At 47.9% G+C, this 57671-nt stretch carries 49 protein-coding genes and 1 pseudogene (2 of these 50 only partly in view); 10 read left to right on the forward strand and 40 right to left on the reverse strand.

What is annotated here, in order from left to right; genetic code table 11:
- The 21 genes from AC3CIC_RS18975 to AC3CIC_RS19075 all read right to left on the reverse strand — a co-directional run.
- A protein-coding gene (locus AC3CIC_RS18975; protein ID WP_488516718.1) for a transglycosylase SLT domain-containing protein crosses the window boundary here: on the reverse strand, positions 1-1248 show its 5' portion. The gene continues 423 nt to the left of window position 1, outside the view; 1248 of the gene's 1671 nt are visible here — the first part of the coding sequence; the start codon lies at positions 1246-1248; its stop codon lies beyond the left edge, outside the window.
- 78 nt (positions 1249-1326) lie between these two features.
- The gene (locus AC3CIC_RS18980) at positions 1327-1926 is read right to left on the reverse strand and encodes an LPP20 family lipoprotein (protein WP_488516840.1); all 600 of its coding nucleotides are present in this window, start codon (positions 1924-1926) and stop codon (positions 1327-1329) included.
- Between the two features lie 2 nt (positions 1927-1928).
- Complete coding sequence (locus AC3CIC_RS18985) at positions 1929-2918, reverse strand: hypothetical protein (RefSeq protein ID WP_488516719.1); 990 nt, start codon at positions 2916-2918, stop codon at positions 1929-1931.
- 21 nt (positions 2919-2939) lie between these two features.
- Positions 2940-3911, reverse strand: coding sequence for an LPP20 family lipoprotein (locus AC3CIC_RS18990; RefSeq protein ID WP_488516720.1), 972 nt, complete (start codon positions 3909-3911; stop codon positions 2940-2942).
- A gap of 524 nt (positions 3912-4435) precedes the next feature.
- Positions 4436-5710 carry a type VI secretion system ImpA family N-terminal domain-containing protein gene (locus tag AC3CIC_RS18995; RefSeq protein ID WP_488516721.1) on the reverse strand — a complete coding sequence of 425 codons (1275 nt, stop codon included), beginning with the start codon at positions 5708-5710 and terminating at the stop codon, positions 4436-4438.
- 24 nt (positions 5711-5734) lie between these two features.
- Positions 5735-9280, reverse strand: coding sequence for a type VI secretion system membrane subunit TssM (gene tssM, locus AC3CIC_RS19000; RefSeq protein ID WP_488516722.1), 3546 nt, complete (start codon positions 9278-9280; stop codon positions 5735-5737).
- A gap of 19 nt (positions 9281-9299) precedes the next feature.
- Positions 9300-10715, reverse strand: coding sequence for a type VI secretion system protein TssA (gene tssA, locus AC3CIC_RS19005; RefSeq protein WP_016958842.1), 1416 nt, complete (start codon positions 10713-10715; stop codon positions 9300-9302).
- Between the two features lie 9 nt (positions 10716-10724).
- Positions 10725-11426, reverse strand: a complete 702-nt coding sequence (vasI, locus tag AC3CIC_RS19010) for a type VI secretion system-associated protein VasI (RefSeq protein WP_488516723.1) — start codon at positions 11424-11426, stop codon at positions 10725-10727.
- 2 nt (positions 11427-11428) lie between these two features.
- On the reverse strand, positions 11429-12979 hold the full coding sequence (locus AC3CIC_RS19015) for a sigma-54 interaction domain-containing protein (RefSeq protein ID WP_488516724.1): 1551 nt from the start codon (positions 12977-12979) through the stop codon (positions 11429-11431).
- 3 nt (positions 12980-12982) lie between these two features.
- Entirely contained in the window at positions 12983-15631 is a 2649-nt protein-coding gene (gene tssH / locus AC3CIC_RS19020; RefSeq protein WP_488516725.1) for a type VI secretion system ATPase TssH, read from the reverse strand.
- An 11-nt stretch (positions 15632-15642) separates the two neighbouring features.
- Positions 15643-16419, reverse strand: a complete 777-nt coding sequence (icmH, locus tag AC3CIC_RS19025) for a type IVB secretion system protein IcmH/DotU (RefSeq protein ID WP_394209283.1) — start codon at positions 16417-16419, stop codon at positions 15643-15645.
- A gap of 18 nt (positions 16420-16437) precedes the next feature.
- Complete coding sequence (tssK, locus tag AC3CIC_RS19030; protein WP_016958847.1) at positions 16438-17772, reverse strand: type VI secretion system baseplate subunit TssK; 1335 nt, start codon at positions 17770-17772, stop codon at positions 16438-16440.
- Positions 17773-17774: 2 nt separating this feature from the next.
- Complete coding sequence (gene tssJ, locus AC3CIC_RS19035; protein ID WP_017003677.1) at positions 17775-18242, reverse strand: type VI secretion system lipoprotein TssJ; 468 nt, start codon at positions 18240-18242, stop codon at positions 17775-17777.
- A 4-nt stretch (positions 18243-18246) separates the two neighbouring features.
- On the reverse strand, positions 18247-19707 hold the full coding sequence (tagH, locus tag AC3CIC_RS19040; RefSeq protein ID WP_016958849.1) for a type VI secretion system-associated FHA domain protein TagH: 1461 nt from the start codon (positions 19705-19707) through the stop codon (positions 18247-18249).
- A gap of 8 nt (positions 19708-19715) precedes the next feature.
- The gene (gene tssG, locus AC3CIC_RS19045; RefSeq protein ID WP_488516726.1) at positions 19716-20759 is read right to left on the reverse strand and encodes a type VI secretion system baseplate subunit TssG; all 1044 of its coding nucleotides are present in this window, start codon (positions 20757-20759) and stop codon (positions 19716-19718) included.
- On the reverse strand, positions 20723-22489 hold the full coding sequence (gene tssF / locus AC3CIC_RS19050; RefSeq protein ID WP_488516727.1) for a type VI secretion system baseplate subunit TssF: 1767 nt from the start codon (positions 22487-22489) through the stop codon (positions 20723-20725). Before tssF ends, tssG begins: the two co-directional genes overlap by 37 nt.
- Positions 22490-22927: a type VI secretion system baseplate subunit TssE gene (gene tssE / locus AC3CIC_RS19055; protein WP_016958852.1), complete on the reverse strand. Its 438-nt coding sequence runs from the start codon at positions 22925-22927 to the stop codon at positions 22490-22492. It abuts the gene before it with no gap.
- Between the two features lie 3 nt (positions 22928-22930).
- Positions 22931-24406 (reverse strand): type VI secretion system contractile sheath large subunit, encoded by a 1476-nt coding sequence (tssC, locus tag AC3CIC_RS19060; RefSeq protein ID WP_016958853.1) that lies wholly within the window; start codon positions 24404-24406, stop codon positions 22931-22933.
- Between the two features lie 29 nt (positions 24407-24435).
- Complete coding sequence (gene tssB / locus AC3CIC_RS19065; protein ID WP_016958854.1) at positions 24436-24948, reverse strand: type VI secretion system contractile sheath small subunit; 513 nt, start codon at positions 24946-24948, stop codon at positions 24436-24438.
- A gap of 950 nt (positions 24949-25898) precedes the next feature.
- The gene (locus AC3CIC_RS19070) at positions 25899-26183 is read right to left on the reverse strand and encodes a type VI secretion system PAAR protein (RefSeq protein WP_407334013.1); all 285 of its coding nucleotides are present in this window, start codon (positions 26181-26183) and stop codon (positions 25899-25901) included.
- A gap of 201 nt (positions 26184-26384) precedes the next feature.
- Entirely contained in the window at positions 26385-27164 is a 780-nt protein-coding gene (locus tag AC3CIC_RS19075) for a phospholipase A (protein ID WP_488516728.1), read from the reverse strand.
- 335 nt (positions 27165-27499) lie between these two features.
- Between AC3CIC_RS19075 and AC3CIC_RS19080 the strand changes: the two genes are divergently transcribed.
- Both AC3CIC_RS19080 and AC3CIC_RS19085 read left to right on the forward strand, forming a co-directional pair.
- Complete coding sequence (locus AC3CIC_RS19080; RefSeq protein WP_488516729.1) at positions 27500-28012, forward strand: hypothetical protein; 513 nt, start codon at positions 27500-27502, stop codon at positions 28010-28012.
- Between the two features lie 37 nt (positions 28013-28049).
- Positions 28050-29555, forward strand: a complete 1506-nt coding sequence (locus tag AC3CIC_RS19085) for a GGDEF domain-containing protein (RefSeq protein WP_488516730.1) — start codon at positions 28050-28052, stop codon at positions 29553-29555.
- Between the two features lie 87 nt (positions 29556-29642).
- Here AC3CIC_RS19085 and AC3CIC_RS19090 read toward each other — a convergent pair whose 3' ends face one another.
- The 7 genes from AC3CIC_RS19090 to AC3CIC_RS19120 form a co-directional block, all read right to left on the reverse strand.
- The gene (locus AC3CIC_RS19090) at positions 29643-30347 is read right to left on the reverse strand and encodes a ThuA domain-containing protein (RefSeq protein WP_488516731.1); all 705 of its coding nucleotides are present in this window, start codon (positions 30345-30347) and stop codon (positions 29643-29645) included.
- A 23-nt stretch (positions 30348-30370) separates the two neighbouring features.
- Entirely contained in the window at positions 30371-31255 is an 885-nt protein-coding gene (locus AC3CIC_RS19095) for an NAD(P)-dependent oxidoreductase (RefSeq protein ID WP_488516732.1), read from the reverse strand.
- Between the two features lie 68 nt (positions 31256-31323).
- Positions 31324-32880 carry a sugar ABC transporter ATP-binding protein gene (locus tag AC3CIC_RS19100; RefSeq protein ID WP_488516733.1) on the reverse strand — a complete coding sequence of 519 codons (1557 nt, stop codon included), beginning with the start codon at positions 32878-32880 and terminating at the stop codon, positions 31324-31326.
- The gene (locus tag AC3CIC_RS19105; RefSeq protein ID WP_394209168.1) at positions 32877-33827 is read right to left on the reverse strand and encodes an ABC transporter permease; all 951 of its coding nucleotides are present in this window, start codon (positions 33825-33827) and stop codon (positions 32877-32879) included. Before AC3CIC_RS19105 ends, AC3CIC_RS19100 begins: the two co-directional genes overlap by 4 nt.
- A gap of 24 nt (positions 33828-33851) precedes the next feature.
- Positions 33852-34871 (reverse strand): ABC transporter permease, encoded by a 1020-nt coding sequence (locus tag AC3CIC_RS19110; RefSeq protein WP_488516734.1) that lies wholly within the window; start codon positions 34869-34871, stop codon positions 33852-33854.
- Between the two features lie 161 nt (positions 34872-35032).
- Entirely contained in the window at positions 35033-35968 is a 936-nt protein-coding gene (locus AC3CIC_RS19115; protein WP_488516735.1) for a sugar ABC transporter substrate-binding protein, read from the reverse strand.
- 70 nt (positions 35969-36038) lie between these two features.
- Entirely contained in the window at positions 36039-36842 is an 804-nt protein-coding gene (locus tag AC3CIC_RS19120) for an SDR family NAD(P)-dependent oxidoreductase (protein WP_394209165.1), read from the reverse strand.
- A 402-nt stretch (positions 36843-37244) separates the two neighbouring features.
- On the opposite strand from AC3CIC_RS19120, the gene groL reads away from it, so the two are divergent.
- Positions 37245-38855 carry a chaperonin GroEL gene (groL, locus tag AC3CIC_RS19125; protein WP_488516736.1) on the forward strand — a complete coding sequence of 537 codons (1611 nt, stop codon included), beginning with the start codon at positions 37245-37247 and terminating at the stop codon, positions 38853-38855.
- A 114-nt stretch (positions 38856-38969) separates the two neighbouring features.
- Here groL and AC3CIC_RS19130 read toward each other — a convergent pair whose 3' ends face one another.
- The 5 genes from AC3CIC_RS19130 to AC3CIC_RS19150 all read right to left on the reverse strand — a co-directional run bounded on the left by AC3CIC_RS19130 (position 38970) and on the right by AC3CIC_RS19150 (position 45315).
- Positions 38970-40415 (reverse strand): dihydrolipoamide acetyltransferase family protein, encoded by a 1446-nt coding sequence (locus AC3CIC_RS19130; RefSeq protein ID WP_488516737.1) that lies wholly within the window; start codon positions 40413-40415, stop codon positions 38970-38972.
- A 14-nt stretch (positions 40416-40429) separates the two neighbouring features.
- Positions 40430-41890, reverse strand: coding sequence for an NAD-dependent succinate-semialdehyde dehydrogenase (locus tag AC3CIC_RS19135; protein ID WP_488516738.1), 1461 nt, complete (start codon positions 41888-41890; stop codon positions 40430-40432).
- The gene (locus AC3CIC_RS19140; protein WP_488516739.1) at positions 41887-42867 is read right to left on the reverse strand and encodes an alpha-ketoacid dehydrogenase subunit beta; all 981 of its coding nucleotides are present in this window, start codon (positions 42865-42867) and stop codon (positions 41887-41889) included. Before AC3CIC_RS19140 ends, AC3CIC_RS19135 begins: the two co-directional genes overlap by 4 nt.
- Complete coding sequence (locus tag AC3CIC_RS19145) at positions 42855-43841, reverse strand: thiamine pyrophosphate-dependent dehydrogenase E1 component subunit alpha (RefSeq protein WP_488516740.1); 987 nt, start codon at positions 43839-43841, stop codon at positions 42855-42857. The genes AC3CIC_RS19140 and AC3CIC_RS19145 overlap by 13 nt, the downstream gene beginning before the upstream one ends.
- A gap of 169 nt (positions 43842-44010) precedes the next feature.
- The gene (locus AC3CIC_RS19150; RefSeq protein WP_394209159.1) at positions 44011-45315 is read right to left on the reverse strand and encodes a M24 family metallopeptidase; all 1305 of its coding nucleotides are present in this window, start codon (positions 45313-45315) and stop codon (positions 44011-44013) included.
- 226 nt (positions 45316-45541) lie between these two features.
- Between AC3CIC_RS19150 and AC3CIC_RS19155 the strand changes: the two genes are divergently transcribed.
- Both AC3CIC_RS19155 and AC3CIC_RS19160 read left to right on the forward strand, forming a co-directional pair.
- On the forward strand, positions 45542-46222 hold the full coding sequence (locus AC3CIC_RS19155; protein WP_488516741.1) for a LacI family DNA-binding transcriptional regulator: 681 nt from the start codon (positions 45542-45544) through the stop codon (positions 46220-46222).
- Positions 46170-46583, forward strand: coding sequence for a LacI family DNA-binding transcriptional regulator (locus AC3CIC_RS19160; RefSeq protein ID WP_488516742.1), 414 nt, complete (start codon positions 46170-46172; stop codon positions 46581-46583). Before AC3CIC_RS19155 ends, AC3CIC_RS19160 begins: the two co-directional genes overlap by 53 nt.
- Before the next feature lie 108 nt (positions 46584-46691).
- Here AC3CIC_RS19160 and AC3CIC_RS19165 read toward each other — a convergent pair whose 3' ends face one another.
- Positions 46692-47060 (reverse strand): winged helix-turn-helix transcriptional regulator, encoded by a 369-nt coding sequence (locus AC3CIC_RS19165; RefSeq protein WP_488516743.1) that lies wholly within the window; start codon positions 47058-47060, stop codon positions 46692-46694.
- A 348-nt stretch (positions 47061-47408) separates the two neighbouring features.
- On the opposite strand from AC3CIC_RS19165, the gene katB reads away from it, so the two are divergent.
- Positions 47409-48869 carry a catalase KatB gene (gene katB, locus AC3CIC_RS19170; protein WP_488516744.1) on the forward strand — a complete coding sequence of 487 codons (1461 nt, stop codon included), beginning with the start codon at positions 47409-47411 and terminating at the stop codon, positions 48867-48869.
- A gap of 116 nt (positions 48870-48985) precedes the next feature.
- Here the strand turns inward: katB and AC3CIC_RS19175 are convergent, their stop codons facing one another.
- The 3 genes and pseudogenes from AC3CIC_RS19175 to AC3CIC_RS19185 all read right to left on the reverse strand — a co-directional run.
- Positions 48986-49894 (reverse strand): hypothetical protein, encoded by a 909-nt coding sequence (locus AC3CIC_RS19175; RefSeq protein ID WP_017007314.1) that lies wholly within the window; start codon positions 49892-49894, stop codon positions 48986-48988.
- Between the two features lie 79 nt (positions 49895-49973).
- A complete protein-coding gene (locus AC3CIC_RS19180; RefSeq protein WP_488516745.1) occupies positions 49974-50528 on the reverse strand; it encodes a luciferase domain-containing protein in 555 nt (184 codons plus the stop codon).
- 87 nt (positions 50529-50615) lie between these two features.
- Positions 50616-51278 (reverse strand): annotated as a pseudogene (locus AC3CIC_RS19185) (outer membrane protein); the annotation flags it as partial.
- Positions 51279-51391: 113 nt separating this feature from the next.
- On the opposite strand from AC3CIC_RS19185, the gene AC3CIC_RS19190 reads away from it, so the two are divergent.
- Positions 51392-52297 (forward strand): LysR family transcriptional regulator, encoded by a 906-nt coding sequence (locus AC3CIC_RS19190; RefSeq protein ID WP_488516746.1) that lies wholly within the window; start codon positions 51392-51394, stop codon positions 52295-52297.
- A gap of 48 nt (positions 52298-52345) precedes the next feature.
- Here the strand turns inward: AC3CIC_RS19190 and AC3CIC_RS19195 are convergent, their stop codons facing one another.
- Positions 52346-53239 carry a LysR family transcriptional regulator gene (locus tag AC3CIC_RS19195; RefSeq protein ID WP_394209148.1) on the reverse strand — a complete coding sequence of 298 codons (894 nt, stop codon included), beginning with the start codon at positions 53237-53239 and terminating at the stop codon, positions 52346-52348.
- A gap of 131 nt (positions 53240-53370) precedes the next feature.
- On the opposite strand from AC3CIC_RS19195, the gene AC3CIC_RS19200 reads away from it, so the two are divergent.
- Positions 53371-54042: a type 1 glutamine amidotransferase domain-containing protein gene (locus AC3CIC_RS19200; protein ID WP_488516747.1), complete on the forward strand. Its 672-nt coding sequence runs from the start codon at positions 53371-53373 to the stop codon at positions 54040-54042.
- A 303-nt stretch (positions 54043-54345) separates the two neighbouring features.
- Here the strand turns inward: AC3CIC_RS19200 and AC3CIC_RS19205 are convergent, their stop codons facing one another.
- Positions 54346-54750, reverse strand: coding sequence for a hypothetical protein (locus AC3CIC_RS19205; RefSeq protein WP_488516748.1), 405 nt, complete (start codon positions 54748-54750; stop codon positions 54346-54348).
- Positions 54734-55618, reverse strand: coding sequence for a hypothetical protein (locus AC3CIC_RS19210; RefSeq protein WP_488516749.1), 885 nt, complete (start codon positions 55616-55618; stop codon positions 54734-54736). The genes AC3CIC_RS19205 and AC3CIC_RS19210 overlap by 17 nt, the downstream gene beginning before the upstream one ends.
- 486 nt (positions 55619-56104) lie before the next feature.
- Here AC3CIC_RS19210 and AC3CIC_RS19215 point away from each other — a divergent pair, with 486 nt between their 5' ends.
- Positions 56105-56845 (forward strand): response regulator, encoded by a 741-nt coding sequence (locus AC3CIC_RS19215; protein ID WP_488516750.1) that lies wholly within the window; start codon positions 56105-56107, stop codon positions 56843-56845.
- Positions 56846-56847: 2 nt separating this feature from the next.
- Positions 56848-57671 carry the 5' portion of an ATP-binding protein gene (locus tag AC3CIC_RS19220; RefSeq protein ID WP_488516751.1) on the forward strand. It continues 481 nt past the right edge of the window, so only the first 824 of its 1305 coding nucleotides appear in the window; the start codon lies at positions 56848-56850; its stop codon lies off the right edge, out of view.

A 57671-nucleotide genomic window follows, 5' to 3' on the forward strand; every position in this document is an offset into this window, starting at 1 on the left:
AGGGCGGAAAGAAGATTCACTGTGCATAATTGCCATGACAAGCGCAGCATCAATTTCCCAACGCTCGCTTTCTTTTTCAACCAATGGTTGAAAGGTAGATGCGCGTTTTTTTAGTGAGTTTTCTGGTAATTTTACTTTGTAACTCACCACTTTCTTGTCGGCCTTAACGCTTGAAGTTTGCACTTGCGCGACTTTGGTTTCTGCAGGTTTAACCTTGGTAGCCACTGAAGGTTGCGTCTGTTGACCTGGCGTCACAGCAACCGCTGGCACCTTAGATATTACGTCCAGTTTCGAAGGTTCACCCTTGGCTAATTCTCCCTTGGCTAATTCGTCTATCTGGGTGACTATTTTTTCGGGTTTCACCGTTACCGCCAGCTTCGCTTCAACCTTTGCGATGTCTTCTTTAGATGAAATTTCAGCGGGTGACGTTGCAGCTACTGTTTCAATATGTTCAATAGGTTTGATGTTGACCTTCGGTGAACTGACAACGTTTTCGGCAACAGCGGTTTCTGCAACTTTGACAGATTTCGCCTCAACAGTTTCAGGAATACCCAGCTCTTTGCGTTTGGCTTTGAACTGTTCACTTATCGACGTAATTCGTGGTGCAGCAGTTTGTAGAAGGGCGATTTTTTTCTTATGTGCACGTTCATAAATAAAAGATTCTGGAATCCCGGTATTTGAACGGATCAGTCGCTCTGCTTGAACGTCAAGTTCACGCATTTGCACCTGAATTTGATCGATAATGAACTGCTTTTCAATGCCTTCTTGCACTGACGAATAATCAACATAAGCGACGTCTTCACTCGCATTTTCAAGTGACAGTGTTTGGCCATCAACGTCCAATACCTCAAGCGCTTCTCGTGCCGATGATGTGTCTTGGTCTGCATCAACTAACACTGAAATGGTCGCCGTATTATCATCATAATCAACGACTTTTTTCACTGTATTACTGTCTGAATATTCAACCGATTTGGTTGAATCAGACACTTCACCATTACCCCATTGGTCAATCAGCAATTCACGTTCTTTGTCTAAATTCGAGGTGTATTCATCTCGCCACGCTTCGTACTCAGACAAGTAGTTATCAAGCCATTGGTAAAACTCAGCGAATTTTTCTTGTTGAGGCTGATTCACCCGTTTTACTTCTCGATCTAACTCAGCAAAAGAATCTGCAGTCGCCAATGGAGAGGCAGCATTCAATACGACAGCGATACACACTGCCAACGCCTTTATTTTATTCGTCGCCATTTTCGGTACCTAGCACCATAAAAAAGAGGTTACCTCGCGATAACCTCATAATATCGATTCTTTAATTGCACAAAGCGCTTAAAGTTGTTTCAGAGACTCAAGCGTTTTTGCCAAATCATCGGCCGCTTGCTCGTTGTTGAATTGATTCCACAACGTTGCATCTTCGCTGGCAGCGTCAATCACACTGTTTCGGTTAGCTTTGTAGGCTTCTTTGTCCATACCGACAAGCACATACAATCCACCTGTTGGACTTACTTGGCTGACCAGCACACGGCTGTCTGTCAGTGAGCGAGAAACGACTGTTTTGGTCACATTTTCAAACGTTTCCATCACAGACTCATTCACGCCTTCAGCAGTATTTGTGGTAACAGATGCTTCTACTGCTTGTTTGAACATGTTATTCACGTCAACCTGAAACTGAGACGCCAAAGCAACACGCGCTTCATTCGCTGCCACTTTGCGCATCACGCTCATGCCCGCTGCGCTTTTCTTCGCATAACCTGTCGCAGCAATGCCGATGTCAGACGGCATCACATCACATACCCAACCTGGTGCTTCATCTTTCGGAGAATCAGGGAAAGTACATGCAGCAAAGTTTTGGCTTTGCTCAACGGTTGCGTTGTTAGAACAAGCTGAAAGAAGCAGTGCCAATGAGGCAGCAACTAGAGATTTCTTAATCATTAATTCATCCAGCTATTGGTCGTACACGCTATATCCCAAATCTCACACTCTTCAGGCACCAGTTTGGCGGTATCACCTTTGCGCAACTTCATCGACATTTCCTCGTCGATTGCGACCCATGAGAAAGTAGCTTTTACAGCATCACTTTCGTGTTCAACAACATAACCTTCACCGACGGTGTACGTCTCAACATGACCTTCGTCCGATTTGAATACTTGAGAGAAAGAGATGTCTGCACCAGGCTGAATACGCTTGTTTGACCCCATTTCTACTTTCACCATGGTGCCGTGCTCACACTGACGCATTTCCATCACTGGTGCCGAAGGCGCAAGCAGCTTTTGAAGCTCAAAGTTGTACTTCACTGATTTCGCAGCCGCTTCACTTGCCATTGACGTGTACTGCGCTTTAGAGATTGGACACTTAGAATTGGAGGTTTCAGAAGTAAACGTGTCGTAGCTTGCTAGCTCAATGCGCTGAACAAGGTTCATTTCTGGCAAAGACACCACTTTGGCAACGGCTTTCACTTCAGTGCGGAAATCACAGTGAGCCGGATAAACCGTGGTTTCTCCCTCGTCATCGGTTTCTGTACTGCGCTCAGTAAAACTGTATGAAAGATCGCTGGCTGTCACTTCGGTGATAATGGCCAGATCGGCGATTGGCACACCTTTTTTATTGTAGCGACCACTTTGTTCCGCTAACTTGATCTCGCCTTTCAGTTTGTTTGCCAACTTGCGATCAACCAGCTTGCTGCCAGTCTTTTCAATGGTGGCTTCTAGATCGTTACGGTAAACCGTTTGAAGACGGCCTTTCGCCGAGTCTTCAAAAGCCATGTCAACAGGCAGAACGATCACTTTAATGTCTTGCGCTTTTTTACCAGGAACCGCCGCCGTTTCAAGCTCGACTTGTGTATTTGGTAAACAAACATCATTCACTACACAGCCAGAAACTAAAGATGTAAGAGCCACTGCCACTAACGATTTTTTAAACACTTTTATTACTCCAGTGTAATATTATATTTTTTGTAATCCCAAAGACGGCCAAATGCCTTTCTCTTCTATTTGCGCAGAAAAGTGACGCTCCGCACCTTCATGGGAGAATTTGAAATTTGAAACTGAATTACCGGTTGAAATTACTTCACTCGTGGACAATGTTTGTCCTTTTTTATTTTTAAGTGATAGTTCTGTTACTTTTGTGGTGATAAATGCATCACCCACTTTATTTTTTCGATAATCCGAATTCATGGTCAAAATATGCGAGACAGATTGACTCATTTTTGTAGTGGTATTAATACCCACTGCACTGAATTTTTCTGCGACAAATGCTGCGCTTTTTTTGTCATTAGCATCAGGTTTTATGTAAACAAAAATACTGGACTTTACTTGGTCCACTGTTGCGATCAATTTGGGCAGATGGATAATTTCATTTGCACCTTTCTCGTTCATCGTTGAAAGAATACCGATGCGCACATAAAGCTCTGACAATTCGTCTTCTAAATCGTTATTCTCTAACCACCACGTCAGCGTATCTTGATGTGACAGGTTCTTCAGCTGAGCCTCAGCATTGCTTTCGATTTGGCTCAGCTCGCTCTCTATCTGGCTTTTGATATTGTCACGCTTCACACGAGCCTGCACGTAATAGGCAATATCATTTTGCTCACTGCGCAGATATTCCGTGCCAATTAATGTTAGTTGCGCGGACTTTGCATTGACGGTGCTCTTTACATTTTCGTAGCTAAGGGAGCTGTCGTTAATTTGTCGAAAGCGGTCATCTTTGGTGAAAGAAGAATCTACCTGAGTCCATAGTTGTTCATTAATTTGGCTTAACGCGGATTTTTTCGCGAGATTTAGGCTGCGCCCTTCTCCCACCGAATAGATATAACTTGGATCGTTAACCGTCTCAACAATATACCAATCAGGAGGCGTGGTTGATTGACAGCCTGCGATAATCATAGGCAATAGAGCTGCGTAGATTTTTTTCATCATTTTTGGATACCGCCTAATCAGAGTGTTTTCTGAAAAATGCACATGAAGTTAGCGCAATAGTTAAACAACAAACCAATACGGAAAGTTGGACAACAACAAAACCAAACTCTCATTTAAAGAATATTTTTAATAAGGATTAATTCACAGAGTCAACCCCCTTCGAAATTATTGGCGGCATTATCTGGATAAAGATCTATTTTTTCAATACTAAAAGTAATGCTGACGTGAAAAAACAGGCCAAATCCTGACATTTAAATCATAAATAAAATAGACAATCTTAAACAGAGAATAAAATTCTACAACTAGGGTATATTTTAATTGGTATTCATTAGTTGGGATTATGAATTTTAATTGGAGAGACTTTCAACCCAAGAGTACTTCGAATTACTAAAGTCGCATTTAAAGAGGAAAAGGGAAAGATTAAACATTTAAAATAGGTGATAAAAAATGCGCCAATCTAATTGGCGCATTGTTTAATAAAAGTGACGTTCACGCTATTCACGGAACAAATTTTTGGGTAATAATTACCTCGATGCTAACGCCTTCTGCTTGGCCAGTAACCGCTGAAGCAACATTTTTTTCATGACCACTGATTTCAGATTCTTATCTAGTACTTCAAGTTCTGTTTCAGCTTTCATAAATTCACCTTGCTGAATCAACCGTTCTGCATATGTGATGCGAGCAATCAAAGGCGATAAGCTTATCGCGTAGTTTTCCAGACCAACGGCTAATGCCTGTACTTGATCTATCTTCCCTGTTCTCACAAGCAAACTCACATTAGCCGCGCGAGTCCTTGCTGTGACAAAGCGATCATTGAGTTCATCAAAGTCTGCCACAACGCCTGACTGCCAACGCTGAATAGATGCCGTCATTTGTTGTGCTTCAGGTGAATTCGGAAATAGATATTGAACACTCTCGGCAAGATCCAAACTAGAACGAAACGTATCCGAAATGTCCGCATCAGTTAGCAGTGATAACTTGTCGCTATAACGATTAAGCAGCTGACTCTGATGATGCTTCAGCCCCTGCGCGCCAAACTCAGATCGAATCTGCTGCGCCTCTTCCAAAGAAATGATCTTCGGTTCAGCAAGTGCAATAGTGAGTTCCGATGTTGGAGACGGACGACTACCCTGCACATATTGCAGGCCATAAAGAACCGCAGCCCCCAACATTGCGCCAAGCACGAAAAGTAACGCACTGGCGTTTTGCTTTTTCACCTTCACTTCAACAGGTGGTGGTGATATTGCAGCGTTCGGGCGGCTGCTGTTTTCAAGCCTGTCGATGTGCTCGAATATCGTGTAACCAAGCACATCGAGATCGGCGACTTTTTCGCTGCCTCGCTGCGAGAGGTTTCGATCGATAGCTTGCAATGCACGTTCACAACGATACAAGTCGCGCAATTGGCTGAGTTGTGGCTGCATCGCACGAAGCTCTTCACCAAGACGACCCAGCATCCAACGATAAAGCTCTATACGCTTGGCTTGCGGCATGGCTTGATCCACTCGTGTATCTCGAAGCACAGCCACTTGAAGTTCTAAGCCATTAGCGAAACCCGGTAAACCTTGTGTTTTCAGTGAGGCGACGGTGTAGTAAATCGCCACCAGCAAATCTGCCCCGTCGGTTGTCGCCACTTTCTCACACAATGTGCGCACTTTTTCCCAATCCACCGATCCCGCCAATGGGTTGAAACGGCGGTTTATCTCGTTGCGGATTTTTTGATAGTCGGCAGAGTCTTTTAGACGAGAATCATCTGCCGCTAACTTTACCCCATCGATGTCAGTTAACATCCATTGCGCCATGGTTATACGTCCTTAGTCATGACGTTAGTAAAGAGTACGCGAGAGCTTAAAGCCTCTAAATATGGACGCTGTAAACGGGTTGCTGTCCGCCTCTGAGTGCAGCCTATACATCACGTTGCCACTGTCGATATTGAAACGATAATCGACACTGGTTGCTGTTGAACCGACCACTTCGGCCTGCTCTAGCAAACGGAAGAATGCCCACGGGCCGCGAATACTGATGCTTCTTGGTGACGTGTTAGCCGCAACAGGCACCAAGGTTATTTTGCTCACCGCTGCTTCACGCAAGGTATTCGGCCATATAAGCCCTACATTCTTGCGCGGGCCATGGCTATATTCGACATACTGACCGTCAATGTTAATCACAGAGCGTCGTTTGTTGGCACTCAGCTCTACAGGTTCGAGCGTAAATTCAACATCTAGCACGCCTTTACGATTAAAGAAGGCCTGTTGAATATCACGTGCCGACTCAAGCTGGTTGAGTACGTCGTTACGAATCAACGTTTTCTCACCTTCTGCGGTATCGAAATTACCGGCATCTTCTAGGAACATTTTCAGATTGTTCTCATAGAAATCGGTCAGGATTCCGTTCGGGGCAAAGAAGGCTTCAAAATCTTCCAGCGCCACATCTTTGGTTGAAGCGGGGTTAAATGGATAACGCGACGCTAGCTTGGTTCGAAATTCGTTGTAAACATCTGTTGCCCAGCGCACTTCAAGGTAACGAATGGCTTCTTGACGAATCACATACCAGCTCTCATCCGCCAGTTTTTTCAGCATGGTGTCATAAGGCTGTGGCATGCCTGTCGAGATGCGCTCCAACACGTAAATTGGATCAGAGCTATTCAACGTCAAACGCGCTTTTGTGGCTTCTAGCGCCGCTTTACCCACGTCGGGTGAATCGTTGATAGATTTCATGTAAGCGGTCAATTGAGAAACGGCGTCCACCACTTCATCAAGGTAAATAGGCTTACCGGGTTCTGTAGTCGCTAAACCATTCAGCTCAGAAAACTGGTTATCAACCAATGCGGCAACACGGTAACGCGGCGATTTAGTCAGCTCATCACGTGCTGCATCGTTTTCTGGTAGCTGTGGGAACAAATCCGTGTTGTCTGTGATTTCTTCAAGCAGGCGATGCAAGGGTTGGTTGTTGCCCGTGATGCTTTCCAACACTAGTACGGCATTGTGAATATCGGGGAAGTATTTGATGTCGATGTCGTTCATTGCACGACGCCAGCTATCGGAATAATCCGCGATATATTGGCTGCGAATCTTTTCACGAAGCACGCGTTTGTCTTCATCAGAGAAATCAATCGATTCGGTTTGACCTAGAACCCAACTATCAACCAATGCGAGCTCAGATACAGAATCTGATTCTGGAATGAAATAACTGTTGAAGCCTTTCTTGGTCAACACGCGCGGAATTTCTAAATCGCGGCTCTCTTCTGTACGCTGAGTAAACACCACATCAAACACCGGTCCGATAGCCGTCGCCAGATCAACGGGTGCGCCGAGTGCTGATGTCGATGCTTGCTTAAGGTTACGATAAACACGCTGCTCAATCGGCATGCGACTCAGTTGTCTCTGCGTATTGGCAATGAGGTCATCATACGGCGAAAGAATCGCTTCTGCGTCTTCTTGCCCCGCATTACGATCGCCTTCCAGATCAGTGTGCTCCATGGCGTAATCTAAGTGCTGCATTAAGCGTTCTTGGGTTTGACGATCGCCCGGATACTGCTCTTGCCATTCTGCCGCAAAGTAGTTCTGCACCATGTTCTTATAACGGCCGTCATCATCTGTCATCATGCGGAACACGCGTAATGACGTCAGCATCTGCTCATCATCTTGTGCGCCTGCAATTTCAGCCGCCGCTGTTTTCAGTAAGGCGGGCAAATAGCGGTTCTCAAGAAGGCTCAGGTAAGTACGTTCTACTTCAGGACCAATCACATGGCCTTGATATAACCCGAGGTCAGAGAAATGCTGCGGCTTATCACGGAAGAAACCGAATTCCAGCGTGGCTTGTCGAATGGTATCAAGCGGCGCAAGAATATCGACACCGTTATCAATCACGACGTCAGACGAATAGTTGTGCTCGTATTCGTTTACCTTGGTGAGTACCGCATCCGCCTGCTCTACATTTTTCAGGTAATACTGATGCCATGAGCCAATCAGCAACACCGAGGCAATCGAGCAAGCAACGACAGACAGCATCATCACGCGACGTTTGGTTTTTGCTACACGGAAGTTATCTGAGGCTAAACCCGCTTCAGGGTAAATCACTTTACTGAACAAACGTTGCGTAAAGTAGGTGGTCGAATTATTGGCATTTTGTGCGCTATTCACTGCATGAGAAATGCCGTATCGACGCGATGCGGAATCAATAAAGGCATTCGTCGGTACGCCCTGTTGGTACACCGAGGTGAAATACACACCGCGCACTAGCGCAGACGTTGAGAATTGATCACTGCCGAACGCATCTTGCAGAAATTGCTTCAATACATCATGCATACCAGCCATTTGTCGGCTGAAGCTGTAAATCGCGGTGCGATCTTCACCATCATAGGTTTGCATCAAAATACTCGGCAGCATGCCGTTGATGCGTTCGACAAAGGCACCAAAGTCTTTGTCGAATTCATTGAGCCAGCTATCCAGGTCATCGACAGAATCGAGCGTAAAGGTAAAACCCAACACTTCTTCGCGTTCTGCCTTGCTGCAATGACGGAAAAACGGTTCAAAACCATGCAACAAATCAAGTTTGGTTAGCGACACATAAACAGGCAAACGCGTTGACAAGGTTTCCATCAGCTCGCGCAAACGGGTTCTCAGCAGGTTGGCATAAGCGCGACGCTCACTGGTGGTCGAAGTGGCAAGATTTGCTACATCTAATGCAATCACCACACCGTTCAAAGGACGGCGACTGCGCGTTTTTTCTAGCCACTTGATAAAGTGCAACCAAAGGCGGCGTTCAAGCTCACCTTCACCGTCGTTACTGGTGGCGCGCTGCGTGAGCAATTCGCCATCAGGGTCAATAAGCACTGAGTCATCACCAATCCACCAATCAAAGGAAAAGGGATTTTCACTTTTCTTACCTGAAGCTCGCATGACCGACGAGAACACAAAGTTCTGTCCAGAGCGATTGATCAAGCTGGTTTTGCCCGCGTTCTCTGGGCCAAGCACCAAGTACCATGGCAATGCATAAAGGTAATTGCGCTTATTAAGGCTTTTTTGCAGCGACGTCATGACTTGGTTAAGTTCCGATTCCTGACGCTCTTCAAAACGCTTAATCGGATCGTCTTCGAGCTGACGCTCGCGCGCTTGGTCAGCGTGGTAGCCTTTCAGTTTTCGCCACTGTAAGAATCCCCAAAGCGCAAGCCATGCTAGAGAGAAGATAACACTGGTAATCGCACGCGCAGTGATCGAGGCAAGCGGTTGGGAGTCGTTGATCGTGAGCCATGGGCCAGCCCACCAGATGGCAACGTTGAGCAACACAAAAATAGCCACCAATAATATGGGTAGTCCCGCTTTCATAGCAGGCAGCATTTTCTGTAGAAGCGATTTTAACTTGCTGAACATAATGTTTCGATCCCTGATTTTATTGTGCTTTCGCTATATTTTCGAGCCGTTGAATCAATGACGGCTCCCAGTCAACCAACGACGTTCTGGTCGTCTGTTCTAACAAAATTTGATACTGCTGTTCTGCCATGGCAGACAGTTGATGACGACGCATGACATCCGCAGATAGCATGCGCCAGTAAAATTGATCTCTCGGTTCGTTCGATTCCGCCAAACCATCGTTGAGCATGGCAAGTGCGACGGATAAGCCGCCTTCATCGGCTAAGGTAAAGGCTTCTTTGCGTTTCGCATCCCAATCAGACGTCCCTGCCGAGCCAGTGCTTGAGGTTTCACCTTCATCGAGCCAGCGGCGAGTTTCATCGTTCACAAACGGCGCACCGCCTTTAAACCTCAGTTCGGTAACCTGAGGAAGACGACGAATGAAGGCTCGGGTTTCGTTGGCAATGGTGTCTGCCCATTCGGTGTTACCGAGCTTGACCGCAATGCGATAACTCAGAAAATGGCCGTCAATCCAATACGGTGCCACGGTTAGACTTTGTTCCACTTTGCGCCATAGCGCGTGGTCTGCCCCCCGATTTAGCTGCTCTTCATATTCTGAAATACGATCGAGTGATACTGGCATTAATTGGGTTTCCCCATTGGCTTCAGCTTCTGGTACTGACGTGATCGAAAACCACACGGCGAAACGGCGTAATCGCAACGAAAGCGCAATACCACCACCATCCAGTTCTGATACGAATTCAGACACTTTGAGTAGTGTTTGCTTCACTGCGCGATCGGAGCTGCCATCAATTTCTAACTTGCCAGCACTTGCGGCAGTTGCTGACGAAGAGGTCGTTGCACTCGCCCCTTCAGAAGCACTAGCCGTAGCTTGTACTACTCGCTCATTGTTAGTGAGTTTGCGTTTAACCACCGCACCAATGTCATTGACACCGTCCGTCGGTAAATCATGTTCTGTGGCTGCTTCTTCAAGTTCAGCGAGCGCTTTGGCGAGTTGTACTTTTTGATCTTCATCAAACATCGAGGCATCTATTTTGTCTGCCGATTTTTCTGTTCGTTGAATGATCTGCGAGTAGAACTTGCGGCGAGGCAGCACGCCGCGAGGGCCAGGAGCCGGATGACAAGTATCCCAGTACCCTTTAATGAAATCCGCCAATACGAAAATCGACAAGGTAAAACGCTCCGGCGACGCTTGATGCTGAAGACACTGCAACAGATGCGTCAAAAGCTTGAGATCCTTGGTGGTGCCTTCCATCAATTTGAACGCACTTTGTTCCGCTTCTGCCCATTGCACTTCCGTATGGGATAACGAACCGACTTTCATCATTTGTCCTTCGACAAAATCCAACAAGGCGTCTTCCAACAGACGCTCTCCAACAGGGTTTGCGCCCTGGATAGGTTGCGTCACTCGCTGACGATACGTTTGCATATCCATAAGCATTCCCTACCAACGACACGTTTGACGCATTGGGCCAATCGTCTCTTTAAGTTCAGCCGTATCGAACGTCAAATTGCCAATTTCATCCAAATCAGAACGCACCACAGCACGAGGGCCTGACATCAAAGCTTTCATGACATCAATCGCAGGCAGGCCTCGACCCGCTCGCATGATGCTCCCCGAGTCATCGCTGAGCCAGCGCTGGGTAAATCCAGAATTTGCCGATGTCGTTACCAAGGCTTTTCCTGCCGCCGTTACTTCAGGTAGTACTAATTCCACACGGCTGATGCTATCGATACAACTAAACATCAAAATGGGCATATCAGCGGTTTTTTGACCGCGATCCGGTAAAGCCGTCGCCGTCATCCACATACCCGCTTTCGGTTCTTTTGAATTGACATAGCGAAGGACAAATCCAGTGCTATCGTCATCACGCTGATTTTCACTGGCTGTTGCCCGCAGCCACGCTTCAGGCTTCAACGCTTTGAACGTTGTTTCCGGCACTTTTATCAACGGGGTATCAAACACATTGTCAAAACAAGCTAGACGGTCCAACCGGCCAGCAATGTCGACACAAACTTTAGCCTGCCTAAGAACATCCGTGATTTGAGGCTTGCCCGCATCATGCTCATTCGCTAACACCGCAAAGGGCGAAAACAAGCAAGTGAGCAGAAGGCTGCCAACAGGAAAATACATGGCTCGACGCATGGTTAACTTATCTCCATTTTCAAGCACTTATGGGCCAAGGTGCGCTTTGGCAACCCGAGGCTTTCGGCAGCTTTGGTTCGGTCACCATCAAAACTAGTGAGGCGCGAACGAATAATGCTGATTTCAAAATGTTGAACCGCCAATTTAAGGTCATCGATATTGGTGATATCAACGCCGATATAACTGTCCGTTTCCACGTCGTCATTGCTGGCCAATATTGGGCTACGCTGCTGAAATACACGCCCGCTAAAGCTATCGGCTGATATTTCTTCACCATTCGCTGTTAACGCGCAGGCATACTCGACCAAGTTACGAAGCTCTCGCACATTACCGGGAAAGTCATGACGATTAAGCAGATCAAGCGCGGCATATCGCATACCCACGATGTCTAAATTGGCCATCTCGTTATAGGTATGGATAAAGTGGCGACAAAGCTCTGGAATATCGTCTTTACGTTCAACCAACGCAGGTACCAAAATCGGGAATTGATTGAGGCGATAGAATAGGTCTCGACGAAATTCGTCGTTTTCTGTCTTCTGCTGCATCGCAACGTGTGTGGCAGCAACAAGGCGAAAATCCACTCTCACTTCTTTGGAACCACCCACTGGGCGATAGCTGCGTGACTCTAAAACTCGCAGCAATTTTGCCTGCAAGGTCAACGGCATATCACCAATTTCATCAAGAAACAGCGTGCCACCGTCTGCATCAGCAATCAGGCCAGTTTTGTTACGGTCAGCGCCCGAGAACGCGCCTTTTTGGTGACCAAACAACTCGCTTTCCAGCAAATTTTCTGGAATGGCGGCACAATTGATAGCAACGAAATGTTTGCCTTTGCGATCCGACAATTCGTGAACGGCGCGAGCCACTAGCTCTTTACCCGTTCCCGTTTCGCCGCAAATAAGTACGTTCAGCGACGACTGTGCGGCTGTCACAACCTTGTTTCGCATTTCTTCCATTGGCTGACTTTCGCCAATCAGGACACGTTTCAGTTCAAAGGCTTTCTCGCGCTGTTTTTCATCACGTCGAATGGCGGCAATCGACGAACTCAGTGCGTAAATTTGGCGATGTTCATCACCAAGGTCCGTAATCATCTGGCATTGATTAATAAATATTTCACAGATACGCGCCCATTGAGGATCGGCCAACAAACTGCTCAATATTGTCGCAGGACCCGTCATGACCAACAGCGCGTTAATGCGCTTCACCCCAGGCGGTAAAGGCATGACCAACACACTTTCCCCGCGACTTCTGTGAGACATCAGATCGACAAATGCGCGGTTTTCTAACCAGTAATTCAGCTTTGACGGATCAAGCAGCATCGCAGACGCAGATTGAAAGACGTGGGCGAAGGGGTGCGTAAAATCATCCACTTCCCATTGATAGCGGCTTTCGTTTTCTTGCACACAGAGCTTTCTTCCCTGTTCACAAGGAAACATGACCCATACATGTGAAACACCCAACGCGGCCTCCACCTGCTGCGAAAAAGTGGCCGTAAGCTGGCCTTTTTCCCGCATCGTGGAAATGGAAGCTGCGATGGAAAGCCAATCAACCATCGTCTAGATCACCTCGCTGACGAATTCACCGTCTTCAGCGGTTAAACGAACGCGTTGAACGGACTCACGGGCTGCAAGCTTATTAAGTAAAGCTAAAGAAACGGGTGGCAGCAGTTGGCCTTCAATGATGGCTTCAAGCATTCTCGCTCCATTTTCAGCGCGGGTTGCACGACGCTGAATTTCGCCGATCAAGGCATCATCGATATCCGTTTCTGCTTTATAGCGCTGCTCAAAGACTTTCACTAAACGCTGTAGCTTGCCTTTGATAATGGCTTGCAAGGTATCGCCAGTCAGCGGCAGATACGGCACCACTTCCATTCGCGCTAGCAACGCCGGTTTAAAGAAGGCAGCCAATTCTGGGTAAAGTTGCTCTTCAAGCGCTTCAGGTTGTTCTGCAAAATCAACAATGGTCTGGTAACCCAAGTTGGAAGTCAGGAAGAACACGACGTTTTGACAATCAATTACGCGCCCTTCGCCATCGGCTAATTCGCCTTTATCAAACGCTTGATAAAAAAGATTAAGCACTTCTGGATGGGCTTTTTCCACTTCATCCAACAGCACAATCGAATACGGCATTTTACGGATAGCTTCGGTCAAGATGCCTCCTTCGCCATACCCGACGTAACCCGGCGGAGAACCAATTAAACGAGACACCGTGTGCTTCTCTTGGTATTCCGACATGTTGATTGTGGTAAGAAACTGTTTGCCGCCATACAGAAGTTCTGCCAGTTGCACGACGGTTTCTGTTTTACCGACACCACTCGGGCCCACCAGCAAGAACGCACCTTTCGGGCGACCTGGCCGACGCAGATCTGCGCGCGCAGTCAGCAAGTGGCGATGAATACATTTCAATGCCACATCTTGCCCTTTGATTTGTGCGCCTAGCAGATCGGGAAGATGGGTAATGCGGCTAAGTTCATCGGTATTCATTTGATCAACGGGTACGCCCGTCCAATCACCGATGACTTCTGCGACTTGCTGTGCGTCAACATGTGGATGAACCAAACGTTCATTATGCGGAATGGCCTCAAGTTCACGATAAAGTGCTTTTAGCGAGGTGCGAATTTCTTCAATTTCGTCATCGCTCAGTGCAACTTCTGCTTCTTCTATTGAGGCTTCGTCCTGATCTTGCACAGTCACTGGCACCGCGAGAATTTGCTGGCGCTTTTCTATGATTTCATGCACCAGCGTCTTTTGTGTTTGCCACGCTTCATTCAGGCTATCTTGCTCTTTAAGATCGCGCACCTCATCCGCTTCCAAAGAAGCTAAGAGTTCGTTATCAACTTCATAGCCTAATTGCGCCTCACGAGTGATCATGTCAATTTGGCGCTGACGCTGAACCGTCTTGGTTTCCAGCTCAGCCAAACGGCGCGGCGGAGAGCTTAAGTTAATCGCGATACGCGCACAGGCGGTATCCAGCACATCAATGGCTTTGTCTGGTAGTTGGCGACCCGACACATAGCGATCCGAAAGTTCCGCAGCAGCAACCAAAGCATCATCACTGATCAATACTTTGTGGGCTTTCTCATACACACCATGTAAACCGCGCATAATGTCCACGGCTTGTGCGCTGGTTGGCTCATCAAGCTTCACCAGTTGGAAGCGACGACTCAGTGCAGGGTCTTTCTCGAAATATTTTTTGTACTCTTTCCATGTGGTCGCCGCGACCGTACGCAGCTCACCACGCGCTAGTGCAGGCTTTAGCAGGTTGGCAGCATCACCGCCTCCTTCCTGTGCACCTGCGCCAATCAAGGTATGCGCTTCATCAATAAACAAAATGATTGGGATAGGAGACGTTTTCACCTCGTCAATAATGGCTTTGAGGCGCTTTTCAAACTCGCCTTTCACCGAAGCGCCCGCTTGCAGTAGCCCCAAATCCAAGGACATGAGATCAATGCCAAGTAGCGATTCAGGCACATTGCCATCAACGATACGCTGCGCTAACCCTTCAACAACGGCGCTTTTACCCACACCTGCATCACCCACTACAATCGGGTTGTTTTTTCTGCGGCGACAGAGAATGTCGATCATCAGATTGATTTCGTCATCACGACACAGCACAGGGTCAAGTTCACCTTGCTTTGCCATGGCAGAGAAGTTGGTACAAAAACGCGCTAATGCGGTTTCAGCCTCGGCTGGAATGGGTGCACCACCCGATTTTGAGGATGTCTTCACCGCTGTTTCCGATGATGATTCGGTAATACGTGCAAAGTGCTTTTTCACGGTTTCGCGGTTTACCGATTCCAGTTGACGGATCACATTGAACGGCAAATAACGATCTGGGCGCATCAAGGCGGCAAGAAAAATAATGCCCGAGCGAATCTCAGTGTGCCCCATTTCAGTTGAACCAAGCATCCAAGCGTCTTGCAGCAATTCCACTAAAAGTGGCGAGAATGATGGCGTGTTTTCCGGAGCAATCTCACGGCTCAAAGCATCACCCGTCAGCTGACGAATGTGGGTGTGATCAACCTCAGCACTTTTCAACAAAATGCGCACATCAGAAAGCGGATTTTCCAGCAGGGTAAATAGCAGATGCTCAGTGGTCACTTCAGGGTTCTGTCGCTCAATGCTTAGCGCACCCGCTTGCTCCAGTGCCAATTTTGATTGCTGGTTAAGTTTGCCAATGAGCGTGTGAAGTTCAATTCGAATCACGGGTTCACCTGTTATTGAAGAAGTTGACTAAGTTGTGCAAGTACGCCGGACGTTTTGCTGTTCAGTGCGAGCGAGTAACCGATAAATACCACGACCAATAACGTGGCAAAGCCCGCGAAAATCGTCCAAACCGGCATTTGCTTGCTTAAACGATATTTGGTTGAAACCACGTTGTCTGAGGCACTGGTCAGTGACAGCGGTTCTTGATCATCCAATTGACGCAATAGCTGGTGCAGTTTGGTGATCACTTTTTCGTATTCTTCTCTGCCCTTTTCCATCACTTTGTAACGCCCTTCAAAGCCCAAAGTCAGGCACAGGAAAATGAACTCTAAAAGCGGCTTATAGCGCGCAGGTTCACTTTCCAAACGAGACAGAATGGTGAACACTTTTTCGCCACCCCAGGTTTCGTTATGAAAACGGGTCAGCAAAGAATGTTCAGCCCAAACACTGTCTGCCCCCCAAGGGGTGCTCATGATGGCTTCATCGACAAAAGAACAAAGTACGTAGCGATACGCGAGGATCACGGCATGGTCATAATTCTTTTCCGTGAGCTCTACTTCGATGGCTTTAACTTCTTCCACTGCTTGTTTGTAAATAGCATCCACGTTGTGGCATTCGGACAATTTTCGCACGCGCAGTGCCATACCCAGCAACGGCGTAGCGGCATCAATCAAGGGGTTGATATTGTCGCCACGCAGTTTGAACCAGTAGTCCTGATCGGCATCAATATTCGCCGCTTCATCGAACAGTAGATGGTCGTAATGGCGTTCGCGATCAGGCGTATCTATATACATTTCAGCCATGACTTAGCTCCTTATTGCCCAGAACTGCAGGTCAATATCTGGGAAGTTTCCTGCAACATGGAAAGCGAATCCGCTAGCGTTGTTCAACATGGCCCAAGCCGCGCTGGTTTTGTCCAATTGGTAATAGGTATAACCGGCGTGATAAGGCAGTTGACGCGGAGCAACAGGCAACGGCGAGATCGGAATGCCGGGCAGTTGAAGCGAAATAAGCTCGCGGATTTTCTCCACCGAGGCCACCTTGGTTTGTTGTACAAACAGCTTGCGAAGCTCTTCCATCGGCATCCGTGCACGCACTGCCAAAATGAAGTCGGCATCACGAACCAGCGAAGGATCTTGAAGCGGTGCAACCATGAGGCCGTATTTGCGCTGATGCAGCTGAATAGACACGGCTCTCGGTTCGAGAACAATGCTCAGTGATTGGCGTAAACGGGTCATGACCGGACGGAATGATGACACCGGCATATCATGCTGATAGCTGCCGAACTCTGGCGCCATGCGGCTTTCGTCCGTAAAGGTCGCCAACTCACCACACATGGATGATAACGCTTCGTAAAGACGCTCTGGATGCAGGCTACGTAAACGAGAAAGATGCTGAAGCTGCGGTTGCATTCGGTTAAGTGATTGCAACAACATGAAGTCAGACACGTCTGCCACACCACCTTGGCTAGGTGCACCGATACGTTGAGAGATGTTCTTGGCGCGTTCGCGCATTAGGCCTGCCATTTCACCGATAAAACGGTGCAACGCAGAAACCGCACTGACATTGATATGGCAAGGAAGAAAAGTCTCGTCCAACAACACGCTGCCATCGGGTCGCTTTTCTAGAATCCGGGCGATAGCGATTGATGCATACGCACTGCGATCTTCTTTCTCAAGCATTAATCTCAGGCTGACAGGGCTGACATCAATCGGCGCCATGTCACCCTGATAGGTGTGGATATCTCGCACTTCTTGGCTCGTAGACACATAACGCCCAGAGCCCGCACCTTCCGGCCACGAGACTTCAGTGATCGCATCGCTTCGCAGTGGGATCGCCAAATAGACAATCTGGTTCGCCAATGAACTATCGGCGACTTCCAACGCTTCTGGCTGTATGTCTTCTTGAGGAATTCGAAACACGGTACCATCGGGCATAATGCCTGATGCACTGTCTAACGCGATGCGCCCAAAACTTAAGTATTCGGCGTTTAACGTCATTTCCGAAATGCCGTAAAGATAGCGACTGACCGCCGAAATCCTTTCGTCCAGCACATATTCAATATTGCGTTGTTGCTGCTGAAAATGCTGAGGCTTAATAAACAGCCCTTCGTTCCATACAACACGGTTTCTCGCTGACATCTTTATTCCACTTTATCGAGTATGACTTCGTTCTTGTCGATGTAGATAAGCAAGTGATACTTCCTGCCTACTGGGATGATTTTGATCACTTTCTTCCATTCGCTGACATCTGGGTCGGAAAACCGCACCATGGTTGATATGTAGCGAGTGTCTTCTTCAATCTCAAACTCATCGATGAACTTAAATTGCCCCGGAACCAGCGAGTAGTCTCGATGGTCGATATAGTTGCTTTTAAGCGCAGTTTTAGCTTCATCAGCCAACTGCTCATAACCCGACGACAAAAACATCGAGTCATCTTCTAGCTCAAACACCTGCACTTCTACAGGCGTTGCATCGCCACTGATATTGGGGTTTACGTTCCCAGTCGCCACCAAGCTATATGTCACTGTGGTGGGCTGATCTTGGGGTAGATCTGATCCCGCGCAACCAGCTAGTTGCAATAGGAGCAGACATGCAATCAGACGTAACATCACGTTAGACCTCCTGCTGCTTCTCTCGAAGTTTGCGGTCATAGGCTTGATCGAATACTTCCCAAAAAAGCTTCTCGAACCCTTTTTGCCTGTCCGAGGTCAGTTCGTTGTAGTAACTCTTGTACATGTTCCATGCATACGCATCCGCAGACTCGGGCGTCACTTGACCAGGACGGCGATACGCGTTAAATCGACGCATAAGCACTTCAGGTGAAAATGCACGCAGAATTTGGCCGAGCGCCTCAACGGTGGCAATCTGCACCGCTTCGTTGTGATGACCCACATTGGTTAAACTTTCGCTGATGGCCGACGGTGCAGACAAATGCACAGCGCTGCGATCGCGGTCAAACATGGTGTCTACCGTGTCTTCATAAGACAGCCCCAAACGCAGCGGGTTATCTTCGATGGGTTGGAGGTTTTTGCTCATCATGCCGTAACGGCTTTCTTGCACTTGACCATGCAGGTCTAACAAGCCACGAATGGCAGATTGAAGCGATGCGCCAAGCTCTTCTGACAAGGCTTGCATCTCTGCCATGTTGTTGGTGTTACCTGCTTGCGTGCCTAGGCCACGCATCAGAGGGCCAACCACTAAGTGGTTGGTGTCATCCGGTGATATACCTTCACCGTATTCACCGCTGGAATAACCAGTAAACGCTTGTTCGCTATAAACGTTGTCGGTAGCATCCTGCTTTGCGTAGTCTCGCCCGACTTCTCGTTCTAGGCGCTCAAGAGTTTTGTCATCCATAAGGGAATCCTCGTTGGTTAAAGTCTTTTTCAGGGTTATTGCTGAACTCATTTCGTATTCGCTGTCGGCATGGACGGTCTTTTCGCTGCCATGCCATTCCGTGTCCCGCGCCAGCAAATAGTCTTCACGTTCTTGATTCGCTGTCGGCTTTTCTTTCTGATCGCTCAAAGGGTCAATCCCAGCGTCATTGGCTATCTGTATGGCGTCCAATGCTGCAAGCGGATCGTCAACCACGTCATCTTCACCCATGTCGCCATCTGTATCTTTGGCATCGGAGCCAATGTCTTCGGCACGATGTTGATGAAGAAACACGTTCTCCAAACCATGCTGACCCGTGGTGATACCTTCACCCGCTTTGGTCAGGTGAATACGTATTTGATAGGGACCAATCAACACCATGTCGTTGTCGTTTAAACGCGCCGACTTTCCTGCGCCAACAGGTATGGTTGCGCCATTCATGTAGCTCGCACCACGCACATCAAGCAGACACAGCTTGCCGTCCGTTTCGACAATCTCCGCGTGGTGTGAAAATACTCGCCCTTCACGGTCTCGAAGGTGCCAATCATCCGCAGGGCTTGCGCCCATCGACCCGCCCGCTTGTGAAAACGTGTGTGTGGCCGACAAACCTGCTTCAAGATGTTGCGTATTGGTCACGACCAACGTCGCCTGCTGTGCGGGCTCTGGGCGTTCAATTTCACTGTCGGAATACTGTTGTGACATAGGTCCCTCTATTGCCTGATTTGGATACGCACAATGCGGGGCTTGTCCGCCACGCCCGTAAACGATGACCAACCCAGTGATGCAGGTTTGGCGTGATTTAATTGCATGGGTGGAGCTTCATCTGGCTTAATACCGAGCTCTAAGTCGAATGCCATCTGCTCACGCAAAACAAATTCAACTAAGGTGATCAGCGGCAGATATTCTTTACCTGATGGCAAAAAATCACGAAACCGTGCTTGGGTTAAGCCGTTAATACAAATAACGAATTTCCCGCTTCTGTCTCCGACTTTACTGCCAATGACCGAATCCACACCGATGGAGGCATTCGCCGCCCCTAAGCGCATTTTTTGATCTTCTGGGATATCAACATGGCGCAATTCCCATTGGCGAATCGAGACATCTTCAAGATCAAAGCAGTGGGAAATAATCCCAGAAACCACTTGCGGTGAACGGCTTCTTCCCGCCAATACGCCGGCATAAGAAAGCATCTTGCACCAGTTGATCGGCGTGTCTCCGCGAAGGTTCTCATCCGCCAATCCGACTAACGCAAACAACTGCGCCGAAAAGCCATCTGACGCGTCTTCACGAAAGCGAATGAAGTAACGGTACTTTCGCCAAATTTGATAAATCAGTGTGAGTAAGCGGTGGTTAAAGAAGTCCAAAAAAGGCTTTCTTAATCCGGTCTCTTCGCTTTCTGTCAGAATGTCTTCAAGAAAGAATCCTGGGAGCGGTGACTGCGCGCCGCTCATGCCAAAAAAAGTGGTTTCAAGACGCAAGCGATCCCCCGCTACGGCATCAAGTGCCGTGACATCACTGGCTGCGAAACCCAACCCAGGGTTTGCACTAAAGAGCAGTTTGCTTGATGTTGATGCTTCGTCTTCTGGGTCAAGATCGCTGATGTTATGCAGCAGCTCGACCAACTGATAAAAGTTATAACCACGGACATTTTTGGGCAGCATGCCTGCGTCGTTGTCACTCCCCATCCCGTCAGGCACATCGGGAGCAACGGAAGTCGCTAGATCAGCGGCTGTTGACCGTTCTGTAGTCCCCATGTGTACCTTTCCTGGTTATCTGCGTTAATCACGACAAGTTCGTGAAATGAATTGATGCTGGCGTAGAGTGAGAAAAATCGGCTCAACACGGTGCCAAAGATATAGAGCTCGCCTTCTGATCCAAAACACGCTTGTGACAAGGTAATTTCGGAGCGAAGACCGCGCACGGGCAACCCACGAATGAGTTTTTCAACGGGTGCAGAATTGATCTCGACAATGCCATCGAGTCGATGACGGGAAACACGCTCAGCTTGCCTGTCCACCAAGGCGCGAAAATCATAGGCGCGTAAAACAGACGACAGCGCATCTTTCGACAGCAAGGACAGGTAGTTCAAAGACAGATTCGAAATCAATGTCCACAACAATGTGCCGTCCAACATCGGACGCATTGGCGCGGTTGGTTCGGTCAAATTGCTGAAACTGGCATAGGCTGGTGAGGAATCTGTTGGCACACAAATATCGCCTTTACCCAACTCCATCGGGAGTTGTCGGTTAGTGCAGGTCAACGACAACGAAATGGCTTCGCTAAAATCTGTGCATTCCGTTTCGTCGCTGCGGACAAACGAAATATGGTGATCAAAACCATCATTGTGAATACTGTCTTTTACTCGTACTCGGTAATAGAGCGCCTTGCGATTACGTGCACGTTCGATCTCGTGCTGGAAGCTCTCAAAAGGCGTGTAGTTTCTGATTTGGCCGCGGATACGACCAATATTGTTTTCTTGCCACCCTTGCACCGTGTCGACGCTGAAAATTTCGTAGTGCGCCGTGTAACGACTTGAAGGCGTGATTTTGTATTCGGCACTTTTCCCATTCAGATCAATCGGATCAGCATCATGAGTGAACAAGTTAATGACAGGGGTACAGTTAAGCTCAAACGTTTCATCTTTCACGCGCACATCTGGCGGCAAAGTTTTCGAAAAGCTAAAACGCAGGGTGAAACGTCCTTCCACATCAGCGGGTACGTAGCGCCCAAGATCTTTAACGTCAAAGAAGAGAAATGCTTCAGGAAATGAAAGGTATTCCTGCAGAATTCGATACCCTTCATACACATTTTTAGGGTACGGAAGAATGGCATCGTCACCATCAAATCCAACCGCCCTAAACGCACTTTTGGGTAAGGTAACCACTTTGTCACCGGCAACCACTTCCACTTTTTCGAGATAGTGACTGAGCCATAGGTACAGCATTTCAGCGCTGTAAGTTTCGCCGCCCAAGAAGAAACGAAGAGACTGTAGGCCTATTTGCCCTGCCTTCTGATCACCCAGAATTTTCATATCAACGTCGATCAAAGACGCTTCACGCGTGTGAACAGTGCTGACTTTGTTACGTCGAAGTGGATAAATGCTCACGTCACGACAGGCGCGAAAATGACAAACGGTGCCAAAAACAGGGTTGGCATCTAACTGCGTTCCCTTCGCAATGGTTTGACCGTACGTTAAGGCTTTTTCGTCTGGAGAAAATTGAACAATGCTAATGCTGGGTACCGGACGCAAGTAGTTAGGCCACAGCATATTGATAATGGAGTGCGTCAGTTCCGGAAATTCGTCTTCGACCTTTTGGCGAAGTCTTCCCGTCAGGAAGGCAAAACCCTCAAGCAAACGCTCGACATCGGGATCGGTATTACGACTATTGAGAAAACGGGCGAGCTGCGGATACACTTCGGTAAACTCGAGTCCCTGCTCTCTGAGGAAAGCAAGCTCATCCCTGAAATATCGATTCCTTGACACCTACACTACCCTGTATTTTCGATTACTATCCAAAAGCAGGTCAATTTGCACATTACGGTGCATAGCACCTAAATTGACCGACGCATTAATCTGAAACCGCAAGTTAAGCGGTGAACCGTTATCTGGTAGAACATTGATGTCCATGCTCTGGATACGGGGTTCATACGTTTCGATACACCGACGAATCGCTCGCCGTATTTGCAACGCAAGATCGTGTGAACTCAGCGATGCATCATTAAAATCAATCAGGCCTAAATCGGGCGCACTGAGGGATTCCCCAATGCGCGCGTTTAGCAGATTCGAAACATTGTGTTTCAACGACTCGAGCACGTCGGCAGCTTCAGGGCCTTGTGTAACAGAGCGTTGCGGCGCATCAGCTTCTAGCCGTTGGAAGAAGCTGACGCCGTACGCGATGTCATCTGCATCTGGGATGGCCATCGATTACGCCTGATCCAAACGACCTACTAGTGACAACTCGAAGTTTGCACCCATGTATTTGAAGTGCGGACGCACAGACAAAGACACTTGGTACCAACCTGGATTACCCTCGACATCCATCACTTCTACTTTCGCTGCGCGAAGCGGACGACGGCTGCGAACTTCTGCCGGTGGGTTTTCCTGATCTGCCACGTACTGACGAACCCAAGTGTTAAGCTCACGCTCAAGGTCTTGACGCTCTTTCCACGAACCGATCTGCTCACGTTGAAGCACTTTGATGTAGTGCGCCAAACGGTTGATGATCATCATGTAAGGCAGCTGCGTACCCAACTTGTAGTTGGTTTCTGCTTCTTTGCCTTCTTTCGTGTTCGGGAACACTTTCGGTTTTTGAATCGAGTTAGCAGAGAAGAATGCTGCGTTGTCACTGCCTTTACGCATAGTGAGTGAAATGAAGCCTTCTTCGGCCAATTCATACTCTTTGCGGTCAGTCACTAGCACTTCTGTTGGGATCTTCGCTTGCAGAGCGCCCAAAGATTCAAACAGGTGTACTGGCAAATCTTCCACTGCACCGCCACTTTGAGGACCAATAATGTTCGGACACCAACGGTATTTTGCAAAGCTCTCAGTCAAACGAGATGCCAATGCAAACGCGGTGTTACCCCAAAGGTAGCTTTCGTGTGATTCGCTAACGTTTTCACGATAGTTGAATGACGTGATTGGGTTTTCGACTGGATCGTAAGGAACACGAAGCAGGAAACGTGGAGCAGTTAGACCGATATAGCGAGCATCTTCTGATTCACGCAACGCACGCCACTTGGTGTAACGAGGGCTTTCAAAAGTAGCCGCTACGTCTTTCAGGTTTGGCAGTTCTTCAAATGAATCAATGCCGAAAAACTCTGGAGAAACGGAAGACAGGAATGGCGCGTGCGCCATGGCGCCAACTGAACCAACGTATTGGAGCAATTTCATGTCTGGCGTAGATGGTGTAAACGCATAGTTACCCACCAATGCTGCCACTGGCTCACCACCAAATTGGCCATAACCGGCGGAATATACGTGCTTATAAAGGCCAGACTGGGTTGTTTCAGGTGCAAATTCGAAGTCATCTAACAGCTCTTGCTTAGTCGCATGCAGCACTTCAATTTTGATGTTTTCACGGAAATCTGTGCGATCTACCAGCAGCTTCAAACCACGCCAAGCAGACTCCATTTCCTGCACAGGCTGGCTGTGTAGAACGACGTCCATTTGCGCGCTGATTTTCTTGTCTAGTTCAACCAGCATTTGGTCGACGAGCGCTTTGTTTACAGGCTCTTGCTCTTTATCAGAACCGATCAGATTCTCAACAAACGCAGCAACACCTTTTTTAGCAATATCATAGCCTTCTTCGCTAGGTGCTAGTCGGGTTTGCGCCATGATTTCGTCGAGTAGACTGCCACTTTCTTTGACAGAACTCTCCAGCGTTTTCTCTTGTACGGACATTAACAAAATCCTTTTCTCTTCTGCGTTAGTTAAGCATCGGAAGCTGGCTGTTCTTCAGCGCTTACCAGATCCAATTCAGCGAGGAGCTTTTCGCGCGAATCTTCAGAGGCCAAAAGCTCCTGAAGGCGACCACGAAAAGCAGGAATATTTCCAAGAGGGCCTTTCAATGCGACCAACGCTTCACGAAGCTCAACGAGCTTTTTAAGTTCGGGTACTTGATTGGCAATTGCGTCTGGCGAGAAATCGGCCAAAGACTTGAATGACAATTCAACAGGAAGTTCTTGTCCTTCTTCCTCTGTCATGACATTTGGTACAGACGTGGTTAAAGAAAGATCGCTCTCTCGCATAACCGCTGTGAAATTATTTTTATCAACAGAAACCGCCTCTCTCTCTTCAATTGAAGTGTCTTCCGGGTGACCTTTAAAGTCTCCTAAAACGACCATTTTCAACGGAAGTTCGATCTCCGATTGAGCATCACCCGTTGCAGGAACGTATTTAATATTAATACGTTCTTTAGGTGCAACACTTCCCTCTTTCGCCATCTTATTACTCTCCTTTACATTGTAGAGATGTATGCAACTCAGACGTTGCTGTATTTCGACGCGCTAACATTCATTAATGAAAATCAGCAAAATCAAAGTCATTCACAACTTGTGTCATTTGTTTCAAAAATAAAAATATGCAACTAATAAAATTATTAGAACCAGAAAAATATCACTCAAACGCAAGTCATTTGAGACGTGAAATTAAGGCAAAATTGTCATTTAAAGCAGAGAACATCAGGGGGGAGGGAGGAAAAAGATGATAAAAATCAATCAAAAACCTTGAATCACACGATCAATGCAAGACAAAAACATCAAGGTTATCGAAATAAATCGCCATCATCAGTATTTACTAGTACCACCGTAGAACTTTGCTAACCAACGTTTCAATTTTTATCGCTATCAATCTCAATGGTAACGTTCAAAACGGCCAGGGGAGACAGCATTTTTATAGTTTTATTTGTTTCATAAAGCATTCATTAAGAACACTAAGCGTAATATTAACTTCTTTATTCGTCCTTGAGAGACATCATGAGACATGTTCACGTTCAACCACAAGGTATTTTGCAAAAATTTGCACAGAAAAATATTCAAACACGATCCCCGTCGATATTTTACATAGACAATACAGGAGTGTCATTTTTGATAAAATTAATACTTATAAACTGACAGATCACACATTAATATACTGACAACTTTGAATTTTAAATAAATTAGAAAAACCTAATTAATAATGCTTTTATCATCCATTAGTAATGAAAGATTAGATTATCATGAGTGGTGTGAATAGTTTGAAGTGAGGGATAAATCATATAAGGCGTTTACTAATGTCAAACTAGCACTGTTCAATGACCCGCTATTTACATGCAAAAAACTTAACATGTTGTGATTATCAAATATCTAAGCACTTTCAATGTGCTTGTTCAGTGGGAATTTTTGGGGATATAGCTTTAACCAATATTTACCGTACCACCACCAATCACCACACCACCACAACCCACCGCATCCCCTGTTCGAGCAACAGGCTTTCCGTTTGCAAATACCGTTGGAGAGCCAGCAGAAATGCTTCTTCCATGGGGCGGGTTTTTCGGCTTATCGTGAGGTGCTAGCGCATCGCCCTGTCGAGCGAGAGGGATGCCATCGACCTTCACATCTGGCGATGCGGAGATTACAGGTGATGGGTGGAACCCGTCATGATCGGTGCCGATGTTACCTAAAACGACTGCATTTCCCATGACGATTAATCCTTATAATGACACTGTGTGTTAAAAACAAATTCTGCTGGTTAGCAAGCTAGATAATGCAAAAAGTGATCCATCTTTTAATTGTTTTATTTTCAAAATCTTATAGTCATCGGATCACTTAATTCGAGCAAATAATTGCTCAGCAATGAGCCAATTCTTGCCCAGAGAGCAATTTCTTGCTCGATCTAACGTTTAAAAGTTGAACGCCACACCCATGCCATAAGCACTCTCTTTGAAGTTGTAATTGGAAATGGTTAGCCCGTAGCCCGTTTCGACTTTCATGTATCCGCGCAACCCTTGATAGATTGGGACATTCCAACTCAGCCGGTAGTATCCGCGATCTAAGTCTTTAGCAAATAAGTTGCCAAAAAGTACCTTTACTTCTTGATTCTCAGTGGGACGCCATCCCAGTTCTGTTTCGCCATAGCCAAGATAGTCTGTGATATTCGGGTTATAGCTCACACTGCCAAACCTAAACCAGGGTTTGAATCGGATATAGCCCCAATCAAAGTTGCGCTTGATATCAACGTAAGCTCGATTCCAACTAACTTCATTGTCACCCCCTGCTCCGTTCGACTCATGTTCAGCCCCCAGCGAAAATTGCCACGGAGCGATGTTCATTTGATAGAAGAGTTCTGGGTTGTAATTACTGTCGCGAAAATAGGCTGAGCTATCATAAGCCTCCCAGTTTGAGCGCTGGGTATAAGCCATATACAGCCCATCATCTTCAAACCTCAAAATCCGATACTTCACACTGAACTGGAATTGCACAAAGGTATCCTTTGCTTCGCTATCGTTAGGGTTCAACGGAGCAAACCGCGCTTGATTAACGTTGGATTCTTTGTAGTACGGCAACAAGTAGTTATCTCTGTGCGCTGAAAACACATTTTCAGATGCTTGCACTGTTGGAGATATCAAGATTATGGGCGCGATGAGCGCCGACATAACAAGCGGGCAAAGCAGTGTGTTCATCAAACCTCCCTGAAAATCGACATTCAATGTTTTCTCCGCAAACAATAACGAAAAAACAGAGCAATGAAATCAACGAGAGTATAGATGGCCATGATCCGTTAAATGTCGAGATTAACCTGCTGAATCAACAATGAGTCAGCCGGAGATGTCGCGAAGTGACAAAGAGGCACTGGGGACTGAAGATTTGTTGTCGTCATGTCTGCAATTCTTGATTAGACCTGTTGCAACGCCGCATTATTGAAGGATTTTATTGTGACACCCCCATCGTAACAATTATCATAAATGAGACTTGGTCACCAAGACGCTAAATGTTGTTACTAAAATGGAATTTACTTATGTTGTTTTCGGCTCGCCGATATTTTACTTTTTTATTCACGCTGTTGTTTAGCAGCTCAGTATTCGCAGATTCAATTGCTAGTTACCCAAACGGCTGGGAAGACTGGCCCGTTGTTAAAGAATCCATGAATCTCCCAGCGGATACCGTTCTCCCCCCTGACGCCTCTTTGTTTATGCAAGAATCCGTAAGAGCATATTCATGGATCAATGATGGTCAAGGCTCGCCTCTCACTATCCGCGTGAATCCCAAGAAACTTGAAGAATACAAAACCCATGGCCCTTATAGCGATGGGCCGACAGTGATTGCCGTGTCTGAAGCACAGGGAATTATCTGGGTAACAGAGCACTTTGGCGGATTAGCCCTTTATGGTAGCTACAACCGAAAAGGTGAAGACATCAGCAGCATGCACTCCTCCTTAGAGTCTGCCTTTTGTCAAAGTTGTCATGATACTTACAAAGACATATGTATAAACGGCACCTGCACGGAGCCTGTCTCTTCTCTTTATGAGTAATTTCAGTTAACCGTTCCCCTTTGATTTGGATTTTTGAGTGCTAAAAAGATTTACGATAAATCAGCTTCTCTTTGTTTCTCATCTGATGTTGGTGCTAGTGCTTATCGCTGGGATGAGCGCCTCGCGCTATCAAAGTGAATGGGAAAGCCGAGTTAACTATGCCAACGAACGGGCCGAGCGCACGCTGACGCCTCTGGTCCGTGACTTTTCCGCCGCAGTCGCAGGCCGAAATTATGCCAACCTAATGATGCCCTCTCAAAATGAAGCACTCTTTAATATTGGAGAGTTGTTGTTTCTCGACATCCAGGGGAAATCAGATTACAGCGAAAACTCCGTCAGTGTGCGCTATTCACGAGAGCACATGACAGTGTGGCGAACGGATGTCACGCAAGATGAGATCAACGACGTTTCAACACGAAAAAACACGCTGATGGCTGCGCTTGATAATCCCGAAAATCAAGACAAGGTGAGAAATAGAAAACTGAATTTCGTACTCAACAAAACAGTTGATGACCTGGACGCTCTGCAAAAAAGTACGCGTCTATCATCATCGTTTACGCCACGCTGGCCTCCTTCTAGCCATTCAGAAAAAGCGTTTCAGCTTCACCAAGAGGATGAGGTTCTGATCGTACAATTGCCACTGATCAACAAAAATGGCGGTCATGTTTGGGCGGTGTTTGATGCTGCTAATCTGTTCACTCTTAAGCAGCAGATATTTATCACCTTAGCCATTGAAGCCTTTGTGGCATTGTGTGTTTCTCTATTGCTGATTATCGGCGTCACACATTGGTTGGTTGCACCACTAAGTAGGCTAGCTAAACGAATAGACCACGACATCGAACACCTCGATATCTCGGATCTCGAGGAGCTTCGCCGCAATGATGAGATTGGCGTGCTGGCTCGTGGTCTTCACACGCTAACCCTCAAAGCCCAAACACAAATGAAGATATTGCGGCATCAATCGGATACTGATGCGCTCACTGGGCTAGCAGGACGCCACAGCTATACGGAACATGCCGACGCTTTTTTCCAAGCAACACGTGCCGAAAATAAGCTTTTTGGCATTGTTGTTTGTGATATTGACCATTTCAAAGCATTTAATGACACCTTCGGACATGGACGCGGTGATGTCGTGATTAAGTCCACCGCAAACGCCATTTTAAGCGCATTACGCAAAGACGACTTGTGTTTCAGAATTGGCGGCGAAGAGTTTGTCGCTCTGCTTCAAATTGAAAATGCCAGTGCGCTTGAAACGGTTGCAGAACGAATGCGCAGTAGCGTTGAAGATCTCGCTATTCCTCATGCTTCCGAGCGCACCGTAGTCACTATTTCAGTAGGTGCATTATTAGTCAGCCCTTTAGCCTCTAACTTGTCGTTCTCTGATGTATTCGATAAGGCAGATTCTCTGCTCTATCGTGCCAAACGCAGTGGCCGAAATCAGGTCGCCACCAGCACAGTACATGACCAAAAGATCCCGCAAAGAAATGCCTGGAACATCAAAGAAAATGACAAGCAAGAAGCAGCAGTAAACAAGTCAATCTAAAGTGTATATCGCAATTGCTCTTACCCAGCGACAAACAGCCACTGAAGAGTTCAGTGGCTGTTTCGATCTAGGCCTAGATATATCTAACTACCTAGCCGCCCAGACAAAACCTTTGCGCATCAATTTGTCTACCATAGGCTGTTGCAATTCTTCCACGGTATGGCCTATCGAGCAGTAAAATACCTTTCCTTGATCCCAGCGGCGACGCCATGCGATGGGCATAACAGTACCCTCAATCCAATGCAGGTAGTCCCCAGAGAAAGTCGTGGTGGCGAGAACATCATTGCTTGGGTCAACCAGCATGTAATATTGCTCGCCATGAATATCGAAATCTTCTAACCCCGTCATGAATGGGTCGTCATTTTTAGTGAACGTGACGCGATAATCGACGAAATCATCAGACGGAATTGGGTTGTCCGGCCAGCCTGGAGGATGGGCAACAAATTGGCCACCAATCATGAAATGGTAGGTCGGATGGTCGCGAAAGGCGTCGCCCATATGTCCGTGCCAACCCGCGATGCCACAACCTGCTGCAATCGTATTCAACAATGCTTGCTCTTGCTCACGCGTAATATTGCCAAATTCATCCTGATGGCTACTTCGGGCGCTAGACCATATAGGCACAATGAGGTCTAGTGAGGCAGTCACTTCAGGGTCTAACAAGGGTTCGAACGTGGCATATGACGTGACATCAAAACCTTCCTCTTCTAGCAGTTGTGTTGCCCAATCACAAAATACCGTTGGTGTATGTCCTTCCCAACCACCCACAAACAACGCCGCTTTCTTTGCCATCGCCTTTTCCTTATTACACACAGTTATTGATTCTTTTGGCTCGCCAAGAACGGGGCGATAGCCGCCATGTCTCTTTCACCCCAACCTTGCTCTTCTGCCGCTTCCAATTGCTGCAAATTCGTCTTGATTTGCGCCAGCGACCAATCATTTTGCTTTGCCATATCCGCCACAAGTGCCATGTCTTTTTTTGCTAAGTGAAGCGCGAAGGTGACAGCGTCACTTTCGCCAAGGTAAAGTGGTGTTCGAAATCGAATCATGGGCGAACCCGCCGCACTTTCTCCCAACAACGTCATCAGCATTTTCTGATCAACATGACAAGAAGCGGCCAAGGCTAAAATTTCTCCTACAATCTGATTCTGGCTGTGAATCACACTGTTAATGAGAAGCTTGGCCGCGTGTCCCCTGCCTGCGCTGCCTAGCAAAAACTGCGCTTTACCCATGATCGAAAAACAGCGTTGAACACGCTCTGGCACGGCATTATCTGAACCCAACATAAAAACCAACTCACCCGCTTCGGCCGCGTTTACACTGCCGGAAACTGGAGCATCGATGTAGTTAACGCCTTTTGTTTTGGCAAAGTCTGAAAGTTCTTCTGATAACGCGGGACTGATGGTGCTCATTTCCACCCAATGGGTAGCGTGTTGAACCGTTATCGCCGCCAAGCCATTTTGTTCATCCAAATATACCGATTTCACCGCGTCATCATTGGCAAGCATGGTAAACACCACATCACAGGTCGACGCCACTTGAACAGGTGTTTTCGCTGCTATCACATTCGGAAATGCATCTGTGAGTGAGCGGGACTTGTCTTCGCTTCGGTTCCAAACCGACAGGCGAACGCCTTGGCGAGCCAGATTGGCGGCCATCAGCCACCCCATCCGGCCTAATCCAATAAAGCCAATGTGCATGCGATACCTATGTACTAAGTTGTCGAACTGAATTGTTGACGAACTGATTTGAAACCTAGCGTTTAGCGTTAACTGAGATTGCTTTTCGCTTCGGCCGTTTGACCTGTGATGGCGGTGACCAATCGATTCTCGGTGACCGTTTCAGCCGTAAACTCTTCCATCACTTTCCCTTCATAAATTGCGAGGATTCGATCACTGACATTCAGCACTTCTGGCATTTCCGAAGAAATCACCAAAACAGCGAGACCAGATCGTGCCAGCTCTCGGATCAGGGCATGAATTTCTGATTTGGAGCCCACATCAATGCCGCGTGTTGGTTCATCAAGAATGAGGACTTTAGGATGAATCGACAGCCACTTGCCGATCACCACTTTTTGTTGGTTACCACCGCTGAGGTTACCGACGGGATAGCTGCCATCGGGCGCTTTGATGGACAATTGATCGGCATACTTTTTATATACCGAGCTCTCTTTACCTTCGAGCAGCCACCCTATAACAGATACACGATCAAGCTGCGCCATGGTGATGTTGTCCTGACAGCTCATGGCCAACACCAAGCCCTGTTCTTTGCGGTTTTCCGGCACCAAGGCAATACCAAGCGCTACCGCTTTTTGGCTGTCGTTGATTACTGTTTCTTGGCCTTCGAATCGAATAGTGCCGGAATCAGGCTGACGCAAACCGAATAAGGTTTCTGCGATTTCAGTACGCCCAGCGCCAACCAGCCCATACATACCCAATACTTCGCCTTCACGGATCTTAAACGAAATATCTTGATAGTGACGCTCAAGCGACAACCCTTCCACTTCCAGGCGTATATCGCCACCTGCCGCCATTTGAACCACTTTGCCCGTTTCAAGTTCACGGCCGATCATCATCGCCGTCACTTCCGGTTCATTGGTGTCTTTTGTGATCAAAGTGCCACGGTATTCGCCGTCTCGCAGCACGGATAAGCGGTCAGAAATGGCGAAGATTTCTTCCATTCGATGAGAAATATAAGCAATGCCCACACCGTGAGCCTGAAGCTCTTTGATCACCTCAAACAACACGACTTTTTCATAGTCTGTCAGCGATGCCGTTGGTTCATCAAAAATCACGATTTTGGGTGTGAACACCAAAGCACGCGCAATTTCCACCATGTATTTTTTAGCAATGGTCAACGACGAAACCTGATCATCAGGCCCAAAATCGCAATTCAAACGTTCGAGAATTTCTGCGGCGCGCGCGCGAAGCTTGGTGTAATCCACCACACCAAACAACTTGGTGGGCATCATGCCAAGGAAGATGTTTTCAGCCACCGTCATGTCTTCCACCAACGATAACTCTTGGTGGATCATCAAAATGCCGTGGTGTTTAGCATCCATCGGGGTTTTAAGCGTGACCACCTCGCCATCAATCAGAATATCGCCTTCTTCTGCCTGATAAATGCCGGACATCACTTTCATTAGGGTTGATTTACCCGCGCCGTTTTCTCCCAGCAAAGCATGCACTTCACCTGCTCGAATATCAAAACTCACGCCATTCAGAGCAACCACACCAGGAAACACCTTTTTGATATTTTTCAATTCCAGCGTCGGTGCGACTGATGGTGAAGCGGCTTCAGCGTTTGTCTTTGCTGTCATATTCATGCGCTTACGCCTCCACGCTCAGTTTGGTTAACTTTCTTATCGATAAAGAGAACAAGAATAAGTATCGAGCCCATGATCACCAGCACGTAGAACGCGGGAACTTGAAGCAGATTCAACCCGTTTCTCAAAATGCCGATAGCAAGTACGCCTCCGAGCGTTCCCATGATACTGCCCGCGCCCCCAGTTAGACGGGTTCCGCCAAGTACAACCGCGGTGATTGTCCAAAGCTCGAAATCACGCCCAAGGTTGGGTGTCGACGCGCCCATTTGGGTGGAAAGCGTCACACCTGCAAGTGCAGCAAAGAAACCCACCAGCATGAAGTTAATCATCATGTGAGGGCCAACTCTTATCCCTGCATCAATCGCAGATTTTCGGTTTCCGCCCACGGCATAGCTATTGCGCCCATGAACGGTGTACTTCATGACGAAGTGCATAATTAACGTAGCGACCAAAAACAGTAGCGCCAACGTTGGAAAACCAAACACCGAACTTGAACCAAAATCTGAATAGGCAAAATCGCTGGCATAGAAAGATTGCTCGCCGGTGTAAACAAACACCAAACCGCGCACGCCAATCATGGCACCCAAGGTCACAATGAATGCATCCACCCCCGTCTTCCAAACAATCACCCCATTTAGCATCCCAAGCAAAGCGCCTGACGCCAGCGCAATCAGAACTGCCGCGGGTATACCGATCGAGCCTTGCAGTTCAATGGCAAGGCTGGCCGACAATGCCACGACAGCACCGACTGACAGATCAATGTTGCCGTTGATCATCACCACCGTCATCCCAAGGGCGATAAAGCCAATCGTGGAGGTTTGTATCAAGATGTTTTGAAAATTGGTGATATCAAAAAAGTATTCTGACGAAAAGCTGAACAACACAATACAAAACACAACGAATATCCATATAGGTTGCGTTTTCAGAAAGCGGACAATTCTATCCATCGTTTAATCTCCTTCGGCTTTCCGTCAAAATTTGGTGAAGAAACTGCCGCGTTTCGTGCCCACATCGAGCCAAACAGCAAGAATAATCACTGCCCATGTCACGAGCCATTGCGCGTAATAAGGGAAGCCCAGTAGCAGTAAGCCGTTCTGAATAAAGCCCAGAATCAATACACCAATCACGGTTTTAGTGATGCTGCCTGAGCCGCCTAACAAACTGGTTCCCCCCAAAATAACGCCTGCAAGTACGAGCAATTCATAGCCCTGCCCCACGTTATTTTGTGAACCCATGACCCGCGAACCCAAGATGAGTGCAGCGCAGCCTGTCGAAAAAGCCGACAAGAGATAGGTACTGAATACCAGTTTGTTACGACGAATGCCTGAGTACGCAGTGGCGATAGGGTTACCGCCCACAGCAAAGATCTTTCGCCCATAAGCGGTGCGCTTTAACAGCAATTCATAGATCACTGCGAACACTAAAAAGATGATGATAGGCACCGCGATGGGTCCAAGAAAACCTCGTCCGAACAACGCAAACCAGGTGTCTTCTTGATTCGCGATATCCACGTTCTGCCCACCGGTGTAAATCAAGGTTAAGCCTTGTATTGCAGAGAGCATGCCCAGAGTGACAATGAGCGAGTTAAGCCGCAAATAGCCAACCAAAAAGCCATTCACCACGCCGACCAGAAGCGTAAAGAGGAACATCAGTAAAATTGCTTGCCCAGGTCCGACCTTATCGTGTAAATCAACCACCAGAACGGTGGAGAAAGAAAGTAGCGAACCGACCGAAAGGTCAAGGTTTCCGCCAATAACAACGATGGTCACACCGAGCGCAATCGTGCCAACGATAGACGCCTGACGAACCACCGTCATAAAATTATCCGTGCTGAGAAATCGGTCAGATGAAAGTGAAAACGCAACGATAAACATAAAAAACGCAACTAAAATACCATGTCGCGCCATCAGCGTTTTCACTGAGAATGCTTGCGTTTTACCGTCTACCGCACCACCCTTTTTGGCAGCATCAGTTGGAGATCCTGAAGCCATATACATATCCCTTGATGAGTAGAGAGAGCGTCGCAATCCTTGCTGAAAGGTGCCTTTCTCACCATGTAATATGGAAGAAGGCCAAAAGAAGCAGAACAACGCCTCTGTACTCTTCGTCAACATTAACGCTCTCACGTAAGAGTAAAGAGGCGATACGCTTTTTAGAAAACAGGCTTGGTGAAATTAGCCATGTTCTCTTGCGTAATTTTAGGCGTATCGAAGTAGTTAAGTTTCGGCACTTCTTCGCCATTTGCGATAGCAATGACCGTCGCCAATGCGTTTTCCGCATCATCTACCGGTGACTGGTAAACCGATCCCCAGTACTCGCCACGACCCATGGCTTCATAGCCAACCGCAAAGTTAGTGGCACCGATAAACGCAATACCTTCACGCCCTGCCGCTTTCGCCGCATTTAGTGCGCCTACGCCCATGTTGTCATCACCGGAATAGACGCCGTCGATGTTGTCATACTTGGTCAGGAAATTTTCCATCACGCGTTGTGACTTCTCACGGTTCCAATCACCCGGTTGTGTTTCCATGATTTTCACATCAGGACACGCAACAGCCAGCCTGTCTTCAAACCCTGTCTGACGCTCGATAGCTGTTGTGTAGCCTGGCTGACCGGAAATTTGCACGATCTCGCCTTTACCACCCAATGCATCACACATCATCTCGGCAGAATACGCACCTTGAACAATGTTGTTTGGCCCAGAGAACGATTCAATAAACTGTTGGCCTTCCTCTGCCACATTGGAGTTGGTGACAACAACCGGAATACCCGACTGCTTCGCTTTACGAATAGCAGGCACCACCGCTTTACCATTGGTTGGCCAGATAATAATCACGTCCACTTTCTGTTGGATGAGATCTTGTATCTGTGCGATTTGGCGCGCGACATCACCACCAGCATCCAAAACCACCGTTTCCACACCTTCCGTGTTTCCGGCGGCTTCCTTAAACGCTTTTTCATAGGTGGTTTGGTATGAATCAACACCAACATTGTTCTGCGTAATACCAATGACCAAATCTTTGGCACTGACTGCTGTTGCACTTGCCGTAATCATCAGACCTAACAAGGTTTTACTGATTGTTTTCATCCTTACCGCTCCGTTGCTGTTGCACCCAATGAGAGAGTGCTTTCAAGTTGCGACAGACCTTCCCGGCCTGTTACTGCATTACCATGCCGCCATCAATCATGATGAGCTGACCCGTCATGTAATCTGAGTCTTTACTTGCGAGGAAACTGGCCGTGCCGAGCACATCTTCAGGGTAGGAATAACGGCCAAGAAGAATCATTTCTCGCGCCAAGGTGTCCATGGATTCACCAGCCTTCTCAAACTTACCAATGGCGACCAGATCTTTATCGAGTTGCTCCCAAAGCTCGGTACGCACCACGCCAGGGCCATAGCCGTTCACTGTAATGTTGTGTTTCACCAATGCCTTCGCGCCGCCATTGATCATGGCAAGCACTGCATGCTTACTGCATGAGTAGGGCACCACGTCATCAAATGCCATGCGAGACACAATGGATCCGACATTGATGATTTTGTAAGGCTCGTCTTCTGGGCCTTGAACGATCATTTGCTTGGCAGCTTCTTGCATGCCCATCAAACAACCCAATCCGTTTACATCCATGATTTGCTGCCAATTTTCCTCTGTAATATCAAGGAACATCATCGGCTTATTAATACCCGCGTTGTTGAGCATCACATTGATTGAACCGAATGCATCGACGGTTGCTTTCACGCCCGCTGCGATATCAGCGCGCTTTGTCACATCCATTTTCACCGCTATCGCTTCGCCACCTTTTGCTTTGATGCGATCAACAACCTCCTGACAACCATCAAGATTCACGTCAGCAACACAGACTTTCGCTCCCTGCTCTGCAAAATTTTCTGCAATCGCTGCGCCCATGCCGCGCGCAGCCCCTGTGATCAGCACATGTTTCTTCGCCAGTCTCGATGTATCCAAGTTGCCCTCCTTATTTTGCTGTTAATCAACACCTACCCTTGAGGCTGACAGCAAACGTTTGCAATGAATTTTCGTTAACTTATGATTTACATTTAGCAACAAGCATAGAACAAGAAATGCACGATAAAAATAGGCTACCCTGCTTCATTTTTGAGAGCATGCAGTAGGTATATTTAACAGCCTATTGCTATAACCTTGTTAAAAAGAGAAAATATCTCCCATCACGCCGTTTCTGTAGATTAAATATTCCTTCCAAAACCCCAATATTGATCACAAACCGACTTCGGTGCAAATAGCCTCGAAAGCGCATTTATTGCAAAAAAATGCCGATTTTATTGCAAACGTTTGCAAAAGGTTTAACGTTATAGATACAAATGACAAGAAACAACGCGAGGGATAGCTATGCATCAAGATCATCTGGAATTTGGCGAAGACGCACGCAAGCGCTTACTGATAGGCGCGAACCTTTTGGCGGATGCCGTAAAGGTGACGCTCGGTCCCAAGGGGAGAAATGTGGTCATGCGCAATTTCGACCAACCGCCCATCATCACCAAAGATGGCGTTTCCGTCGCACGCAAAGTCGCGATTAAAGGGCAAATGGAAGAAATGGGGGCATCGTTGATCCGTGCCGTCGCGTCGAAAGCCAACGATGAAGCGGGGGATGGCACGACAACCTCGACCGTGATTGCACAAGCCATTCTTAATCAAGGGTTCAAAGCTCAAGCGGCGAACTACAACATCATCGATATTAAGCACGGTATCGAAAAAGCCATTCAAGCCGCTGTGATAGCGCTGAAAGACCAAGCTGTACCTTGCAATCAGGAAGCAGACATTGAACATGTCGCCACCATCTCTGCTAACAATGACACCAGCATTGGCAAAATCGTCGCCGAGGCGATTCGTGCCGTCGGTGAGCATGGCGTTGTCACTATTGAAGAAGGCAAAGGCTTTCACACCGAATTACACGTGGTAAAAGGCATGCAATTTGATCGCGGTTATCTCTCACCACATTTCGTCAACGTGAGAGGGAAAATGCGCGTTGAACATGCTATGCCATTGATCTTACTGGTTGATGGCAAGCTAAGTCAGTTTGATCAAGTGGTACCTGCCATGGAAATTGCTGCCAAGCAAAAACGACCGCTTTTTGTCATGGCAGAAGATGTAGAAGGTGAAGCCCTCTCTACCCTCGTTGTTAACCACATGCGTAAAACGTTAGATGTCGTTGCCGTAAAAACGCCCGGTTTCGGCCCGCGCCGTCAAGCGATTTTGCATGACATTGCCGCACTCACTGGCGCTACCGTCATGTCGTCTGAAACCGGTCATGATGTCGCTCAGATCAGTGAGCATGACTTTGGTCAGGTCGAAAAAATCGAACTCTCTAAAGATTCGTTTACCTTAATCAAAGGCCTAGGTACTGAAGCGCGAATTGCTGATCGCATTGCACAAATCAACGCCGAAATCGAAAGCTCTGATTCTGAATATGACATGCAGAAAATGACCGAACGACGCGCCCGCTTATCAGGGGGTATTGCATTGATCGAAGTTGGGGCCGCCACCGAAACCGAAGTCAAAGAAAAGAAAGCCCGCGTTGAAGATGCCTTGCACGCAACCCGAGCGGCAATTGAAGAAGGTATTGTACCTGGCGGTGGCATTGCTCTGCTGCGTGTTTGTGAAACCATGGCCCTGCCCGATGCCACGAGCGATGATGAAAAAGCAGGTATGCAAATCGCGCTAGATGCAATGAAATCGCCATTTAGACAGATTGTGAAAAATGCAGGGCTCGATGCCGGTGTCTATCTTGAAAAAGTCAGCAATCAACCCTTCGAATTCGGATACAACGCGGCCAATGGTAAATTTGGTTCTATGCTGGAGATGGGCGTGATAGACCCCGCCAAGGTGACACGATTGTCACTGCAAACTGCAAGCTCCATCGCGGCATTAATGCTCACCACAGAAGCACTGGTCGGTGACACTGACCCTGACTACGTGCCATCACACCACCACGAGCACTAATGTTAGTTTAAGGCTTTGTGTCCGAAAGCTAGACACAACAAAGGGAGCTCACGCTCCCTTTGTTATTTCTCTTGTTACCCTTGCTTGTTACCGTTTCTCTATTGAAGCCTCGACCTAGAGCTCGCCCTGCCAATCGTGGGACTCAATCATTGATTTCACTTGCTGCAAGAATGCGCCAGAATATGCGCCATCCACTGCCCGATGATCGAACGATTGCACCAGCATACCCACACTGCCTATTCCCAACGTTTCTCTGCCATTCACATTCACCACCACGGGTTTGCGAACAATACTGTCGATAGACAAAATCGCAATTTCAGGGTGATTGATAATCGGCGTGGTAAACGCGGTACCTGAACCGCCATTGTTAGAAAGCGTGTAGGTTGCACCACTCATATCATCCGGTGTTAAACGGTTTTCACGCGCTTTCGCGGCAAGCTCTGCAATCTGTCTTGCTAATCCCGACACATTCATCGTGTCAGCATGTTTAATAACAGGCACGACCAAGCCTTGATGATTAAGGTCCACCGCGATACCTAAATGGATGGGTACACTCAGTACCAGCTTATCCGCACCCACTTGTCCGTTAAGCTGTGGAAACGCTTGTAACGCTTTCACAACAGCTCTGGCAATGAAAGCGAGCGGCGTTAAACTGCAACCGTAACGTTGTTTGAAGGCCACTTTTTGTGCCTGCCTAACATCTTCCACCGCATCAAAACTGATCTCCATCCCCTGCGCGACATGCACGGCATTTTGCACCGATGACACCATTTGACGCGCAATTTGCTTACGCACAAACGTAAATGGCACCGCTTCTCCTTGAATCGAGATTGGCGACGGTGAAACCGGACTTGCCTGACTGGCTTGCGTTGCGCGTGGAGCCGGTGCAGCGTCACCATCAAGATAAGATAAAACATCAGACTCGGTAATCCGCCCGTGCCTGCCAGTGCCATCAACATGATTGATATCGACACTATGCTCTGTCACCAAACGACGCACAGACGGTGATAGCTCTGCCATTGCAGCCAAAGCTTCTGCATCTCGTGCTGGCGAATTGTCAGCAGGGGATTGCTCAATGTGCGTCTGCATGTCCCGCTTGGTGATCCGTCCACCTTTGCCGCTGCCAGCGATCGCTGACAAGTCGACTGTATTTGTGGCGGCGAGATATTTCACTGCTGGCGAAAACAAACCATTTCCGCCTTGTAAGCGGGTTTTGGACTCGTTCGACCCAGCCTTGGCTTCATTCGACGATGCGGATTTAGCGACTTCTGTCTCCGAGGATGCCGCGCGACTTGAGTTACCTGAGCTCGCAACGGCTACCTCTTCGCCCTCAACAGCTAACACGGCGACGGGCTCACCCACAGGGATGATTTCACCAACGCCAGCGATGATTTTGGTCAGCACCCCATTTTCCATCGCGGGCACTTCCATCGCGACTTTATCGGTGGAAATTTCAAACAGTGCGTCGCCTTTTTTGACGTCGTCACCTTCGGCTTTGTGCCACAGAAGAATTTCCCCTTCTGCCACGGTTTCCCCTAATTGGGGCATGATGATATCCATGTCTGCCTCCTGGCTTATTGGGAACAACCGGGCCAATCAAGGCCGATGTATTGGGTTTCAGTGAATTCATCGATACCGACATAGCCACCTTCGCGACCAAGGCCACTTTGCTTCATGCCACCAAAGGGCGCGGCTGGGTCAGAAATCACACCTTTGTTAATCCCCACCACACCCGCTTCAAGTTGTTTGGCAACGGAAACGGCATGTGCCGTATCAGAGGACATCACATAAGCCGCCAAACCGAAGATGGTGTTGTTGGCAGCATCAATCGCAGCCTGCTCATCATCAAACGGAATGATCACGGCGACGGGGCCAAAAATTTCGGTATACAGAATGTCGGCATTGTCAGGAATGTCATTGAGCACAGTCGGTGGATAGAAATACCCCACGCCACTTGGCTGTACGCCACCCGTAAGCAAATTCGCGCCTTTTGCAACGGCATCATCGACTAAGGACGCCACTTTCTTTTGGGTATCACGATTAACCAATGGGCCAATATCTACACCGTCTTGCGTGCCATCACCCATGACGAGCGCACCCATTTTCGCCGCCAACGCTTCACTAAACGCGTGATAATGCTGACGCGCGACATAGATTCGGTTTGCGGCAATGCAGGACTCGCCCGCGTTGCGAATTTTGGCCACCAGTGTTTGTTCCACCGCGGTATCAAAATCCGCATCGTCCAGCACCAACAGCGGTGCATTACCACCCAATTCCATGGAGCTATTCACCACGCGCTCTGCCGCATTGTGCAGCAACACACGTCCCACTTCCGTTGAGCCCGTGAACGACACTTTTCTTACGCGTTCATCGGCAAACATGACCTCAGAAATACTGCGTGCGCTTTTTGATGGCAACACAGAAATAGCATCATCCGGTACGCCAGCTTCCGTGAGTAACGCGGCAACATACAACGCCGTGAGCGGTGTTTCGGTCGCGGGCTTTAAGATCACCGAGCAGCCTGCCGCCAACGCTGGCGCAATTTTTCGCGTCGCCATTGCAGCGGGGAAATTCCACGGCGTCACCAGATACGCAACACCAACAGGATGATGGGTCACCATAATGGCTTTATCACCATTGGGCGCTGAAGATAATGCATCATTCATCTGCACGACTTGATCGGCAAACCAACGAAAGAATTCCGAGGCGTAATTCACCTCACCCCGCGCTTCATTGAGCGTTTTGCCTTCTTCAAGCGTAATGATACGAGCAATCGTTTCTTTTCGTTCCTGCATCAGGTGATAAGCACGACGAAGCACTTCAGAGCGATGACGTGGCGAGGTTTTTCGCCACTCAGCAAAACCCCGACTAGCCGCATCAATTGCGTCTTTGGCATCTTGTGAATCTGCACTCGCAATCGAGGTTAACAAAGATTCGTTAGCAGGGTTGTAGACGGGAATGTCTGCCCGCCCTGTATGTCGCCACTCGCCACCGATTTTTAATCCGGTGGGCAGCGTGATGTCATCAACAATCATATCTGAACCACCTCACGCACTTCAGCCACGATACGTTCTACCGATGGGATCACATGGTCTTCCAAGTTATCCGCGGCGGGCAGAGGAATATGCGGCGTGGTGATGCGAGTGGGTGGCGCATCCAAATCAAAGAAACGCTCTTTGCCCACGATTGAGACGATTTCAGCCCCCCAGCCACATAGCTGGGGGTTCTCTTCTACCGTCACTAGCCGAGACGTTCTTGCGACATCTTCTAAAATCGTTTTGGTATCCAGCGGTACAAGGCAACGCAGGTCGATCACCGAGCAATCAATCCCTTCTTTGGCTAAGATTTCTGCCGCTTTTTGGGCTCTTGGCACCATGGCCGCCAGCGCCACAATGGTCACGTCATGGCCTTTACGAAGCACATTTGCTTCACCGAGATTAACCACATGATCGCCATCCGGCACTTCGCCTTTCATGGCATATAGCGATTTATGTTCAAAAACAATCACTGGGTCTGGGTCGCGAACCGCTGCCGCAATCAAGCCTTTTGCATCGGCAGGATTAGAAGGGGCGACGACCTTGATACCCGGGATCATCATCGCCCAGTTTTCGACACTCTGAGAATGCTGCGCACCAAAGCGCGAGCCTGCGCCATTCGCGGTTCTGATCACCAATGGCACCGACACCTGACCCGCTGTCATGTATCGCGCTTTCGGAATTTCGTTGGCAACAAAATCCCAACACACGGCAAGAAAATCTGAGAACATGATTTCCGCAATCGGTTTCAAGCCTGTCATGGCTGCCCCCATTGCCGCACCCAAAATGGCTTGCTCAGAAATCGGCGTGTCTCTCACACGCTCTGGGCCGAACTCTTCAAACAGCCCCACCGTGGCTTTAAAAACACCGCCTGCGGCAGCAACATCTTCGCCAAGAAATACCACGTCTTCGTCTCGGCGTAATTCTTGCGCAATCCCTGCTGCGACTGCTTCGCGATAACTCATTAGTTGCGCCATGCGTAACCTCCGTTGGCCCAGACATCTTCAAAACACAATGACGTATCAGGCGTCGGCGACGCTTTCGCCGCCTCGGTTGCCTGATCCACTTCCTTGTTCACTTCGCTTTCAATTTTCTCGAGCACACTCTCTTCGATGCCTTCACCTTCAAGACGTGAGCGATAAAGAGGAATAGGATCGTATGCAAGCCAACGCGCCACTTCTTCAGCAGGGCGATACTTACCTGGGTCGGCACGAGAATGCCCTTGGTGGCGATACGTTTTCGCTTCAATCAAAGAAGGGCCACCACCGCTGCGTGCTTTTTCAATCGCCGTTGACGCAACATCAAACATGGCATCGGCATCGTTACCATCGACAATAATGCTCTCCAGCCCATAAGCGCTGGCACGATCTGCGGCAGGATGTTCAACCGCTGTGACGTTGCCAATTGGGGTGTATTCCATATACAGGTTGTTTTCACACACGAAAACAACGGGAAGATTCCATACCACAGCGAAGTTCAATGCCTCGTGAAATGCACCGATATTGGTGGTGCCATCGCCAAAGAACACCACGCTGACTTCGCCGGTTTTTTTGTATTGGCTCTTCCACGCACTGCCATTGGCAATACATAGCTGCGCACCAATGATGGCGTATGAACCCATGGCACCATGCTCAACACTGGTTAAGTGCATAGAACCGCCTTTGCCGCGCAAAATACCGCAATCTCGGCCCATCAACTCGCCGAATAGTGCGGTCATGTCGACCCCTCGTACCAAGGTGTGAGTGTGTCCGCGATAGGTGCAATAGGTGTAATCGCCTTTTTGCATGGCGACACCAAATGCCGCTGCCACGGCCTCTTGACCTAATGCCAGATGGTTCGTGCCCTTCACAAGGTTTTGAAGAAAGAGATCGGAGGCACGCTGTTCAAAGCCTCTCGCCCGCAACATGGTGCGGTAGAGTGACAGCCGTGTCTCCAGACTGTTTTCCGACATAGTCTGTTCCTTTTGAATGATTCTTGGGTACGCTCAACGGTGCTATGCGCTATTGAGCTAAAGTTTGCAGCAGACGTGGCTTCTTTATCCAAGGCAGAGGCTTCGACATGTAGTACGCCTACATGAGAAGCCGATAACACAATAGAAAGACGCCGCAGCGGCTGAAAAATCAGTATTTGTTGGCGATGAAGAGCTCCTGCGCCGGGAAAAGCGTAATGATTTCACAGCCGTCGGCCGTCACCACCACTTCTTCTTCGATACGTGCCGCACCATTACCATCGGCAGACGGGCAATAGGTTTCAAGCGCAAACACCATGCCCTCTTGAAGCTCAAAAGGGTTTTCCATCGAGACCAATCGACTGATAATTGGGCGCTCATGCAGTGCCAAACCCAAACCATGACCAAACTGCAATCCGAACGCTTCCATTTCGCTGGCAAAGCCAAATTTCTCGGCCTTTGGCCATACTGCGGCGATTTTGTCTGTGGTCATGCCAGGGCGGATAAGATCAATGGCGGCATCAATCCATTCACGTGCTTGCTTGTACGCGTCTTGCTGCGCTTGGCTTGCACTGCCAACATTTAAGGTGCGGTAGTAACAGGTGCGATAGCCGTTGAACGAGTGGATGATGTCGAAAAACGCCTGATCACCGGGGCGATACATACGGTCAGTAAAGTTGTGTGGGTGCGGGCTGCCGCGCTCACCCGAGACCGCATTGATGGCTTCTACATCGTCAGAGCCATTGTCATAAAGAAATTTGTTCGCGTTGGCGACACTTTCGTTTTCACGAACGCCGGGTTTTAAGTTCACCGCCAATTCGTGATAAGCCCCATCTACCATGGCTGCAGCCATATTGAGCAACACGATTTCGTCCATCGATTTAATTTGACGCGCTTCCAACATCACTTGCTGACAATCGCGAACATCTAAGCCTTCAGCTTGAAGCGCTTCCAACATTGGCGGCTCACACACATCGATGCCAAGAGGCATATCTGCCACCCCCTCCTCCACCAGCAGTGCTTTAATGTCTCGCGCCGCTTGCTTGAACAAACCCGCTTCTTTCGCCACCGAGCCACGCAAACCCAACATACCGGCTTTGAAGTGATCTGGGTCGATAAGCCCTTGATAAAGCTGGTGATGCTTTGCCGCAGAACCGAAATCCCACAAGTACGGATCAGAGTTACCCGTAAACAAGGCATAACGCGCGATTTTGTCTCGTGCCCATTCGCCAATGACAGTACTGGTCAAATAACGAATGTTGTTATTGTCAAAACACAGTACCGCACCCAAACCAGACTCTGCTAAGGCTTTACGCGAACGGCCTAAGCGATATTGATGCAATCGATTGAAGTTCACACGCTGTTCAAAGTCGACACTCATCCTACCGGGTGCGGGAATACGCTTAGACCAGTCCCAGCCTGGCTCAATGTCAGACTCTCTAATAATTTCCGGTTCCGTTGGTTTCACGATACTCATAGCATTAAGACTCCATTTATTGCAATCGTTTGCATTGATTAAGCAAATAATAGGTGGTTGATTGTCGCGAATTAAAACCATGATCGGCTGCACGCACAAAAAACCACCAACTTGCAAACGATTGCAGCACATAGTAACTTAGCTGTCAATGCAAAGGTTGATACAATGTTAAAGCAAAGTTGCCCGATTTCATTCACGTTAGGTAATGCTGTTTTAGGGAATAGTTTTGGATAACGATAAAAATAAACGCATAACTGTCAAAGACGTAGCCGCTGCACTCGGTATTAGCCCATCCACGGTGTCACGGGCATTGAGCCCAGAAAAACAACATTTGGTCTCTGACCGTGTCATTGAGATGGTGGAAAAGAAAAGTGAAGAAATGGGATATACCGCCAATCCCATGGCGACGGCACTAAAGCGCGGTGCAACGAAAACCATTGGTATGATGATCCCCGATATTTTGAACCCGATCTTCCCGCCTCTGGTTCATGAGATCCAACAACTCACCAATAAGCTGGGCTACACGCTCACGCTGGCTTACACCGAAAACAATCAGGCTCTTGCGCTTGAGGAAGTCAAAAGACTCATTGCTCGAAATGTAGACGGTATTATCCTCGCCTCGGCGTTTCGCAAAGATCCCACGGTGGATTATTGTCTCGATCATGGCAAACCGCTGGTGCAGGTTAACCGCGTTATCGACAATCTCGCCTCTGATCAGGTTTTAGTTGATGACCGTGAAGGTATCTATCAGCTGTTCGAGCACCTTTATAAGCTTGGTCATCGTCACATTGCCCACATTGCGGGTCCGAACGAGATCTCGAGTGGATTAAGCCGACGCCACGCCTTTATTTCTATTGCTGATATGTTCGAACTTCCGCCGGATAACGTGCCTGCGGTTTTGGTTTAGCGCATTTACCGAAGAAGCAGGAAAGCTGGCGACAAAAAGCTTACTGGAAAAACACCCTCAAGTTACCGCTGTGATTGCAGCCAATGATTTGTTGGCTTTGGGGTGCATTGACGAACTTGAAACGGTAGGAAGAGAAGTTCCGAAAGACGTGTCCGTCACCGGCTTTAATGATATGCCTTACCTTGATTGGTTCCGCATTCCTTTGACGACAGTATCACTGCCACAAACTCAGCTTGGCGATCAATCTGTACGCATGTTGTTTGGTCAAATTCGTAAAGAAAGCGACAGTGCTTTCCCTCGCAAGGTATTACTGCAACCTAAGCTGGTTGTGCGTAAATCGACGACGACACCGAGAAAATAGCGACGAGACCATTCGGATTTGATTCGGTATGCGTATGCGGTAATACCATTCGAAATGTAGAGCGTGCAGAAGAAACCCGCCAGTCCGCACATTGCTGACTGGCGGGTGTTATTTTCGAAGTTCGATTCGATGATGCTCGGACCACACTCTCAAATCATCAAGTATTTTCAAAGCACTACGACCAAATTCGGTCAATTCATAGCTCACCGCAATGGGGCGATCACTGATCACTTTACGCACGACCATGTCTTCTGCTTCCAGCTCTTTCAAGCGCTGGTCGATCATTTTTTTACTCGCCCCGCCGAGCAAACGGGCCAAATCATTAAATCGTACGGGTCCATCTTTCAGGTGGTAAATCAGCGTCCCCTTCCATTTTCCACCAATTAGACGCATGCCCTTTTCGATAGCACAGGGTTCAGTACACGTGTTGACCACACTTTTACGGCCTTTAACGTCGATTTTCACTTCGCTGTTCACGATTAAATTCTCTTGTCAGACATACAGGTCACTTAAAGTACACAGGTTAGCACCTGACCCAAGGTTACCATAATGAACCAGGTTGAAACATGGAAGCGTTACCAAGGTTTCATCAAGTCATATTGAATGCTCTGTTGAGTTTTCCTGTCCGCCCATACGCTAAAAGCCCATACAACACCCGCACGCAGATGCAACATATTCCCTAACAAAAACTCATCCAAATAACATCTATCACTATTAATATGATTTAAATCAATATTAATAACCAATATTCGTTTATAACTCTCCATACTGGAATGATATTGATTCTTGTTTGTGCATCGAGCATGAACATGTTTAGGGAAAAAAATGGAAAATTCACGTTACCTCACCAGCCAGAATGGCGCACCTGTTGCCGATGATCAAAACTCACTGACCGCCGGAGAGCGCGGCCCAGTATTGTTGCAAGATTGGCATCTTATCGAGAAGCTAGCGCATTTTAACCGCGAGCGAATTCCAGAGCGTATTGTTCACGCCAAAGGCACTGGTGCATACGGTACATTCACGCTGACCCGTGATATGGCTGAATTCACACTGGCTGATCATTTCAACGGCGAAGGCAAACAAACAGAAACGTTTGTTCGCTTTTCAACGGTGGGCGGCGAAATGGGCTCGGCGGACGCAGAGCGAGACCCACGCGGTTTTGGCCTTCGTTTTTACACCCAACGTGGTAACCACGATATCGTCGGTAACAACACGCCAACGTTTTTCCTGCGTGACGGTATTAAATTCCCAGATTTCATCCACACTCAAAAACGTAACCCACATACCAACCTAAAAGATGCTCAGGCCATGTGGGAATTCTGGTCGTTAAACCCAGAATGTATGCACCAAGTGACGGTGTTGATGTCTGATCGCGGCATTCCTGCGAACTATCGTCAAATGCACGGCTATGGTTCACACACCTACTCTCTTTGGAACAACAAAGGTGAGCGCTTTTGGGTGAAGTTCCACTTCAAGAGCCAACAAGGCGTAGTGAACTTGACCAATGATCAAGCAGCGATTCTGCGCGGTATTGACCCAGATTCAAGCCAGCGTGATTTGGTTTTGGCTATTCAAGACGGTCACTTTCCGCGTTGGAGCGTGAACGTTCAAATCATGCCGGAAGCGGATGCGAACACCTATCACATCAACCCGTTCGATCTGACAAAAGTATGGCCGCACAGCGACTACCCATTGATTGAAATCGGCGAGTTAGAACTTAACCGTTTACCAGAGAACTACTTTGCTGAAGTTGAGCAAGTGGCGTTAGCGCCAAGCAACTTGGTACCAGGTGTTGGTGCGTCTCCAGACAAGATGCTGCAAGCGCGTCTGTTCGCGTACGCGGATGCTCAGCGTTACCGTTTAGGTGCAAACTACAACCACCTACCCGTAAACTGCCCGCATGCCACACAGGCAAATCATTACCAACGTGCTGGCGCGATGGCAGGCACGCAATGCCCTTACTCCGGTCATCAGACAGGTCAAAATGCGTCACCAAACTTTGGCCCTAACCAACAAGATGATTTGGTTGAAGCCACTGAATTTAAAGAACCACCAATGCGTTTAGACGGCGAAGCAGACCGTTACAGCCGCTACAATCAAGACGACTTTGCACAAGCAGGCAACCTGTACCGCTTGTTCAGCGAAGATGAAAAAGCGCGTCTGATTGAAACCATCTGCGGTTCGCTGTCTCAAGCTTCTGAAGATGTTCAACGCAAAATGACCGAGCACTTCAGCAACGCCGATGCAGACTACGGTCAACGCATCGCGAACACGTTGGGTTTGTAGAACGCGACGTGTTTTAGATTTTCTAAGCAACACAAAAAAGGGACAACGAAAACGATGTCCCTTTTTCTTTGGCGCGTACGTGAGAGGTCAATTTTGTGCCCGCAGGAGAATATCAGTTAGTCTAATTCACCTAACGCTTCAGCGACCATGTCCGTGTTGCCAAGGCCTTCAGACGGAATGTAACCACTGCCCGAAAAGCCGGTAAATGCGCTGCTATTTGCGCCAATGAGATCATTCATTGTGGTGCCTTCATTGGTAACCACTATGACATTGGGTCCCGCGGTGTCGGTAAAGGTTTGGTCCATAACGGTATTACTCAATGCTGTCACCTGATTACTGCCATCCACAGACCACCAGTTAGCAATGAAATCCGTACCACCGACGTGGCAATCTGCCGTGGCTTCGACAACCTCTCCCGAAATACCAAACGCATACTCGCTGTTTCCGGGTACGTTCACCATTAAATTAGCCGTGTTGCACACGTTAGGGTCTGTGTCTTCCAGATTATTGACGATGGCTTCGTTCAACGCGATGTTTTGTAAGCCTGCTCGCTTCATTGCGCCAAAATACGCAGGGGAAGACGTCTGATAACTCAGCGCATAAATATTGAAATCCGCACCGTTAACGCTGTCGTTTGAATACGTAGTCGCTGGGAAATTGGCAACATTGATGGGTGTACCGACATGTGCAAACGCAACGTTTTCGTCGGTGCGGATGTTGCCGTTCGTATCGGTGACTTGAATGGCTTCGCACGCAAGCGAACGCACAATCAGCATGCCTCTGTCGTCCGAGCCTTCGAACACAAAACCCATGTCGGTGAGACTATTGACAGTGACCCCCGCCGGCACCTGCGCTTGTAAGTCGGCTTTTGAAACGACAATACCTCCTGCAATCTCTCGGCAGTTAGAAAAATCGACGTCGGAATCTGTCAGCGCGATACTCGTGCTGTTGCAGGCTGTTAAACCCAAGCATAGCGTCGCGGCTAGAGTCAAAGGCATGTTGAATGTGGTTTTTTTCGCTGTCATGGGTTGCTCCAGAAAAAAGGCAGTATTCATCAGTGGAAGTGACAATCTGCACAAATGACAAATAGATAGGTGAGGCCCTTTATTTGAGGGACGAGAGTTTTTGTCCTGTCACGTAATCAAAGGAAGCCAGCACCAGTTGATAGACGACATTGACTTCTGCATCGGTCGTTGGGGTGTAAATCATGACAAATCCTTCCCAGCCCTTTCGTTTCTTCGCCCAAGGGTGATAAGTCGCCCAACCCGCGTTGACTGCTTCGCTAGCTTTTGTGGGAGAAAGCGACGCATGCAAACTACCATCGGGGTGCATGTGCGCGAATTCGCGCCCGCCAACTATCGCCTGAGGGTTGGCCAATTCGAGATGCTCCGAAACCCAAAACCCGCTCGCGCCGGGCATGGAAATCATCGTGTCTCGAATTTCAATACCTTGAACGCGCGAAACACGCGTCATGAGTTCTGCCAAAAAAGCAGGATTTGATTCCCCGCCCAATTGCATGTGTGGCACGCTATTGGTGGTAGCTGGTACTGGGCTGGTTCGCGCTGGCAGACGTTCAAGTTCCGCGGCGAAGGCTGTCCTAATGAACAAAGCGCTCAAGAGCAATGCAAACAACGCGCTGATTTTTCTTTTGGTACACATGACATGCCTCCGATGACGATTTACTTAGAACAGGTAACGCAAACCTAGCTGCACTTCATGTGCTGTTGCGTTGTCGATGCGAAAGCCATCCGTGAAATCATCTTGGCCCGTACTGGCATCACCCAACGAGACAAATTGATATTCGCCAATCAGGCTAATTTTCTCGGTAATGGCGTAACTCGTACCGATACCTACATTCCAAGTGAATTCCGTGGAGGTTTCATCCGCATAGTCGTCATAGAAGCCGTCTGACGTACCATCGAGTTGATCGAAAAAGCCTTGAACACCTGCGCCACCCAGCTTTGCCGAATATTCGTTGCGCGCCACACCAACACCCGCTTTCAGGTATGGCGTAAATGCCGTGCCTGTGTTCACGTCATAAAAGCCTTCAAGGGTCAGCGTGGTGCTTTTGAGTTTTCCGTTAAGCGCATATTCTTCACCTACTCGTGAGCCAGTGCCGACACGTTGGCTATTAAACTTGCCTTCACGATAGCCAAGGCGAGTTTCTACGCGAAATTGCTCGTTAATGATGTACCCAAGCCCGAGAGTCGTGACCGTGCCGTCACCCGCATCAAACTTACCCGGAAAATCGGCATCTTGTGCGATGTTATTACCATAAGGTTCTGAGTCTGTTGCTTGATAGCTCTTCCCCAGCAATCCTGTGGCATAAAGGCCTTCTGCACTGGCAATGCCGGAAAAAAGTGTGGTGGCGAATGCAGCGAATAGTACCGGTGTACGCGTCGATCTCATGGTCTCTCCCTTTACGTTAAGTCACGCCATTTCGGCTTAGGAGAAATCTACAGCAATCCCATTGATTCTGTTATCCTGCATTATAAGAAGACATAATTCCGCTGAGCAGAACAATGATTCATTATCTTAAACACATGGCGATTTTTGCGCGGGTGGTAGACGAAGGCTCTTTTCGCGCTGCAGCGAGGGATCTCAATCTCGCCCCGTCAAGAGTCAGCCAAACCGTGTCTGACCTCGAAGACCATCTGGGGATCACATTGCTTTATCGCACCACGCGAAAAATCTCGCTAACGAATGAAGGGCGTATGTTTTATCCGCGAGTGGTGGACATGCTGCGCAATGCGGAAATGGGCCTGAATGAGCTTAATGCCTTATCGGTAGAACCAGTCGGCGCATTGAATATCTCTCTCCCTGCCTACATGTCCTCTTCCCACATATCCACTTTTCTTGCTGATTTTATTCGTGAATATCCACGTGTTAGCTTGTCGGTTTCTTACACCGATCATCTCGTGGGGTTAGTCGAAAGCGGGTTTGATCTCAATATCCGCATTGGCTGGCTAGATGACAGTTCTATGGTTGCACGCAAGTTAGGAGAGTTTGAACGGGTTCTTGTTGCGGGGGCTGAATATGCGGCGTCTCGCCCTAAACCTACCAAACCTGAAGACCTCAGCGATTGGGAGTGGATCAGCTACAAACAGCGCAATGAGAACATTGAGTTTTCATCAGCAGACAAAAAATCAGTGATGTCTTTTAACCACTCTCGCCTGCAGGTAGACAGCATCGACGCTCTGTTCCACTTTGTGCGTCAAAACGTCGGGATTAGTGTTTTACCGCTTCACCTCGCCAAATCAGGCTTGGTGTCGGGTGAACTTGTCCAGCTCTTACCTGATTGGACACTCAGCCCTGTCGGTTGTTACGCCGTTTGGCCGGACAAGTCACGCAGAGCCAATTTGACGCTATTACTGGCTCGGTTTTTGGCGGAAAAAGAGCAGGCGTATGCTGCCGCATCCAAGTGTTAGACCTACGGCACTATTCCAATGGACTTCTCACTCTTAACGTCGCATCCGTTATTCCTGCCACCCTTCAAAGTGTGTCAACAAATGGTCGATAGCGAGACGCGCTTTGAGTGGCAAGAACTTACGGTTTTGATACACCACCCAAGAGGTGATTTTTCGTGTCCAAAAAGGCGCGAGAACAGGAACCAGTTCGCCCTCATTCATTGCCTGCTGGAAACTGCTTTTTGGCATATAACCAATCCCCAACCCACCTTTACACGCCTCCACCAAGGCATTGGCGTTGTTGCATCGAAAACGCCCAGACACCTTCACAGGTATCTCTTTGCCATCGTGTTCAAACAGCCAAGTGTCGTTGTTGGTGATTAAGCACGAATGCTGTGCCAACGCTTTGGGGTGGTTGGGTTCGCCGTGTTTCAACAGGTAATCTGGCGAAGCCACCGCCATCAGACTGCGATCAGCGAGCTTTCTCGCCACCAGCCCTGAATCTTGCAATCGACCATAGCGAATCGCGAAGTCGATACCGTCTTCCACAAAATTCACATGGCGACTGCTGAAATCCACTTCGACCGTCAGCTTAGGGTGCTGTTTGGCGAATGTTACCAGCGCAGGGGCGACAAATTGCTCAGCAAAAGATCCCGCCATGCTGATGCGCAGCGTACCTTGCAAATCAAACTGCGTACCCGTCACCCTCTCATTGGCTTGATCAAGCCCGCTAACAAGCTCTTGGCATTGCAGATAATATTGCTGCCCCGTTTCCGTCAGCTTTACCGAGCGTGTCGATCGCGCAAACAGCGCCGTTCCTAGTCGCTGTTCTAATCGAGACACTTGACGAGAAACATGGCTGACCGAACAGTTCAAGCGACGCGCTGCCTCGCTGAATCCTTTAGCATCGGCGACTGTTACGAATTCGACAATGCCATCAAAGCTGAGTGAGTGAAGGTTCATTACATTATTGCCATATAGCAAAGACGGTTTTCCATTTTAGCGGATTATCACCCATATAGCGAAAGCATAGAATGATGGGCATCGAACGGCTTACCTACATCCAAGTCGATTCGCTTTCAAAGGACTAGATTATGAAAAAGATTCTTATCATCACTACGAATCACGCCACGCTTGGCACTACTGATCAGGCTAACGGCACTTACGCCCCTGAGATGACCCACGCGTTGGATGCTTTTCTGCAAGCTGGTTTCAGCTACGACGTCGCGTCTATCAATGGTGGCGCAGTGCCTTTCTATGGTGAAAATATAGAAGGCGATGACGTGAACACGCGCATTTTCAACGACGCAGAATTCCAATCTCGCGTGAACAACACCATTCCCGTGAATCAAATCAACATCGATGATTACGATGCCATTTTCTATCCGGGTGGCTTCGGTCTGCTTTCTGATTTGGCAGAACATGCTCTCACGGCAAGCCTAGCGGCAACGCTCTACGAAAAAGGCGGCGTGATTGGTTCTGTGTGCCACGGCCCTGCTGCTTTGCTTCCTATCACGCTGAGCAATGGACAACCGTTGATCGCAGATAAAACCGTGACCGGTTTTACCCGTGAAGAAGAAGTGGATTTTGGCACCATCAACGACATTCCTTTCTTGCTGGAAGAGTCGCTGACGCGCAAAGCGGCGAAATTTAGCAAAATTCAGCCTTGGGGTGTGCATGTGATTACTGACGATCGCCTTGTGACAGGCCAAAACCCTGCAAGTGCACATGGTGTAGGTGAAGCAATGGTTGCGCTTCTTAAATAGCGCTGACACGCACGCAAAAAAGAACAGATTTAAACGTCGGTGACGAGCGAACCACTGCCTTGCTCAACACTGACGTTTTCCTTTTGGCTTTTGGAAGTGCGCGGCTTTAACGACTGATTATGCCACCAGCGCAGCTTTAGGCTGCGCTGGCTCGTTTTTGGACAGAAATGAGCTTAAAGTTTATGCCATGAGTCTTGCGATTCGAATAAGCTGAATTTGGGGAAAACGAAGTAGACGGCTTTGCTGTTCGATAGCATTGGCTATTGACCAGAGAAGAGCTCATATGTGTTATAAAAATGCTTTCTAAGTAGCTGACTCTATATGATTTACCGCAGAGCCGATAACAAAGTGACAAATAGTAGCCAAGGCGAACAATGCTATCTGAGTTTTACCCAGTACCTCGTTTGGAATAACTAGCATTAAAATATTGATCACCACATTGACCACTAGACCAAATGCAATCAATACTGTTAGATAGAAGTTCACTGCTGAAGTTTTCTTTGGCTTATTCGTTTTGGCTAGCGCCGTAGCAAGCTTAACAATTAACTGTCCATACACGATAGTTGCGGCGATCCCCCAATCGGGAAGCATATAAAAGGAGCTACTTATCCCTTGAGCACTTCTTACGATCAGTATTATTACAAAAGGTAGTATCACGAAAATGTAGTCAGCAATTAAAGCAAGAATATTACTATTTGCTGTCTTCACGAGATTTCTCCGCTTCTTCGATACGAATTTGCAGCTCTTTTCCTTTTACAACACGCTCTACGTGCAAGATACGGTGTTGCTTATGAGTATATATTTTTGAGCCTTTAAGCCTGACAGCTTGATAACAGACATAAGCAATTAGTGCATCTCCTGGGTCTAAGTGCCCTATATCACAACTTTGATAACGACCTAGCCATTCTTTATGTTCGATTGGAGCAGAGAACGAGACGTTTCTCTCTACACTCTTAAAGTCCCACTGAGATTCACCCAAGAACACTGGCTTTTTGACTAGTAAAGTTTCGATTTTTTTAACCTCAGTGCTGTCTGCAACAAATAAATCGTCAACCTCCTTGTCGAATCTGACTCTGGTATTTAGATACGTGACATTATTAACCTGTGGTATGCGAATATCGATAGTTTCTCCATCAGCAAGAAGTTCAGAAGCCTTGCAAAGGCTTTTGAGATCTTTGGCATACTGATAGCGATCAATATTAACCTGATTAGGAAACTCTACAGCACCATGTGATAAAATTTCATTCTCAACACCTCTTACCACACTATCAATAACGTCTTCGTTTTCGACGCTGTCTAAATCGACCATAGAATTAGCGATGTATCGAGGTATTGAAGTCAACGCATTAGTTACCTTTTGAAAGCCGGACGTACACTTAATTATGCTTTTAAGAGAACCAATTTCAACGCCCGAAAGCTCATAAGTAAAATTCAGGTCAGCATCTATTGATTTGCCTACTGTAAACGTCAAGTTTTCAAACGCAGTTACATAAGCTGCCATCGCCAGAAATACTCGCTCTGGCTTACCTGTTGATGGCTTATAGTCAAGCCGAATTTCAAACGAACTTTCGTACAACTTAATTCTCCTCACAATGAACTCAAAAAGTAGTTATAACAATTTATCAGATCCCAATGCGGGGTAATTAAACACCCGCTTTAGGATGTTTCAAGCAAATGCCCAGTGCTAAGGATTAGCGTAAATAGCTGTTTTGAATAGATTATCATTATATCGAAAAAACTAATAACGAGAATTTCGTCATGATGGGAGATTTCTTCTCACCTTTCGATTGGCATTAGTAAATCGAACGAAAGCTCTCGAAGTGAGACTGATAGCGTTTGCTTTCTGTAACGTGAAAAGGGGCACAACCTAGCCAGCTTTCTACCTCACCCGCAATCAAACGCCCGTAAATCGATTTAGCAATGCAATGAACGAGCCCAAAGCTCGCGCAGGCCTGCCTACACTTTCGGTTTACTCATTCAAAATTCATAACCACTTAATCGCTGAGACTGTGCTAAAACAGTTTGTGGATCATATTGTTTACATGAGTATTGAGGACGTCAGATGGCCGCTACTCCCCGTCTTTTTATTGTTGAGGATGATGAAAAGCTTCGTCACCTCCTGTCCTCCTATTTCAGGGAACAAGACTTCGACGTTAAGGCGTTTGATCGAGGAGAGGCTGCAATTGCGGCTATTTTATCGGAGCAACCCGACATCGTGATGTTGGACCTCATGCTACCTGACATCGATGGCCTGACAATTTGCCGACAGATACGTGCGCAATTTTCTGGCAAAGTACTCATGCTGACAGCCAGTGATGATGATTTCGACCACGTGGCTGCGCTGGAAATCGGCGCGGATGACTTTGTTACCAAACCGATAAAGCCGAGAGTGTTACTGGCTCGGTTGCGCGCGTTGATCCGTCGGGCTGACAGTCAACCCAAGACAACGGAACACTCGCCATCAATCGCATTCAACACCTTGGCTTATGGCCGTTTAACACTGAATAAATCTCGTAAACGGTGTGCATTAGCAGAGAAGCATATTCCCTTATCAGACAGTGAATTTGATCTTTTATGGTTGCTCGCAGAATCAGCGGATAAGGTGTTATCCAGAGACACACTCACCCGTGCAGTAAGAGGCATTGAATATGATGGGTTGGATCGTACCGTTGACAACAAAGTGGTCAGTTTGCGTAAAAAACTAGGAGACAACCCCGCCTCACCCTGTCGCATCATTACTGTCAGGGGAAAGGGCTACCTTTTTGTGCCTGATGCCTGGCAAGACTCTCAACATAACGTGTGACTATGTGGCGCATTTATATCGAATCATTTATCGGACTGTTTTTTCTCTTCATTGTCAGTCTGTTTGCCTTTGACTTCGTGGTCTACCAACTCAATCCGGATTATGACAATGTACTGGAGGACATGCAGGCAGCAGCCGTTCACCGTGTCCTCAGCACCTTGTCTGAGCCGCAAGGCAGCGAGTTTACGGCGCAATTGTTAACCAACTATGCCGAATCCACAGCCAGTACCTTGAACATGGTGCCAGTGGATGCTGCACCTAAAGAGGTAAGAGACTACTTCGCACAAAATTCGCCGCCCCACCCTTATTCCTTTCATGACGACGATCGAGCACTTTGGCTTATCTTTCCTGACTCAAACACTTTCTATCAAATTGCTCCTGATGAGACAGCAATGGTCAGACAGAAAATTGACTTTAGTGACTCACTGTTTTTCGTTTTCATTGCGGTCGGTTTCCTAATTTATTCAAGCTGGTTGATCTGGTTTATCGGTCGTAGAACACGCGCCCTACAGCACGTGACAGCGGAATTCGCCAAGGGCAACTTAAACGTGCGAGCACCAACTAACAGCGGCAGCAAAGTGGGAAAAATGAACGAAAGCTTTAATGAAATGGCTGACAAAATATCCCAACTCATTACCAGCAACCGCTCTCTCACCCAAGCCGTCGCCCATGACCTTCGGACACCGATTTTTCGCATTCAATGGCAAGCAGAAATTATTCATGAAGAGACCCACTCACCGGCGCTAAAGAAAAAAATCGCGAGTATTATCGAAGACACGGAGGAAATGGAGCAGTTAGTCGATTCACTGCTTTATTTCGCAAAGGT

It is taken from the genome of Enterovibrio sp. QJM3NY_24, assembly GCF_057786035.1.

Excerpts from the sequence above, each read along its gene's own strand:
- AC3CIC_RS18990 (WP_488516720.1), bottom strand. The coding sequence starts at position 3,911 with ATGATGAAAAAAATCTACGCAGCTCTATTGCCTATGATTATCGCAGGC.
- AC3CIC_RS19140 (WP_488516739.1), bottom strand. The coding sequence starts at position 42,867 with ATGGCGCAACTAATGAGTTATCGCGAAGCAGTCGCAGCAGGGATTGCG.
- AC3CIC_RS19090 (WP_488516731.1), bottom strand. The coding sequence starts at position 30,347 with ATGGCAAAGAAAGCGGCGTTGTTTGTGGGTGGTTGGGAAGGACATACA.
- AC3CIC_RS19175 (WP_017007314.1), bottom strand. The coding sequence starts at position 49,894 with ATGACAGCGAAAAAAACCACATTCAACATGCCTTTGACTCTAGCCGCG.
- tssJ (WP_017003677.1), bottom strand. The coding sequence starts at position 18,242 with ATGTTACGTCTGATTGCATGTCTGCTCCTATTGCAACTAGCTGGTTGC.
- katB (WP_488516744.1), top strand. The coding sequence starts at position 47,409 with ATGGAAAATTCACGTTACCTCACCAGCCAGAATGGCGCACCTGTTGCC.
- vasI (WP_488516723.1), bottom strand. The coding sequence starts at position 11,426 with ATGCGTCGAGCCATGTATTTTCCTGTTGGCAGCCTTCTGCTCACTTGC.
- tssC (WP_016958853.1), bottom strand. The coding sequence starts at position 24,406 with ATGTCCGTACAAGAGAAAACGCTGGAGAGTTCTGTCAAAGAAAGTGGC.
- groL (WP_488516736.1), top strand. The coding sequence starts at position 37,245 with ATGCATCAAGATCATCTGGAATTTGGCGAAGACGCACGCAAGCGCTTA.
- AC3CIC_RS19200 (WP_488516747.1), top strand. The coding sequence starts at position 53,371 with ATGAAAAAGATTCTTATCATCACTACGAATCACGCCACGCTTGGCACT.
- tssG (WP_488516726.1), bottom strand. The coding sequence starts at position 20,759 with ATGGGGACTACAGAACGGTCAACAGCCGCTGATCTAGCGACTTCCGTT.
- AC3CIC_RS19100 (WP_488516733.1), bottom strand. The coding sequence starts at position 32,880 with ATGAATATGACAGCAAAGACAAACGCTGAAGCCGCTTCACCATCAGTC.
- AC3CIC_RS19015 (WP_488516724.1), bottom strand. The coding sequence starts at position 12,979 with ATGGTTGATTGGCTTTCCATCGCAGCTTCCATTTCCACGATGCGGGAA.
- AC3CIC_RS19105 (WP_394209168.1), bottom strand. The coding sequence starts at position 33,827 with ATGGATAGAATTGTCCGCTTTCTGAAAACGCAACCTATATGGATATTC.
- AC3CIC_RS19110 (WP_488516734.1), bottom strand. The coding sequence starts at position 34,871 with ATGGCTTCAGGATCTCCAACTGATGCTGCCAAAAAGGGTGGTGCGGTA.
- tssK (WP_016958847.1), bottom strand. The coding sequence starts at position 17,772 with ATGTCAGCGAGAAACCGTGTTGTATGGAACGAAGGGCTGTTTATTAAG.
- AC3CIC_RS19095 (WP_488516732.1), bottom strand. The coding sequence starts at position 31,255 with ATGCACATTGGCTTTATTGGATTAGGCCGGATGGGGTGGCTGATGGCC.
- AC3CIC_RS19145 (WP_488516740.1), bottom strand. The coding sequence starts at position 43,841 with ATGTCGGAAAACAGTCTGGAGACACGGCTGTCACTCTACCGCACCATG.
- tagH (WP_016958849.1), bottom strand. The coding sequence starts at position 19,707 with ATGTCACAACAGTATTCCGACAGTGAAATTGAACGCCCAGAGCCCGCA.
- AC3CIC_RS19130 (WP_488516737.1), bottom strand. The coding sequence starts at position 40,415 with ATGGATATCATCATGCCCCAATTAGGGGAAACCGTGGCAGAAGGGGAA.
- AC3CIC_RS19180 (WP_488516745.1), bottom strand. The coding sequence starts at position 50,528 with ATGTGTACCAAAAGAAAAATCAGCGCGTTGTTTGCATTGCTCTTGAGC.
- tssM (WP_488516722.1), bottom strand. The coding sequence starts at position 9,280 with ATGTTCAGCAAGTTAAAATCGCTTCTACAGAAAATGCTGCCTGCTATG.
- tssA (WP_016958842.1), bottom strand. The coding sequence starts at position 10,715 with ATGGATATGCAAACGTATCGTCAGCGAGTGACGCAACCTATCCAGGGC.
- AC3CIC_RS19150 (WP_394209159.1), bottom strand. The coding sequence starts at position 45,315 with ATGAGTATCGTGAAACCAACGGAACCGGAAATTATTAGAGAGTCTGAC.
- AC3CIC_RS19215 (WP_488516750.1), top strand. The coding sequence starts at position 56,105 with ATGGCCGCTACTCCCCGTCTTTTTATTGTTGAGGATGATGAAAAGCTT.
- AC3CIC_RS19195 (WP_394209148.1), bottom strand. The coding sequence starts at position 53,239 with ATGAACCTTCACTCACTCAGCTTTGATGGCATTGTCGAATTCGTAACA.
- AC3CIC_RS19070 (WP_407334013.1), bottom strand. The coding sequence starts at position 26,183 with ATGGGAAATGCAGTCGTTTTAGGTAACATCGGCACCGATCATGACGGG.
- AC3CIC_RS19075 (WP_488516728.1), bottom strand. The coding sequence starts at position 27,164 with ATGAACACACTGCTTTGCCCGCTTGTTATGTCGGCGCTCATCGCGCCC.
- AC3CIC_RS19135 (WP_488516738.1), bottom strand. The coding sequence starts at position 41,890 with ATGATTGTTGATGACATCACGCTGCCCACCGGATTAAAAATCGGTGGC.
- AC3CIC_RS19115 (WP_488516735.1), bottom strand. The coding sequence starts at position 35,968 with ATGAAAACAATCAGTAAAACCTTGTTAGGTCTGATGATTACGGCAAGT.
- tssB (WP_016958854.1), bottom strand. The coding sequence starts at position 24,948 with ATGGCGAAAGAGGGAAGTGTTGCACCTAAAGAACGTATTAATATTAAA.
- AC3CIC_RS19190 (WP_488516746.1), top strand. The coding sequence starts at position 51,392 with ATGATTCATTATCTTAAACACATGGCGATTTTTGCGCGGGTGGTAGAC.
- AC3CIC_RS18995 (WP_488516721.1), bottom strand. The coding sequence starts at position 5,710 with ATGGCGCAATGGATGTTAACTGACATCGATGGGGTAAAGTTAGCGGCA.
- AC3CIC_RS19080 (WP_488516729.1), top strand. The coding sequence starts at position 27,500 with ATGTTGTTTTCGGCTCGCCGATATTTTACTTTTTTATTCACGCTGTTG.
- tssE (WP_016958852.1), bottom strand. The coding sequence starts at position 22,927 with ATGGCCATCCCAGATGCAGATGACATCGCGTACGGCGTCAGCTTCTTC.